Source organism: Streptomyces sp. NPDC051909, assembly GCF_040681095.1.
Classification (GTDB): domain Bacteria; phylum Actinomycetota; class Actinomycetes; order Streptomycetales; family Streptomycetaceae; genus Streptomyces.
The window spans coordinates 111,848-167,848 of sequence record NZ_JBFAYA010000013.1 but is presented as its reverse complement, the minus strand read 5'-3'; the positions used below and the strand labels follow the sequence as shown (position 1 = coordinate 167,848).

Sequence of the window (56,001 nt, the reverse complement as noted above, 5' to 3'; positions counted from 1 at the left end):
CGATGCAGGCGGGCAGGAGCAGGAGTACGGGCAGCGGGATAGCGATCGGCTGCGGAATAGCCGTCGCGGCCCTGGTGCTGCTGCTCGTGGCGGCGGGCTTCGGCATGTACTTCCTGATGGGGTCGGTGTCGAAGGGCATCATCGATCCCGCGCAGTACGACGCGGTGAAGGTCGGCGAGAGCGAGCAGGTGGTCCGCGACAAGCTTCCTTCGGGTGACACCATCGCCACCACCGGCCTGCACGACAAGGGCCCCGAGGAGCCCGACGGTTCGTCCTGCCTCGTGCTCATGAGCACGGAGACGAGCGAGGATCTGGAGAAGGAGCCGGTTTTCCGGTTCTGCTTCAAGGACGGCAAGCTGATCGAGAAGAAGTCGTACGAGGTCGTGCGCTAGGCAGGTGCGCGCGGGGGCCGTTGGGGAGTCGGAGTGGGCGGGGCAGCAGAAGGCACGGCAGCCGGGGCGGGGCACGGGACGGGCTTCGGCGCGGGCTTCGGCACGGGCCGGCGGATCAGGGTCGTCGTCGCCGACGACGAACCGCTGATCCGGGCCGGGATCCGGATGATCCTCACCTCGGACCCGGAGATCGAGGTGGTCGCCGAGGCGGCCGACGGCCGCGAGGCGGTCGACCTCGCCCGCTCCCACGCCGCCGACGTCGTCCTGCTCGACATCCAGATGCCCGTCCTCGACGGCCTGTCCGCCCTGCCGGAGCTGCGCCGTGCCGCGCCCGCGACGAAAGTCGTCGTCCTGACGACCTTCGGCGAGCGGGAGAACGTGCTGCGGGCCCTGGAGCACGGCGGGGCGGGCTTCCTGCTCAAGGACACCGCTCCGGCCGAACTCATCCGGGCGGTACGGGCGGCCGCCGCGGGCGACGCCTATCTCTCGCCCGCCGCCACCCGGCATGTCGTCGAGCGGCTGGCCTCCGGCCGCGAGACGGCCCGCGCCGAGGAGGCGCGGAACCGCATCACCGCCCTCAGCGAGCGCGAGCGCGAGGTGCTCGCCCTGCTCGGGGAGGGCCTGTCCAACGCCGACGCGGGCCGTCGGCTGCACATGAGCGAGGCCACGGTGAAGACGTATGTGAGCCGCATCCTCGCCAAGCTGGGCTGCGAGAACCGGGTGCAGGCGGCGCTGCTGGCCCGCGACGCCGGCCTGTAGCGGGGCGGCGGGTCGGTCGGGGCAGGCGCCGGCCGGCGGTTGTCAGGGCCTGGGGGCGGTTGCGGGGGCGGCCGGGAAGCCGGCGTCGCCCGCCGCGTTGTAGCGGAGCAGATAGCCCGCGAAGGCGGCCAGGTCCTCCGCCGACCAGTCCTTGAGCCGCTCCTCGTACGCGGCGAGCCGGCTGGCCTGCGTCGAGGCCAGGAGCCGGGTGCCCGCGTCGGTCGGGTGCAGCACCTGGACCCGGTGGTCGTCCCGGTCGGGCCGCCGCTCGACCAGACCGAGCTTCTCCAGGCCCGCGACCTGCCGGCTCACCGTCGACTTGTCCAGCAGGTAGTGCGCCGCGAGGTCCGTGGCCCGGCAGCCCTGCTGGTCGTCGATATGGGCGAGCAGCGTGTACGAGACCAGCGGCAGCTCCGGATGGAGCCGCGCCGCCGCCGCCCGGGCGCGGCGGGCGAAGGCCGTCAGCTCCCGCTGGATGGTGTCGAGGGACGTCTCCCGCGCGCCGTCGCTCATGGTGCGCTCCCTGTGCCGCGGGTGGCCCGCTGGTCGGACCCTCCCTTTCGGTTGTATAGTACAACGGTTCTTTAGTTGTAAAAGACAACCATGGAGGTTCGGGTGTCCGCCGGACAGACCACCAAGGGAGCACTGCGCCACGTACTCGGGCATCTCCTCACCCCCCTGCTGATGTGCATCGGCATGGGACTCGCCTACCTCGGCGCCTTCCACGCCCCCGAACCCCACGACCTGCGCGTCGACATCGTCGGCACCGGCCCCCGGACCCAGGTCCTCGCCCAGACCCTCCACGACAAGGGCGCGGGCGCCCTCGACGTCCGCACCGTCCCCGACCGCCAGACCGCCACCACCGCCCTCCGCGACCAGTCCAGCTCCGGCGCCTACCTCCCCGGCACCCCCGGCCACACCCCCGAACTCCTCGTCGCCTCCGCCGCTTCCGACACCAGCGCCATGGCCGTCGAGAAGGTCTTCACCAAGGTCGCCGCCGCCCAGGACCAGCCACTCAAGGTCACCGACGTCGCCCCGGTCGCCTCCGGCGACCCCACCGGCCAGGGCGTCTTCTTCCTCCTCGTCGCCCTCAGCATCGGCTCCTACGCCTCCGTCGCCGTCATCGGCGGCGCCGGAGCCGCCCTCCCCATGCGCATCAGGGCCCTCCTCGCCGCCGGCATGTCCCTCGTCGTCAGCCTCATCGGCACCGTCTTCGCCGGACCCCTCTTCCACCTCGTCGACCACGGTCTCGGCGGCGTCTGGGCCCTCTCCTGGCTGTACAGCGCGGGCATCCTGCTGATCGGCGTCGGACTCCACACCTTCCTCAGGCGCTGGACCACCCTCGGCTTGATGGTCCTCTTCGTGATGCTCAACTTCACCAGCTCCGGCGGCATCTACCGGCCCGAACTCCAGCCCGGCTTCTTCGGCTCTCTGCACGCCTTCTGGAACGGCGCCGGATTCGTCGAAGGAGTCCGCGGCCACGTCTACTTCGACGGCCACGCCCTCGGCCGCAACGTCCTCGTCCTCGCCCTCTGGCTCCTCGCCGGCGCCGCCCTCATCGCCCTCGCCGGCCTCACCGAGAACCGCCGCGGCCGCGCCGGCGCAGCAACTCCGGTCGAAAAAGCCCAGGTGGAGGAGGAGATGGAGGAAGCCGTCGGCGTCTGATCCAGCGCCGCCGAGAGTTGTCCACAGGCGGTTGTCCACAGGGGGAGACGGCCTCGCAGTCCCGGCGGTACGGTCTTGCCCAGTTCGACCGAGCCGATGTCGAGAAACGACACGACGAGGACTCTGCACGGCACGCGCGACACGCGCACGGCACACGCACGACGGGGGAGGACGTCCCGATGGACGACACGATGACAGCGGTACCGGCACCGCGCGACCACGCGGCGGACACGGACCCGCGCAGGGGCACGGACGCGGGCACGGATGCGGGCGGGGACGCGGGCTGGGAGGCCCAGCCGCACACCCGACTCCCCCACGTGCCCGGCTTCGCCCCGCACGCCACGGCCGGAGCCGCCGCCACCGCCCGCCGGCGCGGCAGGACCCTCCGCCAGGACGTCCCCCGCTCCGCCCACGCCACCCTCACCCCCGTCCCCGGCCGCCCCGACGCCGTCCGCGCCGTCGAGGAGTCCAACCAGGGCCGCGTCCCCGAACTCGCCCCCATCCGCGTCGGCCGCATGTCCGCCAGCCCCTTCGCCTTCCTCCGCGGCTCCGCCGGCCTCATGGCCCACGACCTCACCGGCTCCCCCGTCACCGGCATCGCCGCCCAACTCTGCGGCGACGCCCACGCCGCCAACTTCGGCCTCTACGGAGACGCCCGCGGCCGCCTCGTCATCGACCTCAACGACTTCGACGAAACCGTCGTCGGCCCCTGGGAATGGGACCTGAAACGGCTCGCCACCTCCCTCGTCCTCGCCGGCCGCGAAGCCGGCGCCGACGAGGACACCTGCCGCGCCGCCGCCTTCGACACCGTCGGCGCCTACCGCCGCACCATGCGCCTCCTCGCCCGGCTCTCCACCCTCGACGCCTGGAACGCCATCCCCGACGAGGAACTCGTCTCCCACACCGACGCCCGCGACCTCATAGGCACCCTCGAACGCGTCTCGGCGAAGGCCCGCAACAACACCAGCGCCCGCTTCGCCGCCCGCTCCACCGAAGCCGTGCCCGACAGCGAAGGCGGCGGCCGACGCTTCGTCGACGCGCCACCGGTGCTCCGTCGCGTCGGCGACCAGGAGGCCGCGGCCGTCGCCGCCTCCCTCGGCCCGTACCTGGCCACCGTCTCCGAGGACCGGCTCCCGCTCCTCGCCCGCTACGCGATACACGACGTCGCCTTCCGCGTCGTCGGCACCGGCAGCGTCGGCACCCGCTCCTATGTGGTGCTGCTGCTCGACCACCGCGGCGAGCCCCTCGTCCTCCAGGTCAAGGAAGCCCGCCCGTCCGCCCTGCTCCCGCACCTCCCCGCCGTCGGCTTCACCGTCCCCGACACCGGACACGAAGGACGGCGCGTGGTGCTCGGACAGAAGCGGATGCAGGTCGTCAGCGACATCCTGCTCGGCTGGACCACAGTCGACGGGCGCCCCTTCCAGGTGCGCCAGTTCCGCAACCGCAAGGGCAGCGTCGACCCCGCCGCCCTCACCGCCGACCAGTTCGACGACTACGGCCGCATGACCGGCGCCCTGCTCGCCCGCGCCCACGCCCACAGCGCCGACCCGCGCCTGATAGCCGGCTACTGCGGCAAGAACGAGGAGCTCGACGAGGCCATAGCCGCCTTCGCCGTCGCCTACGCCGACCGCACCACCGCGGACCACGCCGACCTCGTCACAGCCATCCGCACCGGCCGCATGGCGGCGGAAGCGGGCGTCTGAGCCAGGAGACGCGCGCAGGCACGGGCGCCGGGGCGAGCCCGGCTGTCGCCCGGCGCCCGCGCCGGCGCCGGGCGACAGCACCACAAGGGGAACAACGGGGGGAGGGGGGGGAGGGAGGGGGGAGGGGCCCCCGAAGAGGACCGTAGGCTGGATGGGACGAGCCGGAACGAGGACGTGGACGGGCGTGGGCGTGAGCGTGGACCAGGGCAGGGCCGGCGGGCCCGGGGAGCCGGGCGAGGACGGGCGTCCCGTCGAGGAGTCTTCGGCGGATGGGCGGCCCGAGGCCGCTGCCGAGGGCGAAACCGGGGCCGGGGACGCTCTCGATGCCGAAGCCGGGAGCGCGACCGGTGCCGACACCGGCACCGCGGGCGGCGATGAACCGGGTGCCGGAGCTGCGGGCGAGCGGCCCGAGGCGCGGCTTGATCATGCGGTGCGGGTGGCCGAGCAGGCGCTGATCGAGTTCGAGATCGCCGTGGAGACCTTCCGGGTCGAGGTGGAGAACTTCTCGCGGCTGCACCATCAGAGGCTCGGCCCGATGTACGCGCGGCTGGACGAGCTGGACGCGGGGATCGCGGAGGCGCGGGCGGCGCGTACCGGGGACCCGGAGGATCTGCGGCGGGCGCAGGAGGCGCGTGCGGCGGTCATGCCGATGCCCGGGGTGGAGGAGCTGTTCCACGACTGGGTGGACTCGGACGGGTTGTCGCCGGAGGCGGCGGCGATGCTGACCGACCGGCCGGTGCAGCCGCCGAAGCGGGTGCGGCCCTCGGACGAGGTGCGCAAGCTGTACCGGGATCTGGCGCGTCAGGCACATCCGGATCTGGCGCGGGAGGAGGACGAGCGGAAGCGGCGCGAGGAGTTCATCACGCGGGTGAACGCGGCCTACGCCCGTGGTGACGAGGCGCTGCTGCGGGAGCTGTCGGCGGAGTGGGCGGCCGGGCCGCTGCCGGCGGCGCGGCTGAGCGAGGGCGAGGAGCTGTACGCGCGGCTGGAGTGGCTGGCGCAGCGCAAGGAGATGTTGTCGCTGGTGGCGCGGGAGCTGGAGGAGAGCGCGATCGGGGCGATGCTGCGGTTGGCGCCGGATGATCCGGATCGTCTCCTGGAGGAGATCGCGGAGCAGCTGTTGGCGCAGGTCGCCGAGCGTGAGGCGGAGCTCGCCGCGCTGGTGCAGTAGTTTCGGGTGGGCGCGCCCGTGGGGGCGCGGTGTCGCAGAGAGAAGGCCAGGTCCATGAATTTCGCCCCGCTGCCGTCGGTCGACGCGGCTTCCGTGCCGGCTGGTGCTCTCGTGCTCGATGTCCGTGAGGACGACGAGTGGGCGGCCGGTCATGTCGAGGGTGCGCTGCACGTGCCGATGAGTGGGTTCGTGGCGCGGTTCGGTGAGGTGACGGAGGCCGTGGCGGATGGGCGTCAGGCGTTCGTGATGTGCCGGGTGGGTGGCCGGTCGGCGCAGGTCACGCAGTATCTGGTGGGTCAGGGCATCGACGCGGTGAACGTCGACGGCGGCATGCTGGCGTGGGAGGGCGCGGGGCGTCCGATGGTGACGGACGACGGAAGCCCCGCCTACGTCCTCTAGTCTCCCGGCTGCTTCTCCCGCTGGTCTTCTCGCCGGTTCTCCTGCCGGTTCTCCTGCCGGTTCACCCGCCGGTTCACCCGCCGGTTCCCCCGCTGGTTCTCCCGTTCAGCCGAGGAGATGGGTGGCGAGGAGGTCGCCGAGTTCCTCTTCGTGCTGTGCGGCGGGGCCGAGGGCGAGTTCGAGGTGTTTGGCCCAGGCGTGGTAGCGGTGCAGGGGGTAGTCGGTGTCGGCGCCGAAGCCGCCGTGGAGGTGTTGGGCGGTCTGGACGACGCGGCGGACTCCTTCGGATGCCCAGATCTTGGCGACGGCGATGTCTCCGGCGGCGGGGAGTGCGCCGGTGGTGTCGGTGGTGAGGCGCCAGGCGGCCTGCCAGAGGGTGGCTTCCATGGCGCGCAGGTCGATGTAGCGGTCTGCGGCCTGGACCGCGACGGCCTGGAAGGTGGCCACGGGGTGGCCGAACTGTTCGCGCTTGCCGGTGTATTGGGCGGTCATGGCGAGGACTTGTTCGCCGAGGCCGAGGGCGAGGGCGCAGGTTCCGGTGGTGAGGAGCGAGTGGAGCTCTTCCCAGGCGCCTTGGGTGTCGATGACGTCGGTGGGGTCGAGGTGGACGTCGTCGAGGCGGAGTTCGGCGAGGCGTTCGCCGTGGGTGCCGTACTGGTCGGTGAGGGTGAGTCCGGGCCGGGTGCGGGGCAGCAGGGCGAGGACGGTGTGCCCGTCGGGGGTGTGGGCGGGTACGGCGATGTGGTCGGCGTGGTGGGCCCAGGGGACGGCGCTGGTGTGGCCGTCGAGGGTCCAGCCGGTGTGGTCGCGGCGGGCGGTGACGGCGAGGGGGGCCGGGTCGTGGCCGGTGCGGCCGTGGGCGGCGGCGGTGAGGACGAGTTCGCCGCGGGCGACGCGGGGGAGCAGGGCGGCCCTGGTGGTCTCGGGGGCGTGGTGCTGGAGGGTGAGGGCGACGGCGCCGGTCTCCAGGAGGGGGACGCGGGCGAGGGCGCGGGCGGATTCGCGGAGCACCAGGCAGAGGGCGATGGGGTCGAGTCCGGCGCCGCCGTGTGCGGGGTCGAGGACGAGGCCGAGGAGGTCGGTGTCGGCGAGGCGGGCCCAGAGTGCGCGGTCGAAGTCGTCGGCGACGGCGCCGGGGGTGAGGGCGGGGCTGGGGACGTTGTCGGGTGGGACGTCGGCGAAGACGGCCTTGGCCGTTTCGACGGCCGCCTGTTGTTCTTCGGTGAAGGTGAAGTCCACGGTCCTGTCCCTTCCGGCCTTGCCCCGGGGCGGATCTGACGGACCGTCAAGATAGAACAGGTTCTACCGGAAGGGAATGGCCGGGTGTGCCCCGGTCACGACCGGGGCACACCCGACGGCGGGCGTCGGCGTCGGCGTCGTCCGTCAGCGGTCGAAGTCGAGCTCGACCTCGGGGGTGGCGGGGTGGGACTGGCAGGCCAGGACGTAGCCGGCCTCGGTCTCCTCCGGCTCCAGGGCGAAGTTGCGGTCCATCCGCACCTCGCCGGTGACGAGGAAGGCGCGGCAGGTGCCGCACACACCACCCTTGCAGGCGTACGGGGCGTCCGCCCTCGCGCGCAGCACTGTTTCGAGCAGCGTCTCGCCCTGCTGGACGGGCCAGTTGCCGGACCGGCCGTGGAGTGTGGCGGTCAGCGTGGCGTGGGCGGGGGCGTCGGCCGCGGGCGCCGGGGCGGGCGCGGAGCCGTCGTCGACGTGGAAGATCTCCTGGTGGATGTGGTTGCGGCTGACGCCGAGGCCGCGCAGGGCGCGTTCGGCGTTCTGGACCAGGCCGAAGGGGCCGCACAGGAACCAGCCGTCGATGTCGGCGACGGGCAGGAGCGCGGGCAGCAGGGCGGTGAGCCGGTCCTCGTCGAGCCGGCCGGAGGGCAGGCCGGCCTGCTGTTCCTCGCGGGAGAGCACGGTGATCAGCTGGAACCGGTCCGGGAAGCGGTCCTTGAGGTCGGCCACCTCGTCGAGGAACATCGTGGAGGCCGCGGTGCGGTCGCTGCGGACCAGGCAGAACCGGGCCTCGGGTTCGCGGGCGAGCAGGGTCGCGGCCATGGAGAGGACCGGGGTGATGCCGCTGCCGCCGACGACGGCCGCGAAGTGTCCGGGGCGGGGTTCGAGAACGAAGCGGCCCATGGGTTCCATGACCTCGACGGTGTCGCCGACGGCGAGTTCCTTGAGGGCGTAGGTGGAGAACTCGCCGCCGTCGACGAGGCGGATGCCGACGCGGAGCACGGGGGTCTCCCCCTGGGCGGCGGCCGGGGCGCAGATCGAGTAGGTGCGGCGGATCTCCTCGCCGGCGGGGCCGGTGCGGCGCAGGGCGAGGTGCTGGCCGGGGGCGTGGCGGTAGGCGTCGTGCAGTTCGGCCGGGACGGCGAAGGTGACGGCGACGGAGTCGTCGGTGAGCCGCTCGACCTCGCTCACGCGGAGCGGATGGAACCCGGCCCGTCCGGCGGCGCCGGTGGAGGCGGAGGTGGCCATCTACAACTCCTTGAAGTGGTCGAACGGTTCGCGGCAGGCGGCGCAGCGGCGCAGTGCCTTGCACGCGGTGGAGGAGAAGCGGCTGAGGAGTTCGGTGTCGGTGGAGCCGCAGTGGGGGCAGCGGATCGCGAGGGTGAGCGGTATCGGTCCGCCGGCCGGGCCCTGGGGGCGGGGCGGGGCGATGCCGAACTCGGCGAGTTTGCGGCGTCCTTCGTCGCTGATGTCGTCGGTCGACCAGGCGGGGCTGAGGACGGTGACGACGCTGACCTCGGGCACCCCGTGCTCGTGGAGGGCGTGCTCGATGTCGGCGGACATGGCCTCGACGGCGGGGCAGCCGGTGTAGGTCGGGGTGAGTTCGACCTCGACGCGGCCGGGGCCGTGGACGTGGACGCCGCGCAGGACGCCGAGTTCGGCGAGGCTGATCACCGGGATCTCGGGGTCGGGGACGGCGCCGGCGATCCGGGCCAGTTCCTCTTCCAGGGCGGTCGGGGCCGTGCCCGGTGCGGTGGTCACCATGTCGCCCCCGGGTGGCTGCGGTGCAGGTGCTGCATCTCGGCGAGCATGCGGCCGAAGGACTCGGTGTGCAGGCCCTGCCGGCCGGCGCCGGCGCTCCAGGCGCCGGTGCGCGGACCGGCGGGGACGGTCAGGGTGGCCTTCTTGAGGACGGCGGTCACCGAGTCGAGCCAGGCGCTCTCCATGGCGGTGGTGTCCACGTCGAGGCCGTCCAGGGGCTGGAACATCTCGCCGGTGTAGCGCCACAGCGCGTCGCAGGCGGCCTGCATGCGCCGGTGGCTCTCCTCGGTGCCGTCGCCGAGCCGCAGGGTCCAGTGCTCGGCGTGGTCCTGGTGGTAGGCGACTTCCTTGACGGCCTTGGCGGCGAGCCCGGCGAAGGGGCCGTCGCCGGTGGCCAGCCGCGCGTACAGCAGGCGCTGGTAGGTGGAGAAGTACAGCTGGCGGGCGATGGTGTGGGCGAAGTCGCCGTTGGGCTGCTCGACGAGCTGGCAGTTGCGGAAGGCGCGTTCCTCGCGGAGGTAGGCGAGTTCGTCCTCGTCGCCGACGAGGGAGAGCAGGACGCGGGCCTGGCCGATGAGGTCGAGCGCGATGTTGGCGAGGGCCACCTCCTCTTCGAGGACCGGGGCGCTGCCCGCCCACTCCCCCAGCCGCTGGGCGAGGACGAGGGCGTCGTCGCCGAGGGCGAGGGCGGCGGGAACGGTGCCGCCGGGGGCGGTGGCGGGAGTGGTCGGGGCGGTCACAGGTGCTTCACCCCGTCCGGGATCTCGTAGAAGGTGGGGTGCCGGTAGGGCTTGTCCGCGGCCGGCTCGAAGAAGGGGTCCTTCTCGTCGGGCGAGGAGGCGGTGACGGCGGCGGAGGGCACGACCCAGATCGACACGCCTTCCATGCGGCGGGTGTAGAGGTCGCGCGCGTTGCGCAGGGCCATCTCGGCGTCCGGAGCGTGGAGGCTGCCGGCGTGGGTGTGGGACAGTCCGCGGCGCGAGCGCACGAACACCTCCCACAGCGGCCATCCGTCGGTGGTCATGCCCGTGCCTCCCCGTCCGTGTGCGGTCCGGCGTCGGTGCCGGTGTGGTGCGTGTCGTGCCGGCCGGTGGCCGGGCGGTGCTTCTCGGCGTAGGCCGCGGCGGCGTCCCTGACCCAGGCGCCGTCCTCGTGGGCCTGGCGGCGCTTGGTCAGCCGCTGCTCGTTGCAGGGGCCGTTGCCCTTGAGGATGTCCCAGAACTCGTCCCAGTCGATGGGGCCGAAGTCGTAGTGCCCGCGCTCCTCGTTCCACTTCAGGTCGGGGTCGGGGAGGGTGAGGCCGAGGGATTCGGCCTGCGGGACGGTCGCGTCGACGAAGCGCTGGCGCAGTTCGTCGTTGGAGTGGCGCTTGATCTTCCAGGCCATCGCCTGCGCCGAGTGGGTCGACACGTCGTCCGGCGGGCCGAACATCATCAGCGACGGCCACCACCAGCGGTTCACCGCGTCCTGGGCCATGGCGTGCTGGGCCTCGGTGCCGCGGGACAGGGTGAGCAGTGCCTCGTACCCCTGGCGCTGGTGGAAGGACTCCTCCTTGCAGACGCGGACCATCGCCCGTGCGTACGGCCCGTAGGAGCAGCGGCACAGGGGCACCTGGTTGGTGATGGCGGCGCCGTCCACGAGCCAGCCGATGGCGCCGACGTCGGCCCAGGTCAGCGTGGGGTAGTTGAAGATCGAGGAGTACTTCTGGCGGCCGCTGTGGAGCTTGTCGAGGAGCTCGTCGCGGCTGGTGCCGAGGGTCTCGGCGGCGCTGTACAGGTACAGGCCGTGGCCGGCCTCGTCCTGGACCTTGGCCATGAGGATCGCCTTGCGGCGCAGCGAGGGCGCGCGGGTGATCCAGTTGGCCTCGGGCTGCATGCCGATGATCTCGGAGTGGGCGTGCTGGGCGATCTGGCGCACCAGGCCGGCCCGGTAGGCGTCGGGCATCCAGTCGCGCGGCTCGATGCGCTCGTCGGCGGCCACGGCGGCGTCGAACACCGCTTCGAGGGCGGCCTGGCTCGCCGTCGCACCTTCCGGCGCTGTCGTCTCTGCCGTACCTGTGGTCATCGGAACCCCTACCGACCGATCGTTCGGTTCATTGACTTCAATGGTCGTTCGGCGGCCCGTATGGTGTCAACCCTGTGGATAACTCCTTGAGCCGAGCGGAGCGGGGCGCGATGGACTCGTACGACGACGGGGGCGGGATCGAGCCCGGACCGGAGGACTCGCCCGAACGGGTGGCCGAAGCGGACACGGGCCCCGGGCCCGGGGCGCCGCGGGCCGGGATCGCGGGGCTCTCGATGCCGTACCAGGTGGTTGCGGCCGTCGCCCTCGCCGTCGTCGGCGTCTTCGCCTGCGTCCACCTCGGGACGGTGTTCCTGCACGTCGCGCCGTCGAACACGCTGACCAAGCAGCACGGCGAGGCGGTCGACGACTGGGTCTACCCCGAGTTCGAGCAGAACTGGAAGCTCTTCGCCCCCAACCCGCTCCAGCAGAACATGTCCGTCGAGGTCAGGGCCGAGGTCGTGGGCGCCGGCGGCAAGCGCACCACCACCGGCTGGACCGATCTCACCGCCCACGACCTCGACGGCGTCCGCGGCAATCCGATCCCCAGCCACACCCGGCAGAACGAGCTGCGCCGGGCCTGGGACTTCTACCTCAACTCCCACACCGACGACCACCGCCCCAACGGCATGCGCGGCCGGCTCTCCGAGCAGTACGTCCGCCGCATCGTCATGCAGCGCCTCGACGAGCGGGCGCTCGGCGGCACCGTCGACAGGATCCAGCTGCGCACCGTCACCCGGCCCGTCCCGGCCGCCGCCTGGAGCACCGAGAAGATCGACACCGCTCCCGTCGAGCGCGGCTACCCCTGGTGGCGCGTCACCGCCGCCGACCGCCCCGGTACGGAGGCGACCCGATGACCGAGACCACCGCCCCCCGGCCCCGGATCCCCTTCGACCGGCGGCTCGCGGCCGCCGCCCAGAAGGTCACCAGTCAGGCGCTCGGCCCCTACCAGAGCGCGATCGTCCGCATCGGCTTCTCCTTCACCTGGCTGCTCTTCCTGGTGCGCGAATGGCCTCACCGCCTGGAGCTGTACGGCCCGGACGGCCCCTGGTCGTGGGAGATGGGCCGGCAGCTGATCGCCGACAACCGCTCCTTCACCGTGCTCATGTGGTCCGACGGGCGCCTCTGGTTCGAGATCGTCTACGGCCTCGCCGTGCTCTCCGCCGTCCTGATGCTCCTCGGCTGGCGCACCCGGGCCGTGTCCGTGGTCTTCATGGCCGGCGTGCTGTCGCTGCAGAATCGCTCCATCTTCATGGGCGACGGCGGCGACAACGTCGTCCACCTCATGGCGATCTACCTCGTCCTCACCCGCTGCGCGCAGGTCTGGTCCCTGGACGCCCGCCGCGCCGCCCGCGGCCGCGCGGGACTCGGTCCCGTCGGACCGCTGCTGTGGACGGTCCTCGGCGGCTTCCTGCTCGCCGCCACCTGGTTCTCCGACGTCACCGGCGAGTGGTGGCTGTTCGTGCTGCTGTGGGTGCTGTGGCTCGGCAACGCCCTGTGGTGGCTGGTCTGCCGCTTCGCCCCCGGCGAGCCGCGCACCCTGCTCGACGTCCTCGCCAACCTGGCGCACAACGCCACCCTCGTCGTGATCATGGCGGAGGTCTGCCTCGTCTACGCCACGGCCGGCTGGTACAAGGTGCAGGGCTCGCGCTGGCAGGACGGCACCGCGCTCTACTTCCCGCTCCAGCTCGACTACTTCACCCCCTGGCCCGCCGTCTCCGAGCTCCTGGGCGCGAGTGCGGTGATGGTGCTGCTGATCACCTACGGCACCGTGATCGTGCAGGTCGCGTTCCCGTTCACGCTCTTCAACCGCAAGGTCAAGAACGTGCTCCTGGTGGCGATGATGCTGGAGCACGCGGGCATCGCCCTGCTGCTCGGGCTGCCGTTCTTCTCACTGGCGATGATCGCCGCCGACTCCGTGTTCCTGCCCACCGCGTTCCTGGTGTGGCTGGGGGCCCGGGCCGCCCGGGGCCGGGACCGGCTGTTCCGCAGGCCGCCGGCCGGGGCCGAGCTGCCCGCACAGAGCCGTTCGGGTGAGGAGGCCGGCACCCGTACCCTCGTCGGGTGAGCACCACCGAAGAACAGCCCGTGCCGGCCCCGGGCGCCGAGCCCCTCCAGTACGACGAGGGGTACGGCACCGAGATCGGCGTCGGGCCGCACCCGGAGCCGTGGCCGGACGACCCGCGCTACGACCGCGAGCTGCTGGCCGGCGGCGACCGGCGCAATGTCGTCGACCCCTACCGCTACTGGACGCGCGAGGCGATCGTCGCGGACCTGGACACCCGCCGCCACGACTTCCACGTGGCCGTGGAGAACTGGGGCCACGACTTCAACATCGGCTCGGTGGTGCGGACCGCCAACGCCTTCTTGGCCAAGGAGATCCACATCGTCGGGCGGCGCCGCTGGAACCGGCGCGGCGCCATGGTCACCGACCGCTACCAGCACGTCCGGCACCACCCGGACACCGCGTCGCTGACCGCGTGGGCGGCGGCCGAGGGCCTGCCGATCATCGGCATCGACAACCTGCCGGGCGCGGTGCCGCTGGAGCGGACCGAGCTGCCGCGCCGCTGTGTGCTGCTGTTCGGGCAGGAGGGCCCGGGCCTCACCGAGGAGGCCCGCGCCCATGCCGCGATGGTGTGCTCGATCGCCCAGTTCGGCTCGACCCGGTCGATCAACGCCGGTGCCGCCGCGGCCATCGCCATGCACGCCTGGATCCAGCGCTACGCCGACGTGCCGGCCCCCGAATAGGGACCGGCACGGCCGGTCGGGCGCCGGGTCAGGCCTGGCGGCGGACCTCCACCACCCGGAAGCGGTTGGAGACGAAGGCGCCGTCGCACAGCGCCGCGTTCGCCGCCGGGTTGCCGCCCGAGCCGTGGAAGTCGGAGAACGCGGCCGTCTGGTTCACATAGACCCCGCCCGTCAGGTTCAGCGACAGCTGCGCCGACTCCTCCAGGCAGACCTCCTCCACGGCCCGCTCGACGTCCGCCGAGGTCGTGTACGCGCCGACCGTCATCGCGCCCTTCTCGCGCACCGTGCGCCGCAGCAGCTCCAGCGCGTCGGAGGTCGAGTCGACCGACACCGCGAACGAGACCGGGCCGAAGCACTCCGAGAAGTACGCCGCCTCGGCGTCCGGCTTCGAGCCGTCCAGCTTCACGATGACCGGGGTGCGCACCACGGCGTCCGGGAACTCCGGGTTCGGCACCTCGCGGGAGGCCAGCGCCACCTCGCCGAGACCGGCCGCCGCCTCCAGGCGCGCCTTCACGTCCGGGTTGACCAGGGCGCCGAGCAGCGCGTTCGCCCGGGCGTCGTCGCCGAGCAGACCGCCGACCGCGCCCGCGAGGTCGGCGACCACCTCGTCGTACGACTTCGGGCCCTGGTCGGTGGTGATGCCGTCGCGGGGGATCAGCAGGTTCTGCGGGGTGGTGCACATCTGGCCGCTGTACAGGGACAGCGAGAAGGCCAGGTTGGAGAGCATGCCCTTGTAGTCGCCGGTGGAGTCGACGACGACCGTGTTGACGCCGGCCTTCTCCGTGTAGACCTGCGCCTGGCGGGCGTTGGTCTCCAGCCAGTCGCCGAAGGCGGTCGAGCCGGTGTAGTCGATGATCCGGATCTCCGGACGGACGGCCAGCGTCTTGGCGATGCCCTCGCCCGGGGCCTCGGCGGCGAGTGCCACCAGGTTCGGGTCGAAACCGGCCTCGGCGAGGACCTCGCGGGCGATCTTGACGGTCAGCGCCAGCGGCAGCACCGCGCGCGGGTGCGGCTTGACCAGGACCGGGTTGCCGGTGGCCAGGGAGGCGAACAGACCCGGGTACCCGTTCCACGTCGGGAACGTGTTGCAGCCGATGACCAGGGCGATACCGCGGCCGACCGGGGTGAACTCCTTGCTGAGCTCCAGCGGGTCCCGCTTGCCCTGCGGCTTGGACCAGGCGGCGCGGCCGGCCGGGGTGCGGGTCTGCTCCTCGAACGCGTACGCCACGGCCTCCAGGCCGCGGTCCTGCGCGTGCGGGCCGCCGGCCTGGAGCGCCATCATGAAGGCCTGGCCGCTGGTGTGCATGACCGCGTGGGCGAACTCGTGGGTGCGGGCGGAGATCCGGGCGAGGATCTCCAGGCACACCAGGGCGCGGGTCTCGGGGCCGGCGTCGCGCCAGGCGCCCAGTCCGGCGCGCATCGCCGGCAGCAGCACGTCGAGGTCGGCGTGCGGATACTCGATGCCGAGCGCCGGACCGTACGGCGAGGTCTCGGCGCCGGTCCAGCCGTCCGTGCCGGGCTGGTCGAGCTCGAAGCGCTTGCCGAGCAGCTCCTGGTAGGCGGCGAGTCCCGCGGCGGCGTCCAGCGAGCCGTTCTCCCCGTAGGCCTTCGGGTGCTCCGGGTACGGGGACCAGTAGGCGCGGGTGCGGATGGTGGCGAGGGCCTGATCGAGCGTGGACCGGTGCTTCTCGGCCAGACGGTCGGTGGTCAGCTGAGCGGTGGCCATGGGTGGACCAACTCCTCGTCGAGCTGGGCAGGGAGACGCGTACGGAGTTAGAGTAACCGAACGATCGGTCGGGACAAGGGGGTCCGGCGATCCTGTGGAGAACCCATCGGGGAGGATCACTCCTATGAGCGCCAATACGCCCGTCCAGGGGAGCGACGCGGGGCCGGCCGACGGAGCCGGAGCCGGCGGCATCGGCCAGAGCGAGGTCGTCGCCGTCGTCGGCACGGGCACCATGGGCCAGGGGATCGCCCAGGTCGCCCTGGTCGCCGGCCATCCCGTACGCCTCTACGACAGCGCCCCCGGCCGGGCCGAGGAGGCCGTGGCCGGCGTCGCCGGGCGCCTGGACCGGCTGGTCGAGAAGGGCCGGCTCGGCAAGGAGGAGCGGGACGCGGCCGTCGCCCGGCTGCACGCGGCCGGCGCGCTCGCCGAGCTCGCCGACGCCGCCCTGGTCGTCGAGGCGATCGTCGAGCAGCTGCCCGTCAAACAGCGGCTCTTCGCCGACCTGGAGGCGGTCGTCGCGGCGGACGCCGTGCTCGCCACCAACACCTCCTCGCTGTCGGTGACCGCCATCGCCGGCGGCCTCGCCCACCCCGGCCGCTTCGTCGGCCTGCACTTCTTCAACCCGGCCCCGCTGCTCCCGCTGGTCGAGGTCGTCAGCGGCTTCGCCACCGACCCGGCCGTCGCCACGCGCGCGTACGAGACGGCCAGGAACTGGGGCAAGACGCCGGTGCGCTGCACCGACACCCCCGGCTTCATCGTGAACCGCGTCGCCCGCCCCTTCTACGCGGAGGCGCTGCGGATCTACGAGGAGGGCGCAGCCGACCCTGCCACCATCGACGCGGCCCTGCGCGAGTCCGGCGGCTTCAGGATGGGCCCCTTCGAGCTCACCGACCTCATCGGCCAGGACGTCAACGAGGCCGTGACCCGCTCGGTGTGGGACTCCTTCTTCCAGGACCCCAAGTTCACGCCCTCGCTCGCCCAGCGCCGGCTCGTCGAGTCCGGCCGCCTCGGCCGCAAGAGCGGGCACGGCTGGTTCTCGTACGCGGAGGGCGCCGAGCGCCCCGAGCCGCACACCGCGGCACCGGCGAAGGCGCCCGCGCGGATCACGGTGCGCGGTGACCTCGGTCCCGCGCAGCCCCTGGTGGACCTCTTCGAGCGGGCCGGCGTCGCCGTCCGGCGCAAGAAGGGCGACGGGTTCGTGGAGCTGCCCTCGGGCGGGAAGCTCAGCCTCGCGGACGGCGAGACCTCCTTCGAGTACCACCAGGAGGACGTCGTCTACTTCGACCTCGCGCTCGACTACGAGAAGGCGGGCAGGATCGTCCTGTCCGCCCGCGAGGACATCTCCCCGGAGAGCCTCGCCGAGGCCGTGGGCCTCTTCCAGGCGCTCGGCAAGCAGGTGTCCGTGATCGGCGACGTGCCCGGGATGATCGTGGCCCGCACGGTCGCGATGCTCGCGGACCTGGCGGCCGACGCGGTCGACCGGGGCGTCGCCACCGCCGAGGACGTGGACACCGCGATGCGCCTCGGGGTCAACTACCCGGCCGGTCCGCTGGAGTGGGCCGGCCGTCTCGGCCACCGGCGCGCGGCGGCCCTGCTCCACGCGCTGCACGAGCGGTACCCGACCGGCCGGTACGCGCCGAGCCTCGGCCTGGTGCGCCGGGCGTACGCCGAGGAAGCGGAGGAGATCGCATGACCACCGCGAGACGCGACACGTACACCCCCGAGACGCTGCTCTCGGTCGCCGTGCAGGTCTTCATCGAGCGCGGCTACGACGGCACGTCGATGGAGCACCTGTCCAAGGCGGCGGGCATCTCCAAGTCGTCGATCTACCACCATGTGGCCGGCAAGGAGGAGCTGCTGCGGCGGGCCGTCAGCCGCGCCCTCGACGGGCTCTTCGGCATCCTCGACGAGCCGGCGGCGAACCGCGGCCGGGCCGTCGAGCGGGTCGAGTACGTGACCCGGCGCACCGTCGAGGTGCTGATCGCCGAGCTGCCGTACGTGACGCTGCTGCTGCGGGTGCGCGGCAACACCGCGACCGAGCGGTGGGCCATGGAGCGGCGCCGCGAGTTCGACCACCGGGTGGCCGAGCTCCTGAAGGCGGCGGCCGCCGACGGCGACCTGCGGCCCGACCTGGACATCCGGCTGGCGACCCGGCTGCTGTTCGGCATGATCAACTCGCTGGTGGAGTGGTACCGGCCGCACCACGACTCCGCGCCCGAGCGTGCTCAGCTGGTGGACACCGTCGTGCACCTCGCCTTCGACGGGCTGCGCACCGCTCGCTGAGAGACACCTGGACGAGGGCCCGGCCGGGACGATCCCGGCCGGGCCCTCACGCGTTTTCGCACGTCTCTCCCGTCTCTCGCGTCCCTTCAGTCCCGCTGGTCCGGGTACGGGTCGATGTCGGTCTCCTCGAAGACCAGCAGGGTGCGGGTGGAGAGCACCTCGGGAATGGACTGGAGGCGGGTGAGGACCAGCTCGCGCAGGGTCCGGTTGTCCGGGGTGTGGACGAGCAGCAGGACGTCGAAGTCGCCGCTGACCAGGGCGATGTGCGCGGCCCCCGGGAGCGCCTGGAGCTGTTGGCGCACGGTGCGCCAGGAGTTCTGGACGATCTTCAGTGTGATGTAGGCGGAGGCGCCGTGGCCGGCCCGTTCGTGGTTGACGCGGGCGCCGAAGCCGCGGATCACGCCGTCGTCGATGAGCCGGTTGATCCGCGCGTACGCGTTGGCGCGGGAGACGTGCACCCGCTCGGCCACCGAGCGGACCGAGGCCCGGCCGTCGGTCTGCAGCAGCCGCAGGATGTCGCGGTCGACGGAGTCCAGCGGGCGGGCCGGGCCCGTCGGGGGGACCATGGCAGGGCCGGCCTGCGGACCCGGCGGCGGGCCCGCCCGCTCTCCCCACGGCCCCATGGGCGCGGGCGCCGTCCCGGCCGCCGGGGCGGCGCCGGGGGGCGTGTTCAGGGGCTCGCCGTCCGTGTGCTCGTCGACGTCGGCCATTTGTTCATCCGCCATGTCCCCCCGCCTCTCTCCCGTGGACGACCTGTATCCATCCCAGGCTGTGGAGAACCGTTTGTCCACAGGCTGGAGGTGCCTGTAGCCAAAATGCCTCCACGACCGAACAATCGGTAGGTGAGGCGCGCCACATTCCGCGCCACCCGCCTTCGGGTCTTATGCCCGCTCCCACGAGGAGGTGGACTCGTTGCAACAGCGCAGTTCGACAGTCCAAGAGCCCCCCGGTGCCGCCCGCGCCTACCGGCCCACGCCCCCGCCGGCCTGGCGTCCGCGCACCGACCCCGCCCCGCTGCTGCCGGACGCCGAGCCGCTGCGCGTCCTCGGCACGGACGCGATGGCCGACGCGGACCCCGAGCTGCTGCGCCGTCTCTACCGGGAGCTCGTCCGCGGCCGCCGGTACAACGCGCAGGCGACCGCGCTCACCAAGCAGGGCCGCCTCGCCGTCTACCCCTCCACCACCGGCCAGGAGGCCAGTGAGGTCGCCGCCGCGCTGGTCCTGGAAGAGCGGGACTGGCTCTTCCCCTCGTACCGCGACACCCTCGCCGCCGTCGCCCGCGGCCTGGACCCCGTGCAGGCCCTCACCCTGCTGCGCGGCGACTGGCACACCGGCTACGACCCGCGCGAGCACCGCATAGCGCCGCTCAGCACCCCGCTCGCCACCCAGCTCCCGCACGCGGTGGGCCTCGCCCACGCCGCCCGGCTCAAGGGCGACGACGTGGTCGCGCTCGCCATGGTCGGCGACGGCGGCACCAGCGAGGGCGACTTCCACGAGGCGCTGAACTTCGCCGCCGTGTGGCAGGCCCCCGTGGTCTTCCTCGTGCAGAACAACGGCTTCGCGATCTCCGTGCCGCTCGCCAAGCAGACCGCCGCCCCGTCCCTGGCCCACAAGGCCGTCGGATACGGGATGCCCGGCCGGCTCGTCGACGGCAACGACGCGGTCGCCGTCCACCAGGTGCTCGGCGAGGCCGTGGCCCGCGCCCGGCGCGGCGGCGGACCCACCCTGGTCGAGGCCGTCACCTACCGGATCGACGCCCACACCAACGCCGACGACGCCACCCGCTACCGCGGCGACAGCGAGGTCGAGGCCTGGCGGGCACACGACCCGGTCCTGATCCTGGAGCGGGAGCTCACCGAGCGCGGAATCCTCGACGAGGACGGCCGCCGCGCCGCCGCCGAGGAGGCCGAGACCATGGCCGCACGCCTGCGCGAGCGCATGAACGCCGACCCGGTGCTCGACCCGATGGACCTGTTCGCCCACGTGTACGCCGAGAAGACCGCGCAGCTGCGCGAGCAGGCGGCGCAGCTGCGGGCGGAGCTCGACGCCGAGAGCGAGGCGGGATGACCACCCACGCGACAGCGCGGCCGGCCGCGAAGACCGCGGCCAAGCCCGCCACCATGGCGCAGGCGCTCCAGCGTGCCATGCGCGACGCGATGGCCGAGGACCCCGCCGTCCACGTCATGGGCGAGGACGTCGGCACCCTCGGCGGCGTCTTCCGGATCACCGACGGGCTCGCCAAGGAGTTCGGCGAGGACCGCTGCACCGACACGCCGCTGGCCGAGGCGGGCATCCTCGGCACGGCCGTCGGCATGGCGATGTACGGGCTGCGCCCGGTCGTCGAGATGCAGTTCGACGCGTTCGCCTACCCGGCGTTCGAGCAGCTGATCAGCCATGTCTCCCGGATGCGCAACCGCACCCGGGGCGCCATGCCGATGCCGATCGTGGTGCGTGTGCCGTACGGCGGCGGGATCGGCGGCGTCGAGCACCACAGCGACTCCTCCGAGGCGTACTACATGGCGACGCCCGGCCTCCACGTCGTCACCCCGGCGACCGTCGAGGACGCCTACGGGCTGCTGCGCGCCGCCATCGCCTCCGACGACCCCGTCGTCTTCCTGGAGCCCAAGCGGCTCTACTGGTCGAAGGCCGACTGGTCACCCGAGGCGCCGGCCGCCGTCGAGCCGATTGGCAAGGCCGTCGTCCGCCGCCGCGGCACCAGCGCCACGCTCATCACTTACGGCCCCTCCCTGCCGGTCTGCCTGGAGGCCGCCGAGGCCGCCCGGGCCGAGGGCTGGGACCTGGAGGTCGTCGACCTGCGCTCGCTCGTCCCCTTCGACGACGAGACCGTGGCCGCCTCCGTGAAGCGCACCGGCCGGGCCGTCGTCGTCCACGAGTCGACCGGCTTCGCCGGACCGGGCGCGGAGATCGCCGCCCGGGTCACCGAGCGCTGCTTCCACCACCTGGAGGCGCCGGTGCTTCGGGTCGCGGGCTTCGACATCCCCTACCCGCCGCCGATGCTGGAGCGGCACCACCTGCCGGGTGTCGACCGGATCCTCGACGCGGTCGCCCGGCTCCAGTGGGAGGCGGAGCGCTGATGGCCCAGGTGCTCGAATTCAAGCTGCCCGACCTCGGCGAGGGCCTCACCGAGGCCGAGATCGTGCGCTGGCTGGTGAACGTCGGCGACGTCGTCGCCATCGACCAGCCGGTCGTCGAGGTCGAGACGGCCAAGGCGATGGTCGAGGTGCCCTGCCCGTACGGGGGCGTGGTCACCGCCCGCTTCGGCGAGGAGGGCACCGAACTCCCGGTCGGCGCCCCGCTGATCACGGTCGCCGTCGGCGGCGCGCCCGGCCCGGACGCCGCTCCGGCCGGCGAGCAGGCCGCCCCCGCGGCCACGGCTTCCACCGCCGACTCCGAGTCCGCGGTCTCCTCGGAGTACTCGGGCAACGTCCTCGTCGGTTACGGCACCTCCGGGCCCGCCGCCCGGCGGCGCCGGGTGCGCCACGCCACCCCCACCGCCCAGGCCGCGGCGCCGGCCGCCGCGCCCGCGGCCCCGGCCGCGCCCGCCGGGCCGGTGCCGGTCATCTCGCCGCTGGTGCGCAAGCTGGCCCGCGACGGGGGGCTCGACCTGCGGGAGGTACGCGGTTCGGGACCCGAGGGGCTGATCCTGCGCGCCGACGTGGAGGGCGCCCTCGCCGTCCGCGAGCGCACCGCCGCCACGGCGGCCGCCCCCGCCCCGGTGTCCGCCGCCGCACCGGCCGCTCTCCCGGCGCGCGACGCGGAGCGGATACCGCTGCGGGGTGTGCGCGGCGCCGTCGCCGACAAGCTGTCGCGCAGCCGCACCGAGATACCCGACGCGACCTGCTGGGTCGACGCCGACGCGACCGAACTCATGGGCGCGCGGGCGGCGATGAACGCGGCGGGCGGGCCGAAGATCTCCGTGCTCGCGCTGCTCGCCCGGATCTGCGCCCACGCGCTGAGCCGCTTCCCGGAGCTCAACTCCACGGTCGACACGGCCGCGCGGGAGATCGTCCGGCTGCCCGGTGTGCACCTCGGCTTCGCGGCCCAGACCGAGCGCGGCCTGGTCGTCCCCGTGGTCAAGGACGCCGGCGGGCGCACCGCCGAGTCGCTGACCGCCGAGTTCGCCCGGCTCACCGAGGCGGCCCGGCAGGGGACGCTCACCCCCGCCGACCTGACCGGCGGCACCTTCACCCTGAACAACTACGGGGTGTTCGGGGTCGACGGCTCCACGCCGATCATCAACCACCCCGAGGCGGCCATGCTGGGCGTCGGCCGGATCGTGCCCAAGCCATGGGTGCACCAGGGCGAGCTGGCGGTGCGTCAGGTGGTGCAGCTGTCGCTGACCTTCGACCACCGGGTGTGCGACGGCGGTACGGCCGGCGGCTTCCTGCGCTATGTCGCCGACTGTGTCGAGAACCCGGCGGTGCTGCTCCGCACCCTCTGACCGCCGCTCGACCGACACGACTCCGCCGGGAGCGACACCGGCCGGGGCACGGGGCCCCGGCCGGCGCCCGGCGGCTTCGTCCGGGACCCAACCCCACGCCGGGTCCCGGACGCGTTCCACGATCCGGGCCGGTGACCCCGCCGGCCCGGGCCCGGACCATACTTGCCGGTATGACGCCCGCGTACGACGCTCTCGTGCTCGCCGGCGGCGCTGCCCGGCGCCTCGGCGGCGCCGACAAGCCCGGAGTACGGGTCGGCGGCCGGCCCCTGCTCGACCGGGTCCTCGCCGGCTGCCGCGACGCCCGCCGCACCGTGGTCGTCGCCGCACCGCGCGCCACCGCCCGCCCCGTCGAATGGACCCGCGAGGAACCGCCAGGCGGCGGCCCCGTCGCCGCCCTCGACGCCGGCCTGCGCCGCCTCGCCGAACCCGGCGGACCGGCCGAACACGCCGAACCCGGCGAACCCGCCGAATCCCCCGAGCCCGGCGGACCGGCCGGATCCGCACGGCTCGCCGCCCGTGCCAGTACGACCGGCTCCGGCGCCGGCCCGGACCACGGCCCGGACCACGGCCCGGACCATGGCGCCGACTCCGATACCGCCGCCCCGCTCGTCCTGGTGCTCTCCGCCGACCTGCCGTTCTTCGACGCCGCCGCCGCGCGGCTCCTGGTGACCGCGCTGGAGGCCGCGCCCGAGGCCGAGGGCGCCGTCACCGTCGACGCCGACGGCCGGGAGCAGCCGCTGGTGGCGGTGTATCGGGCCGGGGCGCTGCGGCGGGCGCTGGCGCGGGCCGTGGGCGCGCACGGGGGGCCGGCGGGGCTTCCGCTGCGCCGGGTCACCGGAGAACTGCGGATCGTGCGGGTGCCCGCCGGGGGTGCGGCCTCCTTCGACTGCGACACCTGGCAGGACATCGTCACGGCCCGGGCGAGGATCAGGGAGCATGGGACCGTGCTGGATGAATGGATCACCGCAGTCAAGGACGAACTGGGCATCGACCTGGACGTCGACACCGGTCTGTTGCTCGACCTGGCCCGCGACGCCGCGCACGGCGTCGCCCGCCCGGCCGCGCCGCTGACCACCTTCCTGGTCGGGTACGCGGCGGCGAGCGCCGCCGGGGCCGGCGGCGGCCGGGAGGCCGTCGCCCAGGCCGCGGCCAAGGCCGCCGCGCTCGCCCAGCGCTGGGCGGCCGAGCAGGACGAGGCCGGATGACGATGAAGGAGCGCGTGCCCGACGACGGCGTGGAGGACGCCCTCGCCCTCGTCGGCCGCCGCCGAACCGATTCCGCGCCCGCGGCGTCCCAGTCGCCCCAGGCGCCGCAGTCGCCCGGCGCACCCGAGTCCGCCAAGGCCGAAGAGCCTGTCGGTCCTGGCGAGTCCGTCGGGCCCGCCGGTTCCGTGGCTCCCGCGCCGCAGACGCCTGGCGCACCCGCGCCCGCGCCCGCACCCGCACCCGGCAAGGCCGTCGGCCGCGCCGAGGCCGGCGACTCCGCCGACCCTGCGCGTCCGGCGCCGCAGGCGCCCCCCGCCAAGGCCGTCGACCCCGGCCGATCCGCCGACCACCCCCGACCCGCCACCCCCGGCCCCCGCGCCGAGCGGCATGCGGCCACCCCGTGGCCCGAGGCCGGGGCGGTCGCGGCGCGTGCCGGGGCGGAGGCCGCCCGGGCGGGGACGGCGCCGCGACCCGTGACGGTGCCGCTGGGCCGGGCGCTCGGGAGGGTGCTGGCCGAGCCGTTGCGGGCGCTCACCGATCTGCCCTCCTTCGACACCTCCGCCATGGACGGCTGGGCCGTCGCGGGCCCCGGGCCCTGGTGGATCGACGCCGAGGGCGCCGTCCTCGCCGGACACGCGGGGGCCGCCGAGCTCGCCGACGGCGACGCCGTGCGGATCGCCACCGGCGCCCGGGTGCCGGCCGGCGCGACCGCCGTCGTGCGCAGCGAGCACGCCCGTACCGACGCCGGCGGCCGGCTGCACGCCCTGCGGACCGTGACGCACGGTCAGGACATCCGCCCGCGCGGCCAGGAGTGCCGCACCGGCGACCGGCTGCTGCCCGCCGGCGGCATCGTGAGCCCCGCCGTCCTCGGTCTCGCCGCCGCGGCCGGCTACGACGAACTGACCGTGCACCCGCGCCCCCGGGTGGAGGTGCTGGTCCTCGGTGACGAACTCCTCACCGCCGGGCTGCCCCACGAGGGCCTGATCCGGGACGCTCTCGGTCCCATGCTCGGCCCCTGGCTGCGCGGACTCGGCGCCGAGGTCCTGGGCACCCGCCGGATCGGCGACGACGCCGAGGCGCTGTTCGCGGCCGTCACCGGCTCCGCCGCCGACGTCGTGATCACCACCGGCGGGACCGCCGCCGGACCGGTCGACCATGTGCACCCGGTGCTCGCCAAGGCCGGTGCCACGCTGCTGGTCGACGGTGTGAAGGTGCGCCCCGGGCACCCCATGCTGCTCGCCGCGCTCCCCGGTGCCCGCCATCTGGTGGGCCTGCCCGGCAACCCGCTGGCCGCCGTGTCCGGGCTGCTGACGCTGGCCGAGCCGCTGCTGCGCGCGCTCGCCGGACGGCCGGGCCCCGCCCCGTACCGCCTGGAGGTACGCGAGGAGATCCAGGGGCACCCGTACGACACCCGGCTCGTGCCGGTCGTCCGCGACGGAGGCGAGGCCATGCCGCTGCGCTATCACGGGCCCGCGATGCTCCGAGGAATCGCCGCCGCCGACGGCATGGCCGTGGTGCCGCCCGGGGGCGCCGCCGCCGGGCAGACGCTGCGGGTGCTCGACCTCCCCTGGCTCGCGGGCCTCCTCGGGACGGCGGACGACGGCGCGGCGGACGGCGGCGCGGCGGACGAAGGGGCATGTTTCACGTGAAACTTCCCAGCCGGGACGCGATGGCGCGGCAGGCCGACGAGCGGGTGTCGGGCCCCCGGGTCACCCTGCCCCGCAGGGTGGTCGAGAAGCCGCTGCGCCAGGTCGGCAAGCGCCTCCTCATGGCCCTCGGCGTACTGGTCGCCACCGTCCTCATCGTCTACGCCGACCGCGACGGCTACCACGACAACGCCGACGGCACGCTCGACTTCCTCGACTGCGCCTACTACGCGACCGTCACCCTCTCCACCACGGGCTACGGCGACATCGTCCCGTACGGCGACTCGGCGCGGCTCGCGAATATCCTGCTGGTCACGCCGCTGCGCGTGCTGTTCCTGATCATCCTGGTCGGCACCACCCTGGAGGTCCTCACGGAGCGGACCCGGGAGGAGTTCCGGCTGAACCGCTGGAGGGCCACCTTGCGCGAGCACACCGTCATCGTCGGGTTCGGCACCAAGGGGCGTTCGGCGATCCAGACGCTGTGCGCGACCGGGCTGCGCAAGGACCAGATCGTCATCGTCGACCCGTCGACGAAGGTGATCGAGGCGGCCAACGCCGACGGTTTCGTCGGCGTCGTCGGCGACGCGACCCGCACCGATGTGCTGCTCCGCGCCGAGGTGCAGAAGGCCCGTCAGATCGTCATCGCCACCCAGCGCGACGACACGGCCGTCCTGGTCACCCTGACGGCCCGCCAGCTCAACCGGGGCGCGAAGATCGTCGCCGCGGTCCGCGAGGAGGAGAACGCGCCGCTGCTGCGCCAGTCCGGCGCGGACGCCGTGATCACCAGCGCCAGCGCCGCCGGCCGGCTGCTCGGTCTGTCGGTGCTCAGCCCCAGCGCGGGCACCGTGATGGAGGACCTGATCCAGCAGGGCTCCGGGCTGGACCTGGTCGAGCGCCCGGTGACCAAGGCCGAGGCCGGCCGCGGCGTCCGGGAGACGAACGACCTGGTGGTGAGCGTGCTGCGCGGTCACCGGCTGATCGGTTACGACGACCCCGCAGCCAGCCCGCTCCAGCTCACCGACCGGGTGATCACCATCGTGCGGGCCGCGCCCGTCACGCCGCTCACGACGCCCGCCGAGGACTGACCCCCACCGGGCCCCACACCCGTCGCTCCCGCCGGGCCCCACACCCCGTCGCCCCCGTCGGGCCGCCGCCCGCCCCGCCGCCCGGTCCCGGAGTAGCCTCGCCGACATGCATGCGATCACGATTCCGGAACCCGGCGGGCCCGAGGCGCTGGTGTGGGCCGAGGTGCCGGACCCCGTCCCCGCCGAGGGCGAAGTGCTCGTCGAGGTGGTGGCGAGCGCCGTCAACCGTGCCGATCTGCTCCAGCGCCAGGGGTTCTACGACCCGCCGCCCGGCAGCTCCCCGTACCCCGGTCTCGAATGCGCGGGCCGGATCGTCGCGCTCGGTCCCGGTGTCTCCGGCTGGGCCGTCGGCGACGAGGTCTGCGCGCTGCTCGTCGGCGGCGGGTACGCCGAGAAGGTCGCCGTACCCGTCGGGCAGTTGCTGCCCCGGCCGGAGGGCGTGGACCTGGTGACGGCCGCCGCGCTGCCCGAAGTGGCCTGCACGGTCTGGTCGAACGTCTTCATGCTGGCCCATCTGCGGCCCGGCGAGACGCTCCTCGTGCACGGCGGGGCGAGCGGTATCGGCACCATGGCGATCCAGCTGGCCAAGGCGGTCGGCGCGCGGGTCGCGGTCACCGCCGGCGGACCCGAGAAACTGGCCCGCTGCGCCGAGTTGGGCGCGGACATCCTCATCGACTACCGCGAGCAGGACTTCGTCGAGGAGCTGCACAAGGCGACCGACGGGGCCGGGGCGGACGTCATCCTGGACATCGTCGGCGCCAAGTACCTGGACCGGAACATCAAGGCCCTGGCGGTCAACGGGCGTCTGGTCGTCATCGGTCTGCAGGGCGGCGTCAAGGGCGAGCTCAACCTGGCCGCCCTGATGGCCAAGCGGGCCGCGGTCCTCGCGACCACCCTGCGCGCCCGGCCGCCGGCGGAGAAGGCGGCGGTGGTCGCCGCCGTCCGCGAGCACGTGTGGCCGCTGGTCGCCGCGGGCACCGTCACCCCCGTCGTGGACCGCACCGTGCCCCTGACGGACGTCGCCGAGGCCCACCGGGTCGTCGAGGCGAGCGGCCACGTCGGCAAGGTGCTGCTGGTGGCGCCGAAGGCCTGACACACCCGCACCTGGACCCCCACACGAAGAGGCCCGGTACGAGCGGCTTCCACCGCCCGTACCGGGCCCCAGGCCGTACAGGGACAAGACCCTCTACAGGTACGGCCCCGAGCCGACCGCCCGCCCGCGCTGCGGGCCGTGGTCGTCGTCATCGTCGTGCGGCGCGCCGGGCGGCAGTGCGCGGCGCATCTGCTCCAACTGGGCGCGGGCCGCCATCTGCTGGGCGAACAGCGCCGTCTGGATGCCGTGGAAGAGGCCTTCGAGCCAGCCGACCAACTGGGCCTGCGCGATGCGCAGTTCCGAGTCGGAGGGGATGGCCTCGTCGGTGAACGGCAGGGAGAGCCGCTCCAGTTCCTCCACGAGCTCCGGAGCGAGCCCGTCCTCCAGCTCCTTCACCGAGCTGGCGTGGATCTCCTTGAGCCGTACGCGGCTGGCCTCGTCGAGAGGTGCCGCCCTGACCTCCTCCAGAAGCTGCTTGATCATGCTGCCGATCCGCATGACCTTCGCAGGCTGCTCGACCATTTCCGTCACCGGGACCTCGCGGGATTCGTCGTCACCCTGAGTGCCGCCGAGCGCCATCCCGTCCTGGCCCACGATGAGGACCTGGGGGCTCTCCTGCGACCTGTCATTCCTCGGCATCTCCATGCCGCCATTCTCTCGCACACACGCTTCATCACACGGTGTGCCCCCGGAGGAGGGTGATCCACCCTCCTCCGGGGGCACAGTCGGCAACGACCCGGCAACGAACGTCAGTGCGCGGCGCGGCGGGCCAGCGCCCCGCGGGAGCGGGTCACCAGGGCCGCGAGCAGGGCGGCGCCGAGCGGAACGGCCACCAGGAGCGCGGCGAGCGTCTCCCAGGGCACGACGATCGGCATGACCGGCGGCCCGTCGGGGCCGCCCCAGCCCTCGGCCAGGGTCTGCTCGTAGAAGCGGACCGCCTGCCGCTCCTCGGCGAGCCGGAGCCCGATGGCGGGCAGCACACCGGCGGCGGAGCCGAGGATCACACCCATCGCCGCGACGACTCCGCACTGGAAGCCGCTGAGGGTGCGGCGCACCCGGGGCGGGGCCCCCACCGCGGACAGCGTCTTCAGATCGGCCTCGGCGTCCGCCTGGGCGAGGCCGGTGGCGATGCCGGCCGCGCCGATGGTGACCAGGCCGGCGAAGACGGTCAGCGCGAGCAGCACCAGGCTGTTCTTGCTGACGTAGCCCTCCTCCAGGGTGAGGTCGACCTGGCTGCCCAGCTTGGCGATCTCGCCGTCGAGCTTCTGCCGCTGCTCGGTGCTCGGCAGCCGGTCGGTGGTGAAGTACGCGCCCATGGGGGTGGTCGTCAGTCCGGCGGCCTTGGCGGCGGCGGGGGTGAGGATGCTCTGCACGCCGTACGAGAGCGGCTCGCCGGGCACCTGGTAGGCGGGCAGGGACTTGATCTCGCCGGGCAGCGGCTTGTTGTCCTGGGAGGCCTTGTCGTAGGCCGCCGTGTCGGTGATCAGCCGGACGCCGACGGTGTTGTTCGTCCTGTCGACCTGCGGCGCGCTGAAGCTGACCAGCTTCCCCTCGGCGAGGGCCTTGGCGGCGCCCGGGTCGGTGATGCCGAGGACCTTCAGGATCGGGGCGTCCGCGATGAGCATGCCGCCCTCCACGTAGACGCCTTCGCCCCGCATGCCCTGGCAACGCCAGTCGTCCTGGCGCAGCTTGGTGCGCTGTGCCGGGGTGAAGCGCTCCGAGGGGTCGGACCCGTCCGGCATCTGCACCCAGAACGGGCACTCGTTGGCCTTGGGGGTGACGACCTCGAAGCGGCCGCAGCCCTGGCCGCCGCCCCAGCTGTCGCAGCCCGGCTTGCCGACGGCGATCCGGGACACGTCGACCCGGGAGTCGACGGGGAAGAAGCGCTGCACGGCCTCGCGGACGGCCGGCGCGTCCCGCCCGCCCTCCTCGGTGACGATGGCGGCGACGGCGCCGTACGGCAGCTTCGGCTGGTACTCCGCCCTGTCTCCCGCGTCGCCGCTCGCGGCGTACGTGGAGACGGCGACGGTGCCCGCGACGGCCGCGAGGACGGCGGCGACGGCCGGGGCCGTACGGCCCCGGTTGCGCACGGCGTCGCGCAGCGCGAGCCGCGGCGACAGCGGCAGCCAGCGCCCACTGCGCCCGAACAGTCCGACCAGGGCCGGGGTCAGGGCGACCACGCCCAGTTCGGCGATGGCCGAGCCGCCCGCGACGATGAGGAACTGCTCGGTGAAGAGCGAGCCGTACAGCGCGATCGTGGCGCCGAGGGCGACGGCGATCAGGCCGAGGACGGGCAGCACCCTGCTGGAGCGGCGGACGCCGCGGCGGCCGGTGAGGGAGGCGAGGACGGTCTGCCGGGAGGCGGTGACCGCCGGGACGATCGCGGACAGCAGACCGGTCAGGACGGCGAGCCCGGCGATCCCGAGCAGTTCCAGCGGCCGGATGGTGAAGCCGCCGAACCGCGCCCCCATGTACTCCTCCAGGAGCGGCCGGAGCGCGAAGGTGAGGAGCAGGGCGAGGGCCGTGCCGACGAGGGCCGCGGCGACACCGATGACCAGGCCGCCGCTCAGCACGATGGCCCGGATGTGGCTGCGGTTGCCGCCGTTGGCGCCGACGAGACCGAGCTGGCGGCGGGAGCGGCGGGCGCCGACGGCGAAGGCCGGGCCGGCGAGCAGACAGATCTCCAGCATCGCGAGGCCGACCACGGTGGCGACGGCGGCCAGCGCGGCGGCGTTGCCCGCGGCGCTGTCCTCGTAGCGGTGGAAGTCGTCCCGCTGGTAGAGCGGGACCTCGGAGTCGGCGGGCGGGTCGAGAGTGACCGCGCGCGAGACGACCAGGACGCCCTTCTTGTTGATCTCCTGGACCATGTTCCACGTGAAACCACCGGACTTCGTCACCAGATAGGTGGTGGAGACGTCGGGCTTCGGGAGGCCGGCCTTCTCGACGGCGGCCGCGTACGGCGCGAGGAAGGCCCCCGGCAGGGCGTTGACCTCCTCGGTCTTGAGGTCGCTGGGCAGCTCGTAGGCGCCCGTGATCCGGTACTCGCGGTCGAAACCGCGGGCGGTGAGGGCCGAACCGACGGTGAGCCCGCTGCTCTTCAGGAACGCGGTGCTCGCGGCGAGCTCGTCGTCCTTCTCGGGGAAGCGGCCCTCGGTGAGGGTCATGATGCCGCGCGCCATCGGGTCGGCGGCCTTCAGCTCGCGCACCTGGGTCTGCAGCAGACCGTGCACGGTGGTCAGCTTGGCGCCGCCGTGGCTGTCGGTGAGGACCGTCGAACCGGCCGGGATGGCCTTGGTGACGTCGGTCGGACCGCTGGGCCAGGGCTTGTTGGACTTGGTGAAGTCCTCGACAGGAGTGTTCTGCTCGCCCTGGGGGTCCTGGAGCACCGGCACGCCGTCCATCTGGGCGTCCGTCAGCTGCGCGTCGGCGGCGCCTATGGAGCGCTCAAGGCGCTGCTCGGCGCTGAGTTCGGAGCTGCGGATGGTCAGTTGGAAGGCGCTCACGCCGAGAATCGGCAGGGCGATCATCGCGAGGACGAGGAAGCTGCGGCCCTTGGAGCGCCAGGCGTCACGGCGGGCGATGCGGACCGCGGCCCGCCAGGAGTGGAACCAGGTCGTCACTGCTGCGCCGCCCGGCCGGTCAGGAGCGAGTCGGCCTCGCTGCGCACGGTCTGGTCGACGACGGAGCCGTCCCGCAGGAACACCACGCGGTCGGCCCAGGCCGCGAACCGCGGCTCGTGGGTGACCAGGATGCCGGCGGCGCCCGCGTCGCAGCGGGAGCGGAGCAGCGCGAGCACGGACTCGCCGGTCTCGGAGTCGAGGGCGCCGGTGGGCTCGTCGGCGAGCACCAGACGGCGGTCGCCGACCAGGGCGCGGGCGATGGCCACGCGCTGCTGCTGGCCGCCGGACATCTCGTCGGGGAAGCGGTCGGCGAGGTGGCCGAGGTCCATCTCGGCGAGCGCGGCGAGGGCCTCGGTGCGGGCCTTGCGGGCGGACACCCCGTCCAGTTCGCGGGGCAGGGCCACGTTCTCGGCGGCGGTCAGGGCCGGGATGAGGTTGTAGTCCTGGAAGACATAGCCGATGCTGCGGCGGCGCAGCGCGGCGAGCTCCTTGCGGCCCACGGCGGTGATGTCGGTGCCCTCGACGACGACCTGGCCGGAGCTCGGGGTGTCGAGGCCGCCGGCGATGGTCAGCAGCGTCGACTTGCCGGAGCCGGACGGGCCCATGACGGCGACGAGTTCGCCGGGGTAGACGTCGAGGTCGACGCCGCGCAGGGCGTGCACCTCCGTGGCACCCGAGCCGTGGACTCGGGTGAGGTTGTGCAGGCGCAGCACGGGCTGCTGCTGGACGGTGGTCATGGAATCCCCCTCGGGCGTACGCCGGCGAACAGCCGTGTGCGGAGCGGCCGCTGACGGCACCGGACGTACGTACGGTCTGGGTCTCGATCGGAATCGGACGATCTGGACGGGACAGTGGGTCTTACGGGTCGGTCGGGCTCGTGGGCCGGTCGGTCTTACGAGTCGGTCTTACGGGCCGGTCGGGCTCGTGGGCCGGTCGGTCTTACGGGCCGGTCTTACGGGTCGGTCGGACGCGCGGGTACGGCGCCGGGTCAGCGCCGCCGCGCGGTGCCGGTGCGCTGGGTGGAGGCGGCCCCCGTGGCGACCCCTGCCGGGCCCGCGTTCCCCGCCGCCTCTCCCTTCGCCGCGGCCGCCGCCGAGAGGCGGATCAGGCGCGCCTCGCAGTGGTCGAGCCAGCGCGCCTCGGCCTCGGTCTGGAAGATCAGCTGCTCCAGGACGAGGAGCCAGGCGACGTCGTCGCGTTCCTGGGCCCCGCCGCGCTCCACGGCGGTGATCGCCTGAGCCTTGAGCCGGGTGTAGTCCTGCATGGCCTTCACCGTGTGGCGGCGCTGCGACTGGATGACGTCGCGGATGTCGACCCCGGGCGCCCCGACGGCCATGGCGAGCTTGATGGCCAGCTCGTCACGGGCCGGACTGGTGCGGTCCACGGGGTTCTCGAACCAGCTGCGCAGCTCGGTGCGCCCGTTGTCGGTGATCGCGTAGAGCGCGTGGCCGGCCTCGTCCTCCCCGTCCTGGACGACCATCCCGTCCCGTTCGAGACGGTTGAGGGTCGTGTAGACCTGGCCCACGTTGAGCGGCCAGGTGGAACCGGTGCGGGACTCGAACTCGGTGCGGAGCTGCGAGCCGTAGCGCGGACCGCGTTCGAGGAGGGCGAGAAGCCCGTGGCGGATCGACATACCGAGTATGTATACCGAGTAAGTCGGCGAGGACAAGCGCCGTACGACGGATCCGGAAGGTCCGACTCAAGGGGGACCCGGCGGCCCGGCCGGGCCGGGTCCGGTACTCAGCGGCGCCGCATCCGGATCCCGAGGAAACCGATGCCGAGACCGACCAGGGCGAGCCCGACGCCCAGGGTGAGCACGGGAATCTGCCGGTCGGAGAGGTGTGCGGCGCTCTCCGCGCCGATCCCCGCGCCGGCCGCCGGAAGCTGATCGGGCGGGCTCGGCACGACCGGCGCGTCCGTCTCGGGTACGACGTCGACCGGGTCGTCGGCGCTCGATTCCGGCTCCTCTTCTGTTGCCGTTTTGGTACGAGCGGAGTCGTCCGGACTCGTCGGCGCCTCCTCGGCGGGGGCGGCGGGCCTTCCGGGCCGCTCCCGGCCCTCCCCCGCCGCGCGGCCCGCGAGCGAGGCGGAATCGCTGGGCGCGGCCGGCCCGGAGGGCGTGCCGCCGGAGGCGGAGGCGGCGGGGGTGGAGCCGTGCGCCCCGGCCGTCCCGGAGGGCTTGGCGGAACCGCTCGGCGCGGGCGCGGAGGAGCCGGGCGGCTCGGGGGAGCCGGTCGCGGAGGGCGAGGCCGAGGAGGGTGCGGAGGGCGACGCGGAGCCGCTGGGCGAGGGGGCGGGCGTGGTCGCGCCGCGCGAGGTGCCCGGGGCCGTCGCCGTGCGCGAGGGGGTGGGGTTGGCCTCGCCCCCGTATGCCGGTGTGACCGCGCCTGCCGCCAGCCAGCAGGCGAGGACGGGCGCGAACGCCCGCGCACGAGGACGTGATCCTGGAGTCACCGGGTGACCCCCTCCCGTACCGAGCCGCCGAGTCGAGTTGTTCAACTCAGCGTCACATGTCGGGGCAAAGCAGGCATCCCGGACAGGCCCACCCGTGGGTGGTCCTACCCGGGACCCCAGGTCGGACGGCTACCGGACGGCTACTGCGGCGGGTTGCCGGTGGAGATCTCGAGGTTGAACTCGGCGTCGTCCTTGCTGATGTCCGTGCCCTGGCGCGGGTACTGCGTCATGACCGTGCCCTGGCCGTAGGTGGCCTCGTCCACCGACGACTCCGCCTTGATCTTCCAGCCGGCGGCCTGGATGCACGCCTTCACCGACTCAAGGTTCTTGTAGGTGAAGTCCGGCACCTCGAACTTGTCCGGGTCGCTGCTCGACTCGCGCGGCTCGGTGCACTTCTTGGTGTCGATGGTCTTGCTGTAGTCCGGGCCCTTGTGACCGGGGGCGCTGCTGGTCGTCTGGCTCGGGTCCGCGTTGCCGCCGCCGCCCGTGTCCTTCCCGGAGTCCCGGTCCATCAACGAGATGCCGGTGATGGTGCCGGCCACGACGATCAGGGCGATCGCACCGATGGCGATCTTGTTGCGGCTCAGGCCACCGCCACCCGCACCGGTGCCGCCCACGTGCGACTGGACCGTGTACGGGCCGGGCGCGGGCGTCGGCAGGGGCGCCGGGGTCTGGTAGACGGGCGCCGGGGCCGGCGTCTGCGGATACCCGTAGGAAGGAGCGGGCGCCGGGGTCGGGACGCCGTACGGCCCGGGCTGCGGGGTGTGCGGCATCGGCGCCTGGTACGGGGTCTGCATGCCGTGCGTGGACGGCGGCGGGGTCTGGCCGACCGGCGGGAAGACCGCCGAGCCGACGCCCGAACCGCTCTGCACCGGGCCGCCCGCGACGATCACCGGCGCGCCGGTCTGCCCGGCGGACAGCACCCGCAGGCACTCGTCGCGCATGGCGGCGGCGCTCGGGAACCGCTCGTTCGGGTTCTTCTTCAGGGCGCGGGCCACCAGCGCGTCCATCGCGGGGGTGACCGAACGGTTCACCGTTGACGGCGCGACCGGCTCCTCCTGGACGTGCGCGTAGGCGATGGCCAGCGGCGAGTCCGCGTCGAAGGGCAGCCGGCCCGTCAGCAGCTGGAAGAGCATGATGCCGACCGAGTACAGGTCGGAGCGGGCGTCGACGCCGCGGCCCAGGGCCTGCTCGGGGGAGAGGTACTGCGGGGTGCCGACGACCATGCCGGTCTGGGTCATCGAGGTGACCCCGGACTGCATGGCGCGGGCGATGCCGAAGTCCATGACCTTGACCACGCCGCGCTTGGTCATCATCACGTTGCCCGGCTTGATGTCCCGGTGGACCAGGCCCATTTCGTGGCTGGTCTCCAGGGCCGCGAGCACGTCCGCGGTGACCTTCAGCGCCTTGTCGGCCGGCATCGCGCCGTACTGCTGCACATCCGCGGCGAGCACCGAGCCGAGCGGCTGGCCCTCCACGTACTCCATGACGATGTACGGCATGACGGCGCCGTCGAGGCTGTCCTCGCCGGTGTCGAAGACCGACACGATGTTGGTGTGCGACAGCTTGGCGACGGCCTGTGCCTCGCGGCGGAAGCGTTCGCGGAAGGACTGTTCGCGGCCGAGCTCGGTGTGCAGCGTCTTGATCGCGACCTGGCGGTCGAGCGCGCTGTCGTACGCAAGGTAGACGGACGCCATGCCGCCCTCGCCGAGCAGGTCGCGCAGCTGGTACCGGCCGCCCGCGACCGAACCGCCCGCATAGCGGCCCTGTGCGCCGTCCTGGCTCATCTCGTGCTTCCCCCTACGCGCGCGTGGCGGCGCTGATCCGGAATTTCCTGGCCAAGTCTGCCCGAGGGCAGTGACACGTCAAGCCGCGCCCCGCTTCGGTGCCCGATCCGTGACCCTCCGCACAGCGAATGTCCCGGAAGCGTGACAGGAACGCCATGGATTTGCACAGGCGTACGTGCAGGGAGTGGGATGGCCCATTCATGGCGGACCGTGATGTCGTACGGAGCCTGTAGCGTGACGACTGGACACGGCACAACAGACGACGGCGAGGACTGATGGCACCCGAATCCGAAGCTGGTGGCGGAGTGCCGGACGCGTCCGCCGAGTCCTGGGGCGTCGGAGGCGTCGTCGGCGACGGACGCTACCGGCTGACCCACCGTCTGGGCCGTGGCGGCATGGCCGAGGTGTTCGCCGCCGAGGACGTGCGGCTCGGCCGCACGGTCGCGGTGAAGCTGCTGCGCGCCGATCTCGCCGAGGACCCGGTCTCCAAGGCCCGCTTCACGCGCGAGGCCCAGTCGGTCGCCGGCCTCAACCACCATGCGATCGTGGCCGTGTACGACTCCGGCGAGGACTTCGTCGGCGGTCAGTCCGTGCCCTACATCGTGATGGAGCTGGTCGAGGGCCGCACCATCCGCGACCTGCTGATCAGCGCCGAGGCGCCCGGTCCCGAGCAGGCGCTCATCATCGTCTCCGGCGTCCTGGAGGCGCTGGCCTACTCCCACCAGCACGGCATCGTGCACCGGGACATCAAGCCGGCCAACGTCATCATCACCCACACCGGTGCGGTCAAGGTCATGGACTTCGGCATCGCGCGCGCCCTGCACGGCGCGCAGTCGACCATGACGCAGACCGGCATGGTCATGGGCACGCCGCAGTACCTCTCCCCCGAACAGGCGCTCGGCAAGGCCGTCGACCACCGCTCCGACCTGTACGCGACGGGCTGTCTGCTCTACGAACTCCTGGCGCTGCGGCCCCCGTTCACCGGCGAGACCCCGCTGTCGGTGGTCTACCAGCACGTCCAGGACACGCCGATCCCGCCGTCCGACGTCGCGCAGGCCGCGCCGCCGGAGCTGGACGGCCTGGTGATGCGCTCGCTCGCGAAGGACCCGGACGACCGGTTCCAGAGCGCCGAGGAGATGCGCGGCCTGATCCAGTACGGGCTGCAGATGCTCCAGGAGCAGGGCGGCCACACCGGCATGTGGAACACCGGCCCGGTCGAGACGCACGACGGCATGCACACGCCGGTCGGCGGCGTCGCCGCGACCTCGGTGCTCGGCCACCCCATGCACCACGACACCGCGCAGGGCCCGATCCTGCCGCCGCTCAACCCCGAGGACGGCGCCGCGGGTTACGGCTCCGGGGGCTACGACGGCGGCCATGGCGGCCACGGCGGTTACGGCCAGGACGGCTACGGCGCGGCGGGCGGCAACGGGAACAAGGGCGGCCGCGGCAAGGTGCTGCTGTTCCTGGCGCTCGCGCTGATCGCGATGATCGCGGGCGTGGCGTACGCGCTGGACAAGGCCGGCGACAAGGGCGACGGCGGCAACACGAAGCAGCCGACGGTCACCGACTCCCCGTCCACCAAGAACGAGTCGCCGACCCCGTCGGACGAGCCGAGCGACGAGACCGAGTCGCCCGACTCGTCGAGCGGCGGCAACGACCAGCCGTGGACTCCGCCCACGAAGACGTGGACGCGGGAGCCGACGCACGAGCCCACGAAGACGCAGGAGCCGACGAGCGAGCCGACGGGTTCGACGGACGGCGGTACGGGCACGAGTACGGGTACGACGGAAGGCACGACGGAGGGCACCACCGAGGGCTCGTCCTCGGGCACGTCGACCGGGACTTCGACGGGTACGTCGGAAGGCTCGACGACCGGCACCTCGTCCGGTACGACCGGCACCTCGACGGGTACCTCCACCGGGGCCTCCACGGGCACGTCCACCGGAACCTCGTCCGGCACCTCGACCGGCACCACCGGCGGCTGACCCCGCCGCTCTCACCCCGTGAACGCGTCGCGCACCGCCTCGTACTCACGGGTCCACCACACCGCCAGGGCCGACACCGCGGGGAACAGCAGGTCGGCCCTGCGGTCGTGCAGCTGGTAGCGCCAGCGCAGCGTCCAGAAGTCGTTGAGCCGCTCCCACCACACCCGTTCCACCGCCGCGGCCAGCTCGGCGCCGTCCGCGCCCGTCGCGCGGCGGTAGGCCCGCGCGTACGCCCGCACCTTGTCCAGGGCCAGTTCGCCCGCCGGCCGTACGAAGAAGATCGCGGCGGCCCGGACCGCCTCCTCGGCGCGGGGGCGCATCCCGAGCCGGTCCCAGTCGACGATCGCGGCCGGTTCGGCGCCCCGGTAGAGCAGGTTGAAGGGGTGGAAGTCGCCGTGCACCCAGCCGGTCGCGGCGGCGGCCGGCGGGCGGCGGTGGGCGTGCGCGGCGAGCAGCACCCGGCGTTCGAGCAGCCGGTGCTCGGCGAGCTCGTCGAAGCCGTCGCGCGGGCGGCGGGCGCGGACCAGGCGCAGGAGGTCGTCGATGAGCCGGAAGGTGTCCTCGGGGCGGGCGCTCTCGTGGCCCCGGTCGGGCACGGGGGACTCCGCGGGGGACCCCATGACCCGGTCGAGGCCGGTGTGCACCCGGCCGAGGAGGCCGCCGAGCCGGCGGCAGCCGCCGGCCGACAGCTGGCCGCCGTCGCGGTGCCGGCCGTCGATCCAGGGGTGGAGGGCGTAGCAGCGGCCGCCGATGACGGCGACGGTGCGGCCGCGGCCGTCGGGGAGCGGCGGGGCGACGGGCAGACCGAGGGCGTGCAGCCGCTGGGTGGCCCGGTGCTGGCGCACGATGGTGTCCCGGTCGGCGGTCCTGGCGTCCACGTGCTGCTTGAGGAAGTAGGCGCCGCGGGTGGTGGCGAGCCGGTAGCCGCGGTTCAGCAGGCCCTGGGCCACGGGCTGGCAGGACAGCGGATCGCCGGCGCCGGGGTAGCGGCGCAGCAGGGCGCGTACGGGCGGAGCGGGGAGGCGCGGGGCCGGGGGTACAGATGAGCGCGGCACTCCGCAGATGTTAGATCACGCTACGTGGTGGAGTTGTCGCCCGGTGGAGGGAGCGCTCTGCCCGGCCGGGTGGTCGAGGGTGTGCACGGTGACGAACTGGGGCTCGACGCGCATGTAGACCGGCTCGAAGGGCTCGCCGTCCACGGTCGTGGGCTCCGTGCCGAAGGCCGCCCGCTCCTCGGCGGTGGGCTCGATGATCTCGGCGGTGCCGGTGAACTGCACCGACCACAGGTGCTCCTCGCCCGAGTGCAGGTTGTCCGCGCCGTACGCGACGACGCTGCCGTTGCAGGCCCGGTGGTAGCCGAGGCCCCGGTGCAGCCGGATCAGGACGCGGCCGCCGGCCACGACGTGGCGGGCCGGGGCGACGAAGGGCATCGCCCGCATGCTCGTGGCCAGCCGCCCGTACGCCACACGGTTCAGCAGCTCGATGGCGCGGATCTCCTCGATGGACATGGTTCCACTCTCCGCCACCGGCACGGTGTCGGAAAAGGGGCCCCTGCCCCGGTTCGGCAGGACGTAGGTCCCGAATCCGGGCCGGCCGGCCCGGATCGCACCCGTTCGGATGAACGGAAACCGGACAGGCCGAGGGCATGACCCGGGGTCTGTCCGGACAGGCCCTAGCGGCGTTCCGCCTGCATCCGCGCCACGTACGCGGCGGCCTGGGAACGGCGCTCCATGCCCAGCTTCGACAGCAGGCTGGAGACATAGTTCTTGATCGTCTTCTCCGCGAGGTGGAGGCGCTCGCCGATGGCCCGGTTGGTCAGGCCCTCGCCGATCAGATCGAGGATCTTGCGCTCCTGCTCGGTGAGACGGGCGAGCCGGTCGTCGCCCTTCGGGCCGCTGCCGTCCCGCAGCCGCTCCAGGACCCGCGCGGTGGCCACCGGGTCGAGCAGCGACCGGCCGGCGGCGACGTCCCGGACCGCGTTCAGGAGCTCGTTGCCGCGGATGGCCTTGAGGACATAACCCGAGGCTCCGGCCATGATCGCGTCGAAGAGGGCCTCGTCGTCGGCGTACGAGGTGAGCATCAGGCACTTGATCGCATCGTCCTGGGAGCGGACCTCGCGGCACACCTCCACCCCGCTGCCGTCCGGGAGCCGGACGTCGAGCACGGCGACGTCGGGGCGGGTCGCGGGGATCCTGACCAGGGCGTCTGCGGCGGTGCCGGCCTCGCCGACCACCTCGATGTCGTCCTCGACGGACAGCAGCTCGTGGACGCCGCGCCGCACGACCTCGTGGTCGTCCAGCAGAAATACCCGGATTTTTCCTTCTTCGCGCACGAGGTCAGTCTCACATATTGGCTCTTCCCGCGCCCGGGGTGCCCGGGATAACGTGCCGGGTGTTCCGACGACGCCGTCGGGCGCTTGTCCATGCGCTGACCAGGGACGAGTCCCGCTTTTCTCGATTTACTTGGAAATCCAAGCAAAATTGCAGGTCAAGTGGGGTTTCGCAGAATTGTTGCGCTGTGGGTAACGTGCCAGTGACGGCGTACGCCGGGGCACCTGTCACGCCCGACCCCGGCCGCGTCGCACCCACCCCGTGCGAAGGGTACGGACAGGGCGGAGCCGCACTGGCCCTGACCGGCGAACCCGGGGGCCGGACCGACGGAGGAGCACGCACGTGACCGTGGAGAGCACTGCCGCGCGCAAGACGACGCGACGCAGCAGCGGCACCAAGCGCACCACCAGCGCGACCGCGAAGAAGGCGCAGGCCCCGCAGCAGACGGAGCCCGAGCTCATTCAGCTGCTGACGCCCGAGGGTGAGCGCGTCCATCACCCCGAGTACGACATCGACCTGAGCGCCGAGGAGCTGCGCGGCCTCTACCGCGACATGGTGCTCACCCGCCGCTTCGATGCCGAGGCCACCGCCCTGCAGCGGCAGGGCGAGCTGGGCCTGTGGGCCTCGCTGCTCGGCCAGGAGGCCGCCCAGATCGGCTCCGGCCGCGCGCTGCGGGACGACGACTACGTCTTCCCGACCTATCGCGAGCACGGCGTCGCCTGGTGCCGCGGGGTCGACCCGACCAACCTCCTCGGCATGTTCCGCGGTGTGAACAACGGCGGCTGGGACCCCAACAGCAACAACTTCCACCTGTACACGATCGTCCTCGGCTCGCAGACCCTGCACGCCACCGGCTACGCCATGGGCATCGCCAAGGACGGCGCGGACTCCGCCGTGATCGCCTACTTCGGCGACGGCGCCTCCAGCCAGGGCGACGTCAACGAGTCGTTCGTCTTCTCCTCGGTCTACAACGCCCCGGTCGTGTTCTTCTGCCAGAACAACCAGTGGGCCATCTCCGAGCCCACCGAGAAGCAGACCCGCGTCCCGCTCTACCAGCGCGCCCGCGGCTTCGGCTTCCCCGGCATCCGCGTCGACGGCAACGACGTCCTCGCCTGTCTGGCCGTGACCCGGTCGGCGCTCGAGCGCGCCCGCCGCGGCGAGGGCCCGACGCTCATCGAGGCGTTCACCTACCGGATGGCCGCCCACACCACCTCCGACGACCCGACCCGCTACCGCCGGGACACGGAGCGCGAGGCCTGGGAGGCCAAGGACCCGATCCTGCGCCTCAGGACGTACCTGGAGAAGGAGGGTCACGCCGACGCCGCCTTCTTCGAGGCCCTTGAGACGGAGAGCGAGGAGCTCGGCAAGCACGTACGCGAGGTCGTCCGCGCCATGCCCGTACCGGACCACATGGCGATGTTCGACAACGTGTACGCGGACGGGCACGCGCTCGTCGACGAGGAGCGCGCGCAGTTCGCCGCCTACCAGGCGTCCTTCGAGGGCGGAGAGGCCGAGTAATCATGGCTGTTCAGAAGCTTCCCCTGGCCAAGGCGCTCAACGAGTCGCTGCGCAAGGCCCTGGAGACCGACCCCAAGGTCGTCGTCATGGGTCTGGACGTCGGCAAGCTCGGCGGTGTCTTCCGGATCACCGACGGTCTGCAGAAGGACTTCGGCGAGGACCGGGTCGTCGACACCCCGCTCGCCGAGTCCGGCATCGTCGGCACCGCGATCGGCCTCGCCCTGCGCGGCTACCGCCCGGTCGTGGAGATCCAGTTCGACGGCTTCGTCTTCCCCGCGTACGACCAGATCGTCACCCAGCTGGCGAAGATGCGGGCCCGCTCGCTCGGCACCGTGAAGATGCCGGTCGTCATCCGCATCCCGTACGGCGGCGGCATCGGCGCCGTCGAGCACCACTCCGAGTCCCCCGAGTCGCTCTTCGCGCATGTCGCGGGCCTCAAGGTGGTCACCCCGGCGAACTCCTCCGACGCCTACTGGATGCTCCAGCAGGCCATTCAGAGCGACGACCCGGTCATCTTCTTCGAGCCCAAGCGCCGCTACTGGGACAAGGGCGACGTCGACGTCGACGCCATCCCCGGCGAGCTGCACAAGGCCCGGGTCGCCCGCGAGGGCACGGACCTCACGCTCGTCGCGTACGGCCCGATGGTGAAGACCTGCCTGGAGGCGGCCGCGGCCGCCGCCGAGGAGGGCAAGTCGATCGAGGTCGTGGACCTGCGCTCGATCTCCCCGCTCGACTTCGACACCATCCAGGCCTCGGTCGAGAAGACCCGCCGGCTGGTCGTCGTCCACGAGGCCCCGGTGTTCTTCGGCTCCGGCGCGGAGATCGCCGCCCGGATCACCGAGCGCTGCTTCTACCACCTGGAGGCCCCCGTCCTGCGGGTCGGCGGCTACCACGCGCCGTATCCGCCGGCGCGCCTGGAGGAGGAGTACCTGCCGGGCCTGGACCGCGTGCTCGACGCCGTCGACCGCTCGCTGGCGTTCTGAGGAGATCAGCACGATGACGATCCGCGAATTCAAGATGCCCGACGTGGGCGAGGGCCTCACCGAGGCCGAGATCCTCAAGTGGTACGTCCAGCCCGGTGACACCGTCACCGACGGGCAGGTCGTGATCGAGGTCGAGACGGCGAAGGCCGCTGTCGAACTCCCGATCCCGTTCGACGGCACCGTGCACGAGCTGCGCTTCCCCGAGGGCACGACGGTGGCCGTGGGCGAGGTCATCATCACGGTGAACGTGGGCGGCGAGGCCCCGGCGGCTCCGGCCGCACCCGCGGCCCCGGCCGCCGAGGAGGCCGAGCCGGAGGGCCGGCAGCCGGTCCTCGTCGGTTACGGCGTGGCCGCGTCCGCCACCAAGCGCCGGGCCCGCAGGACGGCCGCCCCGGCCGAGGCCGCTCCCGCGGTGGTCCCCGAGCAGCTGAACGGCCACGGTCCCGCCGTCGGCGACCGCCCGCTGGCCAAGCCGCCGGTGCGCAAGCTCGCCAAGGACCTGGGCGTCGACCTGGCCACGGTCACCCCGACCGGCCCGGACGGCATCATCACCCGCGACGACGTGCACCGCGCGGCGGCCCCGGCCGCTCCGTCGGTCCCGGCCCCGGCGGCCGCGGCTCCGGTGGCCGAGGCCCCCGCGGCCGCGCCGGCCCCGGCTCCCGCGCTCACCGTCCCGTCGGACGCCCGGGAGACCCGTATCCCCATCAAGGGCGTACGGAAGGCCACGGCGGCGGCGATGGTCGGCTCGGCCTTCACCGCGCCGCACGTCACCGAGTTCATCACCTTCGACATCACGCGCACGATGAAGCTGGTCGAGGAGCTCAAGTCCGACAAGGACATGGCGGGCCTGCGGGTCAACCCGCTCCTCCTCATCGCCAAGGCGGTCCTGGTCGCGATGAAGCGCAACCCGGGCGTCAACGCGGCCTGGGACGAGGCCGCCCAGGAGATCGTGCTCAAGCACTACGTGAACCTGGGCATCGCGGCGGCCACCCCGCGCGGTCTGATCGTGCCGAACATCAAGGACGCGCACGCCCAGACCCTGCCGGACCTGTCGCGCTCGCTCAGCGAGCTGGTCTCCACCGCCCGCGAGGGCAAGACCACCCCGGCGGCGATGCAGGGCGGCACCTTCACCATCACCAACGTCGGCGTCTTCGGCGTCGACACCGGCACCCCGATCATCAACCCGGGCGAGTCCGCGATCCTCGCGGTCGGCGCGATCCGCTTCCAGCCCTGGGTCCACAAGGGCAAGGTGAAGCCCCGCCAGGTCACCACCCTGGCGCTGTCCTTCGACCACCGCCTGATCGACGGCGAGCTGGGCTCGAAGTTCCTGGCCGACATCGCGGCGATCCTGGAGCAGCCGAAGCGGCTCATCACCTGGGCGTAGCTGTCCGGTTACGTTGTTTCACGTGAAACACCCGGTCGGGGACGAATCCGTCCCCGACCGGGTGTTCTGCGTCGCGGATACGATCGTCTCCACGGCCCGGGCGGAGAACGGGGGGCAGGGCGTGGCGGACACAACCGAGCCGGCGGAAGCCCGCACCGTTGATGCCGGAACCTCTTGCTCGCGCTCCCGACTGCGCCGCCGCGAGAACGACGAAACGGACTTCCGCTATCCGCCGCTGACCTGCACCATCAGCGAGAGCGACCTGCTGCCGCCCGTCTGACCTCGTCAGATGCGAGAGACCGGGTGGTCTCCGGCCCGGGCCATGTCCCGCTCGGGAAGGACCGGCCGAGCGGCCGGGGCGTCCGCGGGGGAGGCCGTGGCGGCCTGCCGCGGCGCCGGGGTGTTCAGACGGATCTCCTGGATGCCGCGCTTGAGGCCGGAGCGGATGCGCTGCGACAAGGGGCGTTCCACGAAGCGGTGGATCAGCCAGGCCAGGATCAGCATGCCGAGGACGACGGAGGCGACGAGGGGGGCGGGCGCGACCCGGTCGCGGAAGTGGTGGATCACGGCGATGCCGAGCGCCATGTGGATGATGTACAGCGGGTAGGTGAGCGAGCCCGCGGTGGTCAGCCAGCGCCACTGGATCCGGTCGAACAGGCCGAGCGCGATCGCCGCGATCGCGAGGAAGCCGAGCAGGAGGATCAGGCGCGCGGGCCAGGTCGGCAGCGATTCGGAGAGGTGGGTACCGAGGTTCGTGTTCATCCGGCCGCGCACGTAGTGCTGGGCGAGCAGGAACTGGATGATGACGATGCCCCACAGCAGGGGGGTGGGGCGGTAGCGGCGCATCAGATAGAAGGCGATGCCGGCGATGAAGTACGGCGCGTAGTGCGGCACCGCGAAGAAGTGGAGCAGCTTGAAGCCGGTGGTCGGCGCGGCGACCGCGGCCAGCGTCCAGATGCTGCAGAAGAGGATGCAGTTGCGGTACGTGACACCGCAGAGCACGACGATCGCGAAGAGCGCGTAGAACTTGAACTCCACGAACAGGGTCCAGTACGACTGATCCAGGTTCGGGACACCGAGACCGCTCTGCATCATGGTCAGGTTGACCAGGATGTCGCTCCACTGCTCGATCTTCTTGAGCTCCGGCAGCTCGGGAAGTATCCACAGGGCCAGCGCGGTGATCGCTATGCCCGCCCAGTAGGCGGGGAACAGCCGGGACGCCCGGGAGACGGCGAAGTCGCCGACGGTGCGGCCCCAGGCGCTCATGCAGATCACGAAGCCGCTGACGATGAAGAAGATCTCGACGCCCAGCCAGCCCCACACCGCGAAGGGGTGCAGGGTGGGGAAGATGTGCCCGCTGTTCCTGCCCCAGGCGGAGTTCAGCCCGACGTAGTGGTAGAGGACCACGATCAGGGCCGCGGTGATCCGCACCCCGTCCAGTGCGACGAGCCGTGGCGCCGACGCCGTCGATCTCCGGGCTGCCTGCCGTCCGGACATGGCGCGGGCCCCCTCCGCTAGCACGATTCTTTTTCCCGCCGACCGTAACAGCCCGCGCATGGGTTCCTCACAGTCGCCTGACAGTGTCCTTGGTCACCCGTGGGCCCGCCGTGTGTCCGCATCGCGGAAGGGGTCTGCCTGTTGCACCCCACTTGTATCTATGCTGTGCGCATGCCATCAGCACCCGTCAGTACGGGGCCGACCCTTGCACCCGTGAAGCAGCCGCCCGCCGCCGACCGGGTCTACATGCACGTCAAGCAGGCCGTGCTCGACCGGCGTTACGAGGGCGGGACGCTGCTCACCGAGGGGGAGCTGGCGCTGGCCGTGGGGGTGTCGCGGACGCCGGTGCGGGAGGCGTTGCTGAAGCTGGAGATGGAGGGGCTGCTCAAGCTCTATCCGAAGAAGGGCGCGCTCGTGCTCGCCGTGTCCGCGCAGGAGATCGCGGATGTGGTCGAGACCCGACTGCTGGTGGAGGAGTTCGCGGTGCGGCGGGCCGTGCCCGCGCCGGCCCGGCTCGTCGCACGCCTTGAGGAGCTCCTCGAGGAGCAGAAGCGGCGGGCCGAGGCCGGGGACCTCGCCGAGGTCGCCGTCACCGACCGCTGCTTCCACGCCGAGATCGTCAAGCACGCCGGCAACCAGATCCTGGCCCGCCTCTACGACCAGATGCGCGACCGGCAGCTGCGGATGGGCGTCGCCGTGATGCAGTCCCAGCCCGACCGGATCGCCAAGAACATCGCCGAGCACGAGGAGATCCTGGACCGGATCAGAGCGGGCGACGCCGAGGGGGCCGCGCACTGCGTCCGCCAGCACCTCAGCTGGGTCAAGGTGCTCGCACGGGGTGAGGTGCGGTGAGCGCCCCGTCCCTGCCCGGCGACCCGCCCGGCGGCCGGCGCGCCGCCCTCGTCTGGGGCGTCGGCGTGGCCGTCTACTTCGTCGCCGTCATCTTCCGGACCTCGCTCGGCGTCGCCGGGCTCGACGCGGCCGACCGCTTCGACGTCAACGCCTCCGCCCTGTCGACCTTCTCCATACTCCAGCTGCTCGTCTACGCCGGCATGCAGATACCCGTCGGCCTCATGGTCGACCGGCTCGGCGCCAAGAAGGTGCTGACCATCGGCGTCCTGCTGTTCACCCTGGGCCAGCTGGGCTTCGGGCTCTCCCCCTCGTACCCCATGGCGCTCGCCTCCCGCGCCCTCCTCGGCTGCGGCGACGCGATGACCTTCATCAGCGTGCTGCGGCTCGGCAGCCGCTGGTTCCCGGCCCGCCGCGGCCCGCTGGTCGCCCAGGTCGCCGCCCTCTTCGGCATGGCCGGCAACCTCGTCTCGACGATCTTCCTCTCCCGCGCCCTGCACGGCCTGGGCTGGACCACCACCTTCGTCGGCAGCTCCCTCGCCGGCGCGGTCGTCCTCGTCCTCCTCCTGCTGTTCCTGAAGGACCACCCCGAGGGGTACGAGCCCGCGCCCGCCACACACGCCGGCGCCGCGTTCGTACGCCGCCAGATCGCCGAGTCCTGGCGCGAGCCCGGCACCCGGCTCGGCATGTGGGTGCACTTCACCACCCAGTTCCCCGCGATGGTCTTCCTGCTCCTGTGGGGCCTGCCGTTCCTCGTCGAGGACCAGGGGCTCGCCCGGGGGACCGCCGGAGAACTGCTCACCCTCGTGGTGCTGTCCAACATGGCCGTCGGCCTCGCCTACGGGCAGATCATCGCCCGCCACCACGCCGCCCGCGCCCCGCTCGCCCTCGGCACGGTCGCCGCCACCGCCCTGCTGTGGGCCGCCGTCCTCGCGTACCCCGGCGACCGCGCCCCGATCTGGCTGCTCATCACCCTGTGCGCCGTCCTCGGCGCCTGCGGACCCGCCTCGATGATCGGCTTCGACTTCGCCCGCCCCGCCAACCCGCCCGAGCGCCAGGGCACCGCCTCCGGCATCGTGAACATGGGCGGCTTCGTCGCCTCCATGACCACGCTCTTCGCCGTGGGCGTGCTGCTCGACGCGACCGGCGACGACTACCGGATCGCGTTCTCCTCCGTCTTCGTCCTGGAGGCCCTCGGGGTCGTCCAGATCCTCCGGCTCAAGTCCGCCAGCGCACGCCGGGAGCGCGAACGCCTCGTCGCCAGCCGCGTCGAGACCGTGCACGTCCCCGTATAGAGACCGCCGGTACTCCTAGTTCGGCGTCACCGCGAAGTGCGCCAGGATCGCCTCCGCCAGCGCCTCGTCGCCCTCCGTCTTCACCCGGTCGGCGACATCCGCCGGGCGGACCCGGCCACAGGCCAGGCGCACATAGGTCTCCCAGTCGGTCGCCAGCGTCACCGCCGGGCCGAGGGAGGGCGCGCCGTCGATCGAGCCGTTGCCCTCGGCGTCGACGCGCACCGTGCGTAGGAACTCCACCGGGCCGGTCACGTCCAGGACGACCGCCGAGGGCGCCGGCGCGCCCGCCTCCTTGGCGACCACGTGGGGAAGCGCCTCCAGGAGGACGTCGCGGGCGATGTACGCGCCGGGGGAGTCCAGGTTGCCCGGCGCGTTGAGCGCGGTGCGCAGGTCCTGCTCGTGCACCCAGCAGTCGAAGGCGCGCATCCGGTAGGCGAGTTCCAGGGTCTGCTGAGCGCCGAGCGGGGCCCGCATCATGGCGTCGGGCTGCCGGGTCTCGTTGCGCAGCTGGCGCGCCCGGCGGATCAGGATGTACTCCAGCTCCGAGGTCATCTCCGGCGCCGTGTGGTGCCGCCGCACATCGACCTGCATCTCCATGTAGCGGCTGAAGTCGCTGCGCACGTGGTAGAGGTCGCGGGGCAGGCTGTGGATCGGGCGCGGGTCGCCGAGCATCTCGGTCTCCATGCCGATGACATGGGAGACGATGTCGCGGACCGACCAGCCCGGGCACGGCGTGGCGCGGTTCCACTCGCCCTCGACGAGCGGCTGCACCAGCTCGGCTATCGCTTCGATGGAGTGGGTCCAGGCGTCGGCGTAGTTCTGGAGGCTGGGATGGACGGTCACGGGACCCCTCGGCGGTTCTTCGATACGCGGGCTGGAGCGGCAAGCGGGCTGAAAACATGACTGCGTGGGAGGCTCGGACGCTAAGTTACGCTGCCCGAAGGCACCCCGGCAGTGCTTTCAGGTGACGATCGTAGGCCGGTGTTGACGGCTCGAATGCCAGGACGGTGGTAGTGTGCGCGCCTCGCTCCTCCAGATCGCAGTAGATTCGGACGAATCGGTGGAGAGCCGCCGCGAGCGGGTCGCCGCCCTGGTGCGCGCCGAACGCGGCGCCGCCGATCTCGTCGTCCTCCCCGAGCTGTGGCCGATGGGCGCCTTCGCCTACGAGGCGTTCGCCGCCGAGGCCGAGCCGCTGAAGGGCCCCACGTACGAGGCGATGTCCGCCGCCGCGCGGGACGCGGACGTGTGGCTGCACGCCGGCTCGATCGTCGAGGCCGTCGGGACCCTCGGGACCCCCGCCCTCTACAACACCTCGCTCGTCTTCTCCCCCGACGGCGAGCTCGCCGCGAGCTACCGCAAGATCCACCGCTTCGGCTTCGACAAGGGCGAGGCGGTCCTCATGGCGGCGGGCGAGGACCTGGTCACCGTCGACCTGCCGCGGCTCACCGTCGGCGTCGCCACCTGCTACGACCTGCGCTTCCCCGAGCTCTTCCGCGGCCTGGTCGACGCGGGCGCGCAGGCCTTCGTGATCCCGGCCGGCTGGCCCGCCCGGCGCCGCGCGCACTGGACGCTGCTCGCGCGGGCCCGCGCGGTCGAGAACCAGGCGTACGTGCTCGCCTGCGGCACCGCCGGCACCCACGCGGGCGTCGAGCAGGCCGGGCACTCGATCGTCGTCGACCCCTGGGGCGAGGTCCTGGCGGAGGCGGGACCCGGCGAGGAGATCCTGCGCGTCGACCTCGACCCGGCGAAGGTGACGCGGACGCGGGAGCAGTTCCCGGCCCTGAAGGACCGGGTCCTGGGCCGCTGAGGCGACGTCAGGGCCCGGGCGGGAGGCTTCGGTACGGGGTCTCGTTACGGGGTCTCGGTACGGGGCGTGCCAGGCCTCAGTACGAGGCCTCCGCCCACAGCTCGGCCACCCGGCGCGCCCCCGCCTTCACCGCACCCACCCGCGTCAGGGCCGAGCGGTCGACGCCCGCGAAGATCAGCGCGAGCGCCAGGTCCGCGGCCTCCGCCCGGCCGCCCTCGGCCCGTACCGCGAGCCGCGCGCCCTTCCCGCGCCCCGACTCCCGCACGGTCACGGTGACGCCCGGGTCCTCGTCGTCGGCGGCCCGGGTGAGGGTGTAGCCGCGTCGGTCGAGGGCGGCGAGCCGGTACGCGTCGCCCGCGTGCCGCAGCTGCAGGGCGCGCTGGACGAGGGTGGCGCCGATCCGGTTGCGGGCCAGGTACACATGCCGGTCGCCGACCCGCAGGGTGGCCCGGTTGAGGGTGGGCAGCCGCAGGTTCTCGACGTGGATCCCGCGCGACTCGAAGGTGGTGACCGGCAGCAGCCCGCCCCGCGCCTCCGAGACCACCGACTCCGGGACGACCCGCGGCAGCGGGCAGGTCAGCACGATCTCCCCGAACTCCGGCGACGTGCCCCGCCACCCGGAGCGGACGTCGGGCCGCCTGCCCTCCTTCCACGGGGCGAGGGTGAAGGGGGTGACGGTGGTGTGCACGGATACGGCTCCTTCGGATCCTTCAGACGGTGATGGCGTTCAGGGCGGCAGGTCCGCTCGCGGCCCGGACCTCGACCCCGGGCGCGTACTCCGCCCACGCCGACGCCAGCCGGGACACCGCCTCCGTGAGGGTGGCGGGCGGCAGCAGGAAGTGCAGCCGCAGCCGGCGGGTGCTGCCGCCGAGGGCGTCCATGGTCGAGCCCGGGAGCACGGCCACCCCGTGGCGCAACGCGGTCTGGGCGAAGGACACGCCGTCGCCGTACGGGAGGCGGACCCACAGCGTCTGGCCGCCGGCGGCCGGCGGGCAGTGCCAGTCGGGGAGCCGGCGGGCCAGTTCGGCCCGCAGGTGGGCGTGCCCGGCGCGCAGCTCGGCCAGCCGGGAGTGCAGCACCGGTGCGAAGCCGTCGAGCAGCCGGGCCGCGACCAGCTGGGAAGGGACGTCACTGCCGAGGTCGTGCAGCGCCTTCAGCCGGGCCAGGCGGGCGATCAACGGCGCCGGGCCGCGCGCCCAGCCGATCCGCAGGCCGCCCCAGACCGCCTTGCTGAGCGAGCCGACGCCGATGACCTCCGTACCGTACGAGGAGAGCGGCGGCGGCCCCTCGTGACCGGCACCGGAGTCTTCGAAGCCCAGCTCGGCCAACACCTCGTCGTCGATCAGCGGTACGCCGTGCTCCTCGGCCGCCACGACCAGGCGCCGTCCGAGGAGCGGCGGCAGGACGGTGCCGGTCGGGTTGTGGAAGCGGGGGATCACATAGGCCAGGGCGGGGCGGTGACGTTCCATCACCCGGACCGCCTCCGCCACGTCGAGGCCGTCCGGCCCCACCGGCACCGGGTGCGGCACGGCCGCCGCCTCCCGGAACAGGTCCAGCGCCCCCGGATAGCTCGGCGCCTCCACGAGAACGCCGTCGCCGGGCGCCACGAGCAGCCGGGTGAGCAGCCCGATGGCCTGCTGGGCGCCGGTGGTGACCAGGACCTGCGCCGGGTCGGTCGGCACGCCCCGCCGCTCGTAGCGGCGGGCGATCGCCGACCGCAGCGCGGGCAGCCCGGCCGGGTGGTAGCCGAGGTCGTGCGCCGGGAGTTCGAGGCGCGCGTACGCCTCCGCGAGCGCGGGCGGCGGGGCGGGCGGTGCGGCACAGCTGAGCAGCAGCACGTCGTCGGAGGGTTCGAGCAGATGCAGGAACATCGGGTTGGACGTCTCCGTGACCCGCGGCGCCCCGGGCGGCGGCGGGGCGAGCGCGGTCGGCGCCACCCGTGTGCCGCTGCCCTGCCGGCGCACCAGACGCCCCTCCTGGCGCAGCGTCTCGTACGCGGCGACCACCGTCGTCCGCCCCACCGACAGCGCGGTCGCGAGCCGTCGGTCCGGCGGCAGCGGGGCGCCGGGCGGCAGCATGCCCTCGTCGACCAACTGGCGTATCCGGGCGGCGAGCAGCAGAGAGAGCGGGCCGCGGCCGGCCGACCAGCGGCCGAGCCGGGCGACGAGTTCCGGCAGAGAAGGCGTCATTGGATCCATCGGCGGACCAATCTGCCGGGATTGGTCCTGTGGACGCAAGCGCTCCGTCCCCAGACTGTCCGTCATGACCGCCGACACGCAGCTGAATCAAGCCGACCACCGTCCCGGGTCAGCCCGGCCCGAGTCCACCCGTCCCGGGTCAGCCCGTCCCGAGTCCACCCGTCCCGAGTCCACCCGTCCCGAGACGCTCGCCGTCCACGCGTCCCAGCCGGAGATCCGCGGCAGCCGGCCGCTCGGCGTGCCCATCCACCAGAACCACGTCTTCGCCTTCGACAGCGCCGACGCGCTCGCCGAGGCCTTCGGCTCCCCCGACGAGTTCCTCTACAGCCGCATGGGCAACCCCACCGTCCGCGCCCTGGAGACCTCGGTCGCCCGCCTGGAGGGCGGCGCCGACGCGCTCTCGTACGCCTCCGGGATGGGCGCCATCAACGGCGTACTGCTCGCCCTCCTCTCCAGCGGCGGGCACGTCGTCGCCCAGCGCTGCCTGTACGGCGGCACCTACGCCCTGCTCACCGACCTCGCCGCGCGCTGGGGCGTCGAGGTCACGTACGTCTCCGGGACCGACGCCGACGAGGTGCGCGCGGCGCTGCGGCCCGGGACGGCGCTGCGGCCCGGGACCGCGCTGCTCTACCTGGAGACCATCGCCAACCCCACCACCCGGGTCTCCGACCTGCCCGCGCTGATCGCGGTGGCGCGGGAGGCCGGGGTGCCGTCGGTCGTCGACAACACCTTCGCCTCGCCGCTGCTGTGCCGGCCGATCCCGTCGTACGGCGCGGACGTCGTCGTGCACTCGGCGACCAAGTACCTCGCCGGGCACGCCGACGTCCTCGGCGGCATCGCCGTCTTCCGCGACACCGTCCTGCACCGCCGGGTGCGGGAGCACGCGGTCGAACAGGGGGCGGTCACCGACCCGTTCGCCGCCTGGCTGACCCTGCGCGGGCTGCAGACCCTGCCGCTGCGCGTCGAGCGGCAGAGCGCGAGCGCCGCCGACCTGGCCGCCCGCCTCGCCGCCCACCCGGCGGTCGCCGCCGTGCGGCACCCTGCCCTGGCCTCGCACCCGGACCACGAGATCGCGGCCCGGCTGCTGCCGCGGGGCGGCGGCGGGGTGGTCTCCCTCGACCTCGCGGGCGGCCGCGAGGCCGGCCGGACGTTCGTCGAGGCCGTCCGGCTCGCCTCGCTCAGCGTCTCGCTCGGCGACGTGAAGACCCTGGTGATGCACCCCGCGTCGACCTCCCACCGGCAGCTCGACGAGCAGGCACTCGCCGCGGCCGGCATCGGGCCGGGCACGGTGCGCCTCTCGGTCGGCATCGAGCACGTCGAGGACCTGTGGGCGGACCTGGAGCAGGCCCTGGAACAGGCCCTCGCCAAGGCTGTGTGACGCGGGGCCGGTCTCAGTCCTCCCGTTCCCGCTCGGCCATCCGGATCACGCACACCGCGACCGCGACGAGCAGCGCCGGGTCGGCGTCCTCGCGGACCACGTTCACGGCGTAGGTGTCGCGGACGTGGAACCACTGGCGGGAGATGTGGGCGAGGAGTTCGCCGTCGTACTCGACGGTGAACTCCCGGTCCAGGATCCGGCCGCTGACGTCGAGTCCGGTGCCGTCGACCAGGGTGACGCGGAAGTGATTGCGGAGCAGGGAGAGGCGCTTGCGGCGGATGGTGGCGAGCGGGCGGTCGTCCCGCTCGATCGTCATCGCGTCCCGCAGGCTGAACATCTTCTGCCGCAGGGTGACGAGCACCCGCCCGTCGGGGTCCTTCAGCTCCAGGGTGTCGCGCAGCCGCAACGCCTTGCCGTCGACGAGGAAGGCGTGCCGGCCCCGCTCGTCCTCGATCCAGTAGTCGTCGCCGATGGCGAAGATCTTGTCCCGTACCAGGTATTTCATGGGGGAATGCCTTCCCCGCCGACAGGGCTTCAGCGCATGAAGTAGCGGGTGAACGGGTCCGCGCCGACGCCGAGGGGGTCGCCGAACGGCGTGTCCAGCTGATGGATCAGCAGCACCGTGAAGGCGATGAACCCGGACAGGCCCATCACGAGGATCACATGGGTACTGCTCCGGTTGAGCCCGAAGAGGAACATGAAGGCCACGGTCAGCACCCCGCCGATGACCAGGCCCGCCCACAGGACCACGGACAGGCGCTCCTCGGCCGCCGCCTCCCGGCCGCGCCGGGCGTCGTCCACGTACCCGACCTGCGCGAGCACCTCCTGCGCGGCGATCTGCTGGGCGGTGGTGCCGCGCCCGCGCAGCTCGCCGGCGGTGCGCAGCCGGTCGAGCAGCGTCCAGCCCTCGTCGCCGAGGGGCGCGCGTTCGGCCATCAGCGGCCACTCGACGTCCACGACATGGGTGGCGTACGAGCGGGCCGCCTCCCGCAGCGGTCCGCGCTGCTCGGCGGGCAGGGCGTCGGCGAGCAGATACGTCTGGTGCAGGGCGCTGGCCTCGGCCTGGACCCGGTCGTCGGCGGCGGCGCGGTTGTCCCAGACGGAGACCAGGCACAGGCCGAGCACCAGGGCGTAGAACACCGACACCATCATCGAGATGTACTCGGCGACGTCCTCGCGGACCTCCTCCCCCTCGCGGAGCGGGAAGAGCTTCGTCTTGACGTACACGGCGACGGCGGCGACCAGGGCGACGGCGAAGACGACGGCGAGGGTTTCCAGCAGGGCCATGAGGTCTCTCAGGAGGGCTCAGGTGTGGCGGTTGCCGAGGAGGACGGCCGCGATCGCGGCGGGGATCAGGATCAGCAGCAGGGTCAGGACGACGCCGAGGCGCGGGAGTTCGCGGGAGCGGCGCTGCAACCGGGGCAGCAGGCCCTCGTCGTCGGCGACGGTGACCCGCGCGGGCGGGGGCCGGACGGCGGGGAGCCGGGTGGCGGGGGCCTGCTCGGCGGGCGCCTGGGCGGTGGGTGCCGGGGAGGCGGGGTTTCCGGTGCCGGCGGCGGCCGGGGGCAGCGCTCCGCCGGCGACCGCGCCGAGCGCGGCACCGGCCAGTGCGTCGGTGGCCTCGGCGGCCTCGGTGGCCTCGGCGGCGGCTTCCGCGGCCGCCGCCCCTTCGGCCGCGGCCGCCGCCACGGCCTCGGCGATCGCCCCGGCTGTGGCGGGCGGTGTCGTACGGACCGGTGGCGTCCGGGCCGGGCGCGATGCCGGTGGCCCCGCTCGTGGCGGCGCAGGTGAGGTCCGCGGCGCGGGTGGGGCCGGCGGGGCCGCCACCCGGAACGTGGCCGAGGCGTGCGCCGTGAGCGGCGGGGGAGGGAGGCGTTCGCCGTGTTCGCCGAGGGTGGTGATCCGGTCCGTGCCCTCGGCGAGGCCCGCGCTGCGGTAGGCGCCGGGCCCGCGCCGTACGGTCGCCGCGCAGCCGGCGGAGGCGCCGGGGGCCAGCTCGGGCAGGGTGCACACGAGGCCGCCGGGCCCGGCGCCGAAGGCGGGGTCGGTGAGCCGGAGGGCGTGCACGGGGCGGTTGCCGCGGTTGGCGACCGTGTAGCGGACGGTGGCGGTGCCCACGGAGCCGCTCTGCCCGACCCGTACCGCCTCGGCGAGGGCGAGCGCACCGGCCACGCCCTCGTAACCGGAACGGGCGGTGGCGCGGGCCCGCTCACCCAGGGAGGGGATGTCGCCGGTGGCCCGGGCGGTCCCGGCGTGGCGGCCGGGCCGGGCGCGGAAGCGGGCGGTGCACACCATCGACCGGAGGGCGCCGAGCGTGCGCCGGGGGCAGCTCGCCCGGCCGCCGGGCACGCCCGGATCGTCGACGCCGACCGCGTACAGATCGGCCTCGCCCCGGTTGACCAGCCGGTACCGCTTCACCACGTACCCACCGGTCCGCACCACGACGCCGGCCCCGGCCGGCACCGTGTTCACGGTGATGCTCATCCCGAGCGCGTTCGCCCCGGCGCCGCCCGCGCTCGCGGTCTGCGGGCACAGCGCCAGAAGGAGCGAGAGCACTAACAGCGCCGGTGGCGCGTGCCGACCCCGCATGACGCCTCCCTCTCCCAGCAGCCGAAGAACCGAACGGCCGAATGGTCGGATGATCGTTCCGCCGCCCCATGCTGTCCGCCCCGCCCCCACCCCCACCCCCCAAGACACGCCCCACCCACCCCGCCCGGACCCCGCATTCACCCGTCCGGCGCGGAATGTGTTCGTCAGCGGCGCATTACCAGAAAGAGGAGCGCATGTACTCGGCTTCTGGTTTTCCAGGGCCGATATCGGTGCCTTTCTTCAGCGTGGGAGACATGCACCGACTCACCACTGCTGACCTCTACCTGCGTCTGTCACTGGACCGGGAGGGCAAAACCGCAATCGACCGTCAGGAAGCCGACTGCCGAGCCTGGGCGGAGCGCAACGGACTGACGATCCGCAAGGTCCACGTCGACCGTGGGCGCTCCGGCTACAAGAACGTCAGCCGCAAGGGCTTCGACGCCGCGATCACGGCCGTTGCCGCTGGGGTCGCCGGCGTACTGATTGTCTGGAAGATCGATCGGCTGTCCCGCAAGGGCATCAGTGAGGTCGGCAGGGCGCTCGACGAGATGGAACGCACTGGCGGACGACTGGTCTCCGTCATGGACGGCCTCGACACGAAGGAAGACGATGCCCGGGGCGCCATCGCGATGCTGGCGGAACTCGCGCGCAGCGAGTCACGCGATCTCGGGATGCGCGTCGGCAACGCGAAACGCTATTTGCGACAGAGAGGGCAGTGGATCGGAGGGCGTCCGCCGTACGGACTGTTGGTGGATCCGGAAACCAAGAAGCTCATCCACGACCCTGAGACCGCTGTCTACGCCCGCCTGATCGCTGACGAGGCGCTCTCCGGGAAGACGCTCGTCCGCATCGCCCGGCTGCTCAACGAACACGGGGTGGAATCGGCTCGCGGAGGCGAGTGGAACGCGTCGAGCGTCAAGCAACTCCTT

Annotated in this window: 53 protein-coding genes (2 of these 53 only partly in view); 28 read left to right on the top strand and 25 right to left on the bottom strand. The window is 73.1% G+C overall.

Going from position 1 to position 56,001, the window contains the following annotated elements; translation table 11 throughout:
- Together AB0M18_RS21985 and AB0M18_RS21980 are read left to right on the top strand one after the other, a co-directional pair.
- Positions 1–392, top strand: the end of a protein-coding gene (locus AB0M18_RS21985; protein WP_365760610.1) for a histidine kinase. Its footprint begins 1,321 nt before the window's first position; 392 of the gene's 1,713 nt are visible here — the last part of the coding sequence; its start codon lies beyond the left edge, outside the window; the stop codon is at positions 390–392.
- Between the two features lie 114 nt (positions 393–506).
- Positions 507–1,151, top strand: a complete 645-nt coding sequence (locus AB0M18_RS21980; RefSeq protein WP_365760608.1) for a response regulator transcription factor — start codon at positions 507–509, stop codon at positions 1,149–1,151.
- A 42-nt stretch (positions 1,152–1,193) separates the two neighbouring features.
- On the opposite strand, the gene AB0M18_RS21975 is transcribed toward AB0M18_RS21980, so the two are convergent.
- Positions 1,194–1,664 carry a MarR family winged helix-turn-helix transcriptional regulator gene (locus AB0M18_RS21975; protein ID WP_365760482.1) on the bottom strand — a complete coding sequence of 157 codons (471 nt, stop codon included), beginning with the start codon at positions 1,662–1,664 and terminating at the stop codon, positions 1,194–1,196.
- 90 nt (positions 1,665–1,754) lie between these two features.
- Here AB0M18_RS21975 and AB0M18_RS21970 point away from each other — a divergent pair, with 90 nt between their 5' ends.
- The 4 genes from AB0M18_RS21970 to AB0M18_RS21955 all read left to right on the top strand — a co-directional run bounded on the left by AB0M18_RS21970 (position 1,755) and on the right by AB0M18_RS21955 (position 6,089).
- Positions 1,755–2,816 (top strand): hypothetical protein, encoded by a 1,062-nt coding sequence (locus AB0M18_RS21970; RefSeq protein WP_365760480.1) that lies wholly within the window; start codon positions 1,755–1,757, stop codon positions 2,814–2,816.
- A 179-nt stretch (positions 2,817–2,995) separates the two neighbouring features.
- Positions 2,996–4,519: a DUF2252 domain-containing protein gene (locus tag AB0M18_RS21965; RefSeq protein WP_365760478.1), complete on the top strand. Its 1,524-nt coding sequence runs from the start codon at positions 2,996–2,998 to the stop codon at positions 4,517–4,519.
- Between the two features lie 430 nt (positions 4,520–4,949).
- Complete coding sequence (locus AB0M18_RS21960) at positions 4,950–5,690, top strand: hypothetical protein (protein WP_365760606.1); 741 nt, start codon at positions 4,950–4,952, stop codon at positions 5,688–5,690.
- Positions 5,691–5,744: 54 nt separating this feature from the next.
- A complete protein-coding gene (locus AB0M18_RS21955) occupies positions 5,745–6,089 on the top strand; it encodes a rhodanese-like domain-containing protein (protein ID WP_365760476.1) in 345 nt (114 codons plus the stop codon).
- 105 nt (positions 6,090–6,194) lie between these two features.
- Here the strand turns inward: AB0M18_RS21955 and AB0M18_RS21950 are convergent, their stop codons facing one another.
- From AB0M18_RS21950 to paaA, 6 genes are all read right to left on the bottom strand, one after another.
- Positions 6,195–7,328 (bottom strand): acyl-CoA dehydrogenase family protein, encoded by a 1,134-nt coding sequence (locus AB0M18_RS21950; protein WP_365760474.1) that lies wholly within the window; start codon positions 7,326–7,328, stop codon positions 6,195–6,197.
- Between the two features lie 144 nt (positions 7,329–7,472).
- Positions 7,473–8,573, bottom strand: a complete 1,101-nt coding sequence (locus tag AB0M18_RS21945) for a 2Fe-2S iron-sulfur cluster-binding protein (protein WP_365760472.1) — start codon at positions 8,571–8,573, stop codon at positions 7,473–7,475.
- On the bottom strand, positions 8,574–9,089 hold the full coding sequence (paaD, locus tag AB0M18_RS21940; RefSeq protein ID WP_365760470.1) for a 1,2-phenylacetyl-CoA epoxidase subunit PaaD: 516 nt from the start codon (positions 9,087–9,089) through the stop codon (positions 8,574–8,576).
- A complete protein-coding gene (gene paaC, locus AB0M18_RS21935) occupies positions 9,083–9,826 on the bottom strand; it encodes a 1,2-phenylacetyl-CoA epoxidase subunit PaaC (RefSeq protein ID WP_365760468.1) in 744 nt (247 codons plus the stop codon). The genes paaD and paaC overlap by 7 nt, the downstream gene beginning before the upstream one ends.
- Complete coding sequence (gene paaB, locus AB0M18_RS21930) at positions 9,823–10,110, bottom strand: 1,2-phenylacetyl-CoA epoxidase subunit PaaB (RefSeq protein ID WP_265861486.1); 288 nt, start codon at positions 10,108–10,110, stop codon at positions 9,823–9,825. Before paaB ends, paaC begins: the two co-directional genes overlap by 4 nt.
- Positions 10,107–11,150, bottom strand: a complete 1,044-nt coding sequence (gene paaA / locus AB0M18_RS21925) for a 1,2-phenylacetyl-CoA epoxidase subunit PaaA (protein WP_365760466.1) — start codon at positions 11,148–11,150, stop codon at positions 10,107–10,109. Before paaA ends, paaB begins: the two co-directional genes overlap by 4 nt.
- A gap of 86 nt (positions 11,151–11,236) precedes the next feature.
- Here paaA and AB0M18_RS21920 point away from each other — a divergent pair, with 86 nt between their 5' ends.
- Genes AB0M18_RS21920 through AB0M18_RS21910 form a run of 3 tightly spaced genes read left to right on the top strand, consistent with a single transcriptional unit; the run spans position 11,237 to position 13,895 of the window.
- Positions 11,237–12,004 (top strand): DUF5819 family protein, encoded by a 768-nt coding sequence (locus AB0M18_RS21920; protein WP_365760464.1) that lies wholly within the window; start codon positions 11,237–11,239, stop codon positions 12,002–12,004.
- Positions 12,001–13,215 carry an HTTM domain-containing protein gene (locus AB0M18_RS21915; RefSeq protein WP_365760462.1) on the top strand — a complete coding sequence of 405 codons (1,215 nt, stop codon included), beginning with the start codon at positions 12,001–12,003 and terminating at the stop codon, positions 13,213–13,215. Before AB0M18_RS21920 ends, AB0M18_RS21915 begins: the two co-directional genes overlap by 4 nt.
- Positions 13,212–13,895 carry a TrmH family RNA methyltransferase gene (locus AB0M18_RS21910; RefSeq protein ID WP_365760460.1) on the top strand — a complete coding sequence of 228 codons (684 nt, stop codon included), beginning with the start codon at positions 13,212–13,214 and terminating at the stop codon, positions 13,893–13,895. Before AB0M18_RS21915 ends, AB0M18_RS21910 begins: the two co-directional genes overlap by 4 nt.
- A 28-nt stretch (positions 13,896–13,923) precedes the next feature.
- Here the strand turns inward: AB0M18_RS21910 and paaN are convergent, their stop codons facing one another.
- The gene (paaN, locus tag AB0M18_RS21905) at positions 13,924–15,621 is read right to left on the bottom strand and encodes a phenylacetic acid degradation protein PaaN (RefSeq protein WP_365760458.1); all 1,698 of its coding nucleotides are present in this window, start codon (positions 15,619–15,621) and stop codon (positions 13,924–13,926) included.
- Positions 15,622–15,745: 124 nt separating this feature from the next.
- Here paaN and AB0M18_RS21900 point away from each other — a divergent pair, with 124 nt between their 5' ends.
- Entirely contained in the window at positions 15,746–17,314 is a 1,569-nt protein-coding gene (locus AB0M18_RS21900) for a 3-hydroxyacyl-CoA dehydrogenase (protein ID WP_365760455.1), read from the top strand.
- Complete coding sequence (locus AB0M18_RS21895) at positions 17,311–17,904, top strand: TetR/AcrR family transcriptional regulator (protein WP_365760453.1); 594 nt, start codon at positions 17,311–17,313, stop codon at positions 17,902–17,904. The genes AB0M18_RS21900 and AB0M18_RS21895 overlap by 4 nt, the downstream gene beginning before the upstream one ends.
- Before the next feature lie 86 nt (positions 17,905–17,990).
- On the opposite strand, the gene AB0M18_RS21890 is transcribed toward AB0M18_RS21895, so the two are convergent.
- Positions 17,991–18,470, bottom strand: coding sequence for an Lrp/AsnC family transcriptional regulator (locus AB0M18_RS21890; protein ID WP_365760604.1), 480 nt, complete (start codon positions 18,468–18,470; stop codon positions 17,991–17,993).
- A 337-nt stretch (positions 18,471–18,807) separates the two neighbouring features.
- Between AB0M18_RS21890 and pdhA (AB0M18_RS21885) the strand changes: the two genes are divergently transcribed.
- The 7 genes from pdhA (AB0M18_RS21885) (at position 18,808) to AB0M18_RS21855 (ending at position 27,395) form a co-directional block, all read left to right on the top strand.
- Entirely contained in the window at positions 18,808–19,971 is a 1,164-nt protein-coding gene (gene pdhA / locus AB0M18_RS21885) for a pyruvate dehydrogenase (acetyl-transferring) E1 component subunit alpha (protein WP_365760451.1), read from the top strand.
- The gene (locus tag AB0M18_RS21880) at positions 19,968–20,999 is read left to right on the top strand and encodes an alpha-ketoacid dehydrogenase subunit beta (RefSeq protein ID WP_365760449.1); all 1,032 of its coding nucleotides are present in this window, start codon (positions 19,968–19,970) and stop codon (positions 20,997–20,999) included. The genes pdhA (AB0M18_RS21885) and AB0M18_RS21880 overlap by 4 nt, the downstream gene beginning before the upstream one ends.
- The gene (locus tag AB0M18_RS21875; protein ID WP_365760447.1) at positions 20,999–22,366 is read left to right on the top strand and encodes a dihydrolipoamide acetyltransferase family protein; all 1,368 of its coding nucleotides are present in this window, start codon (positions 20,999–21,001) and stop codon (positions 22,364–22,366) included. Before AB0M18_RS21880 ends, AB0M18_RS21875 begins: the two co-directional genes overlap by 1 nt.
- A gap of 170 nt (positions 22,367–22,536) precedes the next feature.
- A complete protein-coding gene (locus AB0M18_RS21870) occupies positions 22,537–23,571 on the top strand; it encodes a DUF6457 domain-containing protein (protein WP_365760445.1) in 1,035 nt (344 codons plus the stop codon).
- Positions 23,568–25,220, top strand: coding sequence for a molybdopterin molybdotransferase MoeA (locus tag AB0M18_RS21865; protein ID WP_365760443.1), 1,653 nt, complete (start codon positions 23,568–23,570; stop codon positions 25,218–25,220). The genes AB0M18_RS21870 and AB0M18_RS21865 overlap by 4 nt, the downstream gene beginning before the upstream one ends.
- Positions 25,208–26,302: a potassium channel family protein gene (locus tag AB0M18_RS21860; RefSeq protein WP_365760441.1), complete on the top strand. Its 1,095-nt coding sequence runs from the start codon at positions 25,208–25,210 to the stop codon at positions 26,300–26,302. Before AB0M18_RS21865 ends, AB0M18_RS21860 begins: the two co-directional genes overlap by 13 nt.
- A 106-nt stretch (positions 26,303–26,408) precedes the next feature.
- A complete protein-coding gene (locus tag AB0M18_RS21855) occupies positions 26,409–27,395 on the top strand; it encodes an NAD(P)H-quinone oxidoreductase (protein ID WP_365760439.1) in 987 nt (328 codons plus the stop codon).
- Positions 27,396–27,488: 93 nt separating this feature from the next.
- Here the strand turns inward: AB0M18_RS21855 and AB0M18_RS21850 are convergent, their stop codons facing one another.
- From AB0M18_RS21850 to AB0M18_RS21825, 6 genes are all read right to left on the bottom strand, one after another.
- Positions 27,489–28,040: a bacterial proteasome activator family protein gene (locus AB0M18_RS21850; protein ID WP_365760437.1), complete on the bottom strand. Its 552-nt coding sequence runs from the start codon at positions 28,038–28,040 to the stop codon at positions 27,489–27,491.
- Positions 28,041–28,144: 104 nt separating this feature from the next.
- A complete protein-coding gene (locus AB0M18_RS21845; RefSeq protein ID WP_365760435.1) occupies positions 28,145–31,015 on the bottom strand; it encodes an ABC transporter permease in 2,871 nt (956 codons plus the stop codon).
- The gene (locus tag AB0M18_RS21840; protein ID WP_365760433.1) at positions 31,012–31,752 is read right to left on the bottom strand and encodes an ABC transporter ATP-binding protein; all 741 of its coding nucleotides are present in this window, start codon (positions 31,750–31,752) and stop codon (positions 31,012–31,014) included. The genes AB0M18_RS21845 and AB0M18_RS21840 overlap by 4 nt, the downstream gene beginning before the upstream one ends.
- A 251-nt stretch (positions 31,753–32,003) precedes the next feature.
- Complete coding sequence (locus tag AB0M18_RS21835; RefSeq protein WP_365760431.1) at positions 32,004–32,648, bottom strand: PadR family transcriptional regulator; 645 nt, start codon at positions 32,646–32,648, stop codon at positions 32,004–32,006.
- A gap of 107 nt (positions 32,649–32,755) precedes the next feature.
- Positions 32,756–33,469 carry a hypothetical protein gene (locus AB0M18_RS21830; protein WP_365760429.1) on the bottom strand — a complete coding sequence of 238 codons (714 nt, stop codon included), beginning with the start codon at positions 33,467–33,469 and terminating at the stop codon, positions 32,756–32,758.
- Between the two features lie 140 nt (positions 33,470–33,609).
- Entirely contained in the window at positions 33,610–35,256 is a 1,647-nt protein-coding gene (locus tag AB0M18_RS21825) for a protein kinase (protein ID WP_365760427.1), read from the bottom strand.
- Positions 35,257–35,531: 275 nt separating this feature from the next.
- Here AB0M18_RS21825 and AB0M18_RS21820 point away from each other — a divergent pair, with 275 nt between their 5' ends.
- Positions 35,532–37,244, top strand: coding sequence for a protein kinase (locus AB0M18_RS21820; RefSeq protein WP_365760425.1), 1,713 nt, complete (start codon positions 35,532–35,534; stop codon positions 37,242–37,244).
- An 11-nt stretch (positions 37,245–37,255) separates the two neighbouring features.
- Here AB0M18_RS21820 and AB0M18_RS21815 read toward each other — a convergent pair whose 3' ends face one another.
- The 3 genes from AB0M18_RS21815 to AB0M18_RS21805 all read right to left on the bottom strand — a co-directional run bounded on the left by AB0M18_RS21815 (position 37,256) and on the right by AB0M18_RS21805 (position 39,576).
- Positions 37,256–38,299 carry a phosphotransferase gene (locus AB0M18_RS21815; RefSeq protein ID WP_365760423.1) on the bottom strand — a complete coding sequence of 348 codons (1,044 nt, stop codon included), beginning with the start codon at positions 38,297–38,299 and terminating at the stop codon, positions 37,256–37,258.
- 15 nt (positions 38,300–38,314) lie between these two features.
- Entirely contained in the window at positions 38,315–38,752 is a 438-nt protein-coding gene (locus AB0M18_RS21810; RefSeq protein ID WP_365760421.1) for a pyridoxamine 5'-phosphate oxidase family protein, read from the bottom strand.
- A 164-nt stretch (positions 38,753–38,916) separates the two neighbouring features.
- Positions 38,917–39,576, bottom strand: a complete 660-nt coding sequence (locus AB0M18_RS21805) for a response regulator transcription factor (protein WP_365760419.1) — start codon at positions 39,574–39,576, stop codon at positions 38,917–38,919.
- A 340-nt stretch (positions 39,577–39,916) separates the two neighbouring features.
- Between AB0M18_RS21805 and pdhA (AB0M18_RS21800) the strand changes: the two genes are divergently transcribed.
- The 4 genes from pdhA (AB0M18_RS21800) to AB0M18_RS21785 are packed head-to-tail and all read left to right on the top strand — an operon-like array spanning position 39,917 to position 43,739.
- Positions 39,917–41,092 carry a pyruvate dehydrogenase (acetyl-transferring) E1 component subunit alpha gene (gene pdhA / locus AB0M18_RS21800; RefSeq protein WP_365760417.1) on the top strand — a complete coding sequence of 392 codons (1,176 nt, stop codon included), beginning with the start codon at positions 39,917–39,919 and terminating at the stop codon, positions 41,090–41,092.
- 2 nt (positions 41,093–41,094) lie between these two features.
- Positions 41,095–42,075: an alpha-ketoacid dehydrogenase subunit beta gene (locus AB0M18_RS21795; RefSeq protein WP_265861526.1), complete on the top strand. Its 981-nt coding sequence runs from the start codon at positions 41,095–41,097 to the stop codon at positions 42,073–42,075.
- Positions 42,076–42,088: 13 nt separating this feature from the next.
- Positions 42,089–43,459, top strand: a complete 1,371-nt coding sequence (locus AB0M18_RS21790) for a dihydrolipoamide acetyltransferase family protein (protein WP_365760415.1) — start codon at positions 42,089–42,091, stop codon at positions 43,457–43,459.
- 22 nt (positions 43,460–43,481) lie between these two features.
- Positions 43,482–43,739, top strand: a complete 258-nt coding sequence (locus AB0M18_RS21785; protein WP_365760614.1) for a hypothetical protein — start codon at positions 43,482–43,484, stop codon at positions 43,737–43,739.
- A gap of 5 nt (positions 43,740–43,744) precedes the next feature.
- Here AB0M18_RS21785 and AB0M18_RS21780 read toward each other — a convergent pair whose 3' ends face one another.
- The gene (locus AB0M18_RS21780) at positions 43,745–44,956 is read right to left on the bottom strand and encodes an acyltransferase (RefSeq protein ID WP_365760413.1); all 1,212 of its coding nucleotides are present in this window, start codon (positions 44,954–44,956) and stop codon (positions 43,745–43,747) included.
- A 171-nt stretch (positions 44,957–45,127) separates the two neighbouring features.
- On the opposite strand from AB0M18_RS21780, the gene AB0M18_RS21775 reads away from it, so the two are divergent.
- Positions 45,128–45,808: a GntR family transcriptional regulator gene (locus AB0M18_RS21775; protein WP_365760411.1), complete on the top strand. Its 681-nt coding sequence runs from the start codon at positions 45,128–45,130 to the stop codon at positions 45,806–45,808.
- Entirely contained in the window at positions 45,805–47,100 is a 1,296-nt protein-coding gene (locus AB0M18_RS21770) for an MFS transporter (protein WP_365760409.1), read from the top strand. The genes AB0M18_RS21775 and AB0M18_RS21770 overlap by 4 nt, the downstream gene beginning before the upstream one ends.
- 15 nt (positions 47,101–47,115) lie before the next feature.
- On the opposite strand, the gene AB0M18_RS21765 is transcribed toward AB0M18_RS21770, so the two are convergent.
- Positions 47,116–47,943, bottom strand: coding sequence for a maleylpyruvate isomerase family mycothiol-dependent enzyme (locus AB0M18_RS21765; RefSeq protein WP_365760407.1), 828 nt, complete (start codon positions 47,941–47,943; stop codon positions 47,116–47,118).
- A gap of 172 nt (positions 47,944–48,115) precedes the next feature.
- On the opposite strand from AB0M18_RS21765, the gene AB0M18_RS21760 reads away from it, so the two are divergent.
- A complete protein-coding gene (locus AB0M18_RS21760) occupies positions 48,116–48,907 on the top strand; it encodes a carbon-nitrogen family hydrolase (RefSeq protein WP_365760405.1) in 792 nt (263 codons plus the stop codon).
- Positions 48,908–48,983: 76 nt separating this feature from the next.
- On the opposite strand, the gene AB0M18_RS21755 is transcribed toward AB0M18_RS21760, so the two are convergent.
- Both AB0M18_RS21755 and AB0M18_RS21750 read right to left on the bottom strand, forming a co-directional pair.
- A complete protein-coding gene (locus tag AB0M18_RS21755) occupies positions 48,984–49,595 on the bottom strand; it encodes a hypothetical protein (RefSeq protein ID WP_365760403.1) in 612 nt (203 codons plus the stop codon).
- Positions 49,596–49,617: 22 nt separating this feature from the next.
- Positions 49,618–51,096 (bottom strand): PLP-dependent aminotransferase family protein, encoded by a 1,479-nt coding sequence (locus tag AB0M18_RS21750; RefSeq protein WP_365760401.1) that lies wholly within the window; start codon positions 51,094–51,096, stop codon positions 49,618–49,620.
- Between the two features lie 73 nt (positions 51,097–51,169).
- Here AB0M18_RS21750 and AB0M18_RS21745 point away from each other — a divergent pair, with 73 nt between their 5' ends.
- Positions 51,170–52,483, top strand: a complete 1,314-nt coding sequence (locus AB0M18_RS21745; RefSeq protein ID WP_365760399.1) for an aminotransferase class I/II-fold pyridoxal phosphate-dependent enzyme — start codon at positions 51,170–51,172, stop codon at positions 52,481–52,483.
- A gap of 13 nt (positions 52,484–52,496) precedes the next feature.
- Here the strand turns inward: AB0M18_RS21745 and AB0M18_RS21740 are convergent, their stop codons facing one another.
- Genes AB0M18_RS21740 through AB0M18_RS21730 form a run of 3 tightly spaced genes read right to left on the bottom strand, consistent with a single transcriptional unit; the run spans position 52,497 to position 55,072 of the window.
- On the bottom strand, positions 52,497–52,988 hold the full coding sequence (locus tag AB0M18_RS21740) for an LURP-one-related family protein (protein ID WP_365760397.1): 492 nt from the start codon (positions 52,986–52,988) through the stop codon (positions 52,497–52,499).
- Positions 52,989–53,017: 29 nt separating this feature from the next.
- Positions 53,018–53,770, bottom strand: a complete 753-nt coding sequence (locus AB0M18_RS21735; protein WP_365760395.1) for a hypothetical protein — start codon at positions 53,768–53,770, stop codon at positions 53,018–53,020.
- Between the two features lie 18 nt (positions 53,771–53,788).
- Positions 53,789–55,072: a hypothetical protein gene (locus AB0M18_RS21730; RefSeq protein WP_365760393.1), complete on the bottom strand. Its 1,284-nt coding sequence runs from the start codon at positions 55,070–55,072 to the stop codon at positions 53,789–53,791.
- Between the two features lie 254 nt (positions 55,073–55,326).
- Here AB0M18_RS21730 and AB0M18_RS21725 point away from each other — a divergent pair, with 254 nt between their 5' ends.
- Positions 55,327–56,001: the start of a recombinase family protein gene (locus tag AB0M18_RS21725; protein ID WP_365760391.1), read on the top strand. Its footprint extends 891 nt past the window's final position; the window shows 675 of its 1,566 coding nt (coding positions 1–675); the start codon lies at positions 55,327–55,329; the stop codon falls past the right edge of the window.

Coding starts and splice junctions, on each gene's coding strand:
- paaN (WP_365760458.1), bottom strand. CDS start 15,621: ATGGCCACCGCTCAGCTGACCACCGACCGTCTGGCCGAGAAGCACCGG.
- AB0M18_RS21790 (WP_365760415.1), top strand. CDS start 42,089: ATGACGATCCGCGAATTCAAGATGCCCGACGTGGGCGAGGGCCTCACC.
- AB0M18_RS21740 (WP_365760397.1), bottom strand. CDS start 52,988: ATGAAATACCTGGTACGGGACAAGATCTTCGCCATCGGCGACGACTAC.
- paaD (WP_365760470.1), bottom strand. CDS start 9,089: ATGGTGACCACCGCACCGGGCACGGCCCCGACCGCCCTGGAAGAGGAA.
- AB0M18_RS21975 (WP_365760482.1), bottom strand. CDS start 1,664: ATGAGCGACGGCGCGCGGGAGACGTCCCTCGACACCATCCAGCGGGAG.
- AB0M18_RS21915 (WP_365760462.1), top strand. CDS start 12,001: ATGACCGAGACCACCGCCCCCCGGCCCCGGATCCCCTTCGACCGGCGG.
- AB0M18_RS21840 (WP_365760433.1), bottom strand. CDS start 31,752: ATGACCACCGTCCAGCAGCAGCCCGTGCTGCGCCTGCACAACCTCACC.
- AB0M18_RS21835 (WP_365760431.1), bottom strand. CDS start 32,648: ATGTCGATCCGCCACGGGCTTCTCGCCCTCCTCGAACGCGGTCCGCGC.
- AB0M18_RS21865 (WP_365760443.1), top strand. CDS start 23,568: ATGACGATGAAGGAGCGCGTGCCCGACGACGGCGTGGAGGACGCCCTC.
- AB0M18_RS21875 (WP_365760447.1), top strand. CDS start 20,999: ATGGCCCAGGTGCTCGAATTCAAGCTGCCCGACCTCGGCGAGGGCCTC.
- paaB (WP_265861486.1), bottom strand. CDS start 10,110: ATGACCACCGACGGATGGCCGCTGTGGGAGGTGTTCGTGCGCTCGCGC.
- AB0M18_RS21780 (WP_365760413.1), bottom strand. CDS start 44,956: ATGTCCGGACGGCAGGCAGCCCGGAGATCGACGGCGTCGGCGCCACGG.
- AB0M18_RS21820 (WP_365760425.1), top strand. CDS start 35,532: ATGGCACCCGAATCCGAAGCTGGTGGCGGAGTGCCGGACGCGTCCGCC.
- AB0M18_RS21955 (WP_365760476.1), top strand. CDS start 5,745: ATGAATTTCGCCCCGCTGCCGTCGGTCGACGCGGCTTCCGTGCCGGCT.
- AB0M18_RS21825 (WP_365760427.1), bottom strand. CDS start 35,256: ATGAGCCAGGACGGCGCACAGGGCCGCTATGCGGGCGGTTCGGTCGCG.
- AB0M18_RS21775 (WP_365760411.1), top strand. CDS start 45,128: ATGCCATCAGCACCCGTCAGTACGGGGCCGACCCTTGCACCCGTGAAG.
- AB0M18_RS21970 (WP_365760480.1), top strand. CDS start 1,755: ATGGAGGTTCGGGTGTCCGCCGGACAGACCACCAAGGGAGCACTGCGC.
- paaA (WP_365760466.1), bottom strand. CDS start 11,150: ATGACCACAGGTACGGCAGAGACGACAGCGCCGGAAGGTGCGACGGCG.
- AB0M18_RS21855 (WP_365760439.1), top strand. CDS start 26,409: ATGCATGCGATCACGATTCCGGAACCCGGCGGGCCCGAGGCGCTGGTG.
- AB0M18_RS21850 (WP_365760437.1), bottom strand. CDS start 28,040: ATGGAGATGCCGAGGAATGACAGGTCGCAGGAGAGCCCCCAGGTCCTC.
- AB0M18_RS21965 (WP_365760478.1), top strand. CDS start 2,996: ATGGACGACACGATGACAGCGGTACCGGCACCGCGCGACCACGCGGCG.
- AB0M18_RS21810 (WP_365760421.1), bottom strand. CDS start 38,752: ATGTCCATCGAGGAGATCCGCGCCATCGAGCTGCTGAACCGTGTGGCG.
- AB0M18_RS21890 (WP_365760604.1), bottom strand. CDS start 18,470: ATGGTCCCCCCGACGGGCCCGGCCCGCCCGCTGGACTCCGTCGACCGC.
- AB0M18_RS21745 (WP_365760399.1), top strand. CDS start 51,170: ATGACCGCCGACACGCAGCTGAATCAAGCCGACCACCGTCCCGGGTCA.
- AB0M18_RS21860 (WP_365760441.1), top strand. CDS start 25,208: ATGTTTCACGTGAAACTTCCCAGCCGGGACGCGATGGCGCGGCAGGCC.
- AB0M18_RS21945 (WP_365760472.1), bottom strand. CDS start 8,573: ATGGCCACCTCCGCCTCCACCGGCGCCGCCGGACGGGCCGGGTTCCAT.
- AB0M18_RS21895 (WP_365760453.1), top strand. CDS start 17,311: ATGACCACCGCGAGACGCGACACGTACACCCCCGAGACGCTGCTCTCG.
- AB0M18_RS21795 (WP_265861526.1), top strand. CDS start 41,095: ATGGCTGTTCAGAAGCTTCCCCTGGCCAAGGCGCTCAACGAGTCGCTG.
- AB0M18_RS21870 (WP_365760445.1), top strand. CDS start 22,537: ATGACGCCCGCGTACGACGCTCTCGTGCTCGCCGGCGGCGCTGCCCGG.
- AB0M18_RS21750 (WP_365760401.1), bottom strand. CDS start 51,096: ATGACGCCTTCTCTGCCGGAACTCGTCGCCCGGCTCGGCCGCTGGTCG.
- AB0M18_RS21880 (WP_365760449.1), top strand. CDS start 19,968: ATGACCACCCACGCGACAGCGCGGCCGGCCGCGAAGACCGCGGCCAAG.
- AB0M18_RS21900 (WP_365760455.1), top strand. CDS start 15,746: ATGAGCGCCAATACGCCCGTCCAGGGGAGCGACGCGGGGCCGGCCGAC.
- AB0M18_RS21730 (WP_365760393.1), bottom strand. CDS start 55,072: ATGCGGGGTCGGCACGCGCCACCGGCGCTGTTAGTGCTCTCGCTCCTT.
- AB0M18_RS21735 (WP_365760395.1), bottom strand. CDS start 53,770: ATGGCCCTGCTGGAAACCCTCGCCGTCGTCTTCGCCGTCGCCCTGGTC.